General features: G+C 44.5%; 44 protein-coding genes, 1 rRNA gene and 2 pseudogenes (1 of these 47 running past the window's edge). 34 read left to right on the top strand and 13 right to left on the bottom strand.

Features of this window, described 5'->3' with window-relative positions:
• Positions 1-452, top strand: partial view of an amino acid permease gene (locus J2Z28_RS14860; protein ID WP_076319983.1) — the end only. The gene continues 928 nt to the left of window position 1, outside the view; 452 of the gene's 1,380 nt are visible here — the last part of the coding sequence; its start codon lies beyond the left edge, outside the window; its stop codon occupies positions 450-452.
• A gap of 183 nt (positions 453-635) precedes the next feature.
• Complete coding sequence (locus J2Z28_RS14855; RefSeq protein WP_211083066.1) at positions 636-2,165, top strand: alpha/beta hydrolase family protein; 1,530 nt, start codon at positions 636-638, stop codon at positions 2,163-2,165.
• 26 nt (positions 2,166-2,191) lie between these two features.
• On the opposite strand, the gene J2Z28_RS14850 is transcribed toward J2Z28_RS14855, so the two are convergent.
• On the bottom strand, positions 2,192-3,175 hold the full coding sequence (locus J2Z28_RS14850) for a MerR family transcriptional regulator (RefSeq protein ID WP_211083065.1): 984 nt from the start codon (positions 3,173-3,175) through the stop codon (positions 2,192-2,194).
• Positions 3,176-3,385: 210 nt separating this feature from the next.
• On the opposite strand from J2Z28_RS14850, the gene J2Z28_RS14845 reads away from it, so the two are divergent.
• Positions 3,386-4,288 (top strand): SDR family oxidoreductase, encoded by a 903-nt coding sequence (locus J2Z28_RS14845; protein WP_017690578.1) that lies wholly within the window; start codon positions 3,386-3,388, stop codon positions 4,286-4,288.
• 256 nt (positions 4,289-4,544) lie between these two features.
• A complete protein-coding gene (locus J2Z28_RS14840; protein ID WP_211083064.1) occupies positions 4,545-5,540 on the top strand; it encodes a cysteine peptidase family C39 domain-containing protein in 996 nt (331 codons plus the stop codon).
• Positions 5,541-5,610: 70 nt separating this feature from the next.
• Here the strand turns inward: J2Z28_RS14840 and J2Z28_RS14835 are convergent, their stop codons facing one another.
• The gene (locus tag J2Z28_RS14835) at positions 5,611-8,133 is read right to left on the bottom strand and encodes a transglutaminase domain-containing protein (protein ID WP_211083063.1); all 2,523 of its coding nucleotides are present in this window, start codon (positions 8,131-8,133) and stop codon (positions 5,611-5,613) included.
• A gap of 277 nt (positions 8,134-8,410) precedes the next feature.
• Between J2Z28_RS14835 and J2Z28_RS14830 the strand changes: the two are divergent.
• Together J2Z28_RS14830 and J2Z28_RS14825 are read left to right on the top strand one after the other, a co-directional pair.
• Positions 8,411-8,524 (top strand): annotated as a pseudogene (locus J2Z28_RS14830) (ester cyclase); the annotation flags it as partial.
• Between the two features lie 129 nt (positions 8,525-8,653).
• Complete coding sequence (locus J2Z28_RS14825) at positions 8,654-11,032, top strand: GH36-type glycosyl hydrolase domain-containing protein (RefSeq protein WP_211083062.1); 2,379 nt, start codon at positions 8,654-8,656, stop codon at positions 11,030-11,032.
• Between the two features lie 185 nt (positions 11,033-11,217).
• Here J2Z28_RS14825 and J2Z28_RS14820 read toward each other — a convergent pair whose 3' ends face one another.
• Entirely contained in the window at positions 11,218-11,973 is a 756-nt protein-coding gene (locus tag J2Z28_RS14820; RefSeq protein WP_211083061.1) for a GNAT family N-acetyltransferase, read from the bottom strand.
• Between the two features lie 148 nt (positions 11,974-12,121).
• Here J2Z28_RS14820 and J2Z28_RS14815 point away from each other — a divergent pair, with 148 nt between their 5' ends.
• Positions 12,122-12,784, top strand: a complete 663-nt coding sequence (locus J2Z28_RS14815; RefSeq protein ID WP_211083060.1) for a M48 family metallopeptidase — start codon at positions 12,122-12,124, stop codon at positions 12,782-12,784.
• Positions 12,785-12,895: 111 nt separating this feature from the next.
• On the top strand, positions 12,896-14,824 hold the full coding sequence (locus J2Z28_RS31220) for a flagellin (protein ID WP_244988310.1): 1,929 nt from the start codon (positions 12,896-12,898) through the stop codon (positions 14,822-14,824).
• 148 nt (positions 14,825-14,972) lie between these two features.
• Here J2Z28_RS31220 and J2Z28_RS14800 read toward each other — a convergent pair whose 3' ends face one another.
• Both J2Z28_RS14800 and J2Z28_RS14795 read right to left on the bottom strand, forming a co-directional pair.
• Positions 14,973-16,055, bottom strand: a complete 1,083-nt coding sequence (locus J2Z28_RS14800) for a Rossmann-fold NAD(P)-binding domain-containing protein (RefSeq protein WP_211083059.1) — start codon at positions 16,053-16,055, stop codon at positions 14,973-14,975.
• 99 nt (positions 16,056-16,154) lie between these two features.
• Positions 16,155-16,475: an ArsR/SmtB family transcription factor gene (locus J2Z28_RS14795; protein ID WP_074093588.1), complete on the bottom strand. Its 321-nt coding sequence runs from the start codon at positions 16,473-16,475 to the stop codon at positions 16,155-16,157.
• Between the two features lie 184 nt (positions 16,476-16,659).
• On the opposite strand from J2Z28_RS14795, the gene J2Z28_RS14790 reads away from it, so the two are divergent.
• Positions 16,660-17,046: an iron chaperone gene (locus J2Z28_RS14790; RefSeq protein WP_211083058.1), complete on the top strand. Its 387-nt coding sequence runs from the start codon at positions 16,660-16,662 to the stop codon at positions 17,044-17,046.
• Between the two features lie 113 nt (positions 17,047-17,159).
• Positions 17,160-17,321: pseudogene (locus J2Z28_RS14785) on the top strand (cysteine hydrolase); the annotation flags it as partial.
• Positions 17,322-17,503: 182 nt separating this feature from the next.
• Here the strand turns inward: J2Z28_RS14785 and J2Z28_RS31810 are convergent.
• Both J2Z28_RS31810 and J2Z28_RS31215 read right to left on the bottom strand, forming a co-directional pair.
• A complete protein-coding gene (locus J2Z28_RS31810) occupies positions 17,504-17,584 on the bottom strand; it encodes a putative holin-like toxin (RefSeq protein ID WP_367399886.1) in 81 nt (26 codons plus the stop codon).
• 278 nt (positions 17,585-17,862) lie between these two features.
• The gene (locus J2Z28_RS31215; RefSeq protein ID WP_244988309.1) at positions 17,863-18,150 is read right to left on the bottom strand and encodes a DUF6809 family protein; all 288 of its coding nucleotides are present in this window, start codon (positions 18,148-18,150) and stop codon (positions 17,863-17,865) included.
• Between the two features lie 131 nt (positions 18,151-18,281).
• Here J2Z28_RS31215 and J2Z28_RS14780 point away from each other — a divergent pair, with 131 nt between their 5' ends.
• From J2Z28_RS14780 to J2Z28_RS14730, 11 genes are all read left to right on the top strand, one after another.
• The gene (locus J2Z28_RS14780) at positions 18,282-18,497 is read left to right on the top strand and encodes a helix-turn-helix domain-containing protein (protein ID WP_211083057.1); all 216 of its coding nucleotides are present in this window, start codon (positions 18,282-18,284) and stop codon (positions 18,495-18,497) included.
• Positions 18,498-18,600: 103 nt separating this feature from the next.
• Positions 18,601-18,810 carry a helix-turn-helix domain-containing protein gene (locus J2Z28_RS14775; RefSeq protein WP_036668302.1) on the top strand — a complete coding sequence of 70 codons (210 nt, stop codon included), beginning with the start codon at positions 18,601-18,603 and terminating at the stop codon, positions 18,808-18,810.
• A gap of 198 nt (positions 18,811-19,008) precedes the next feature.
• A complete protein-coding gene (locus J2Z28_RS14770) occupies positions 19,009-20,592 on the top strand; it encodes an ArnT family glycosyltransferase (RefSeq protein ID WP_211083056.1) in 1,584 nt (527 codons plus the stop codon).
• Between the two features lie 4 nt (positions 20,593-20,596).
• On the top strand, positions 20,597-21,145 hold the full coding sequence (locus tag J2Z28_RS14765) for a hypothetical protein (protein ID WP_211083055.1): 549 nt from the start codon (positions 20,597-20,599) through the stop codon (positions 21,143-21,145).
• 406 nt (positions 21,146-21,551) lie between these two features.
• The gene (locus J2Z28_RS14760) at positions 21,552-22,544 is read left to right on the top strand and encodes a phosphotransferase enzyme family protein (protein ID WP_211083054.1); all 993 of its coding nucleotides are present in this window, start codon (positions 21,552-21,554) and stop codon (positions 22,542-22,544) included.
• 342 nt (positions 22,545-22,886) lie between these two features.
• Positions 22,887-27,509 carry a non-ribosomal peptide synthetase gene (locus J2Z28_RS14755; protein ID WP_211083053.1) on the top strand — a complete coding sequence of 1,541 codons (4,623 nt, stop codon included), beginning with the start codon at positions 22,887-22,889 and terminating at the stop codon, positions 27,507-27,509.
• Positions 27,510-27,520: 11 nt separating this feature from the next.
• Complete coding sequence (locus J2Z28_RS14750; RefSeq protein WP_211083052.1) at positions 27,521-28,525, top strand: TauD/TfdA family dioxygenase; 1,005 nt, start codon at positions 27,521-27,523, stop codon at positions 28,523-28,525.
• 68 nt (positions 28,526-28,593) lie between these two features.
• Positions 28,594-31,689, top strand: coding sequence for a non-ribosomal peptide synthetase (locus J2Z28_RS14745; protein ID WP_211083051.1), 3,096 nt, complete (start codon positions 28,594-28,596; stop codon positions 31,687-31,689).
• Complete coding sequence (locus tag J2Z28_RS14740; RefSeq protein WP_211083050.1) at positions 31,690-35,700, top strand: non-ribosomal peptide synthetase; 4,011 nt, start codon at positions 31,690-31,692, stop codon at positions 35,698-35,700. It begins immediately after the preceding gene.
• A 117-nt stretch (positions 35,701-35,817) separates the two neighbouring features.
• The gene (locus J2Z28_RS14735) at positions 35,818-36,039 is read left to right on the top strand and encodes an aminotransferase class III-fold pyridoxal phosphate-dependent enzyme (RefSeq protein ID WP_211083049.1); all 222 of its coding nucleotides are present in this window, start codon (positions 35,818-35,820) and stop codon (positions 36,037-36,039) included.
• A 201-nt stretch (positions 36,040-36,240) separates the two neighbouring features.
• The gene (locus J2Z28_RS14730; RefSeq protein ID WP_211083048.1) at positions 36,241-37,584 is read left to right on the top strand and encodes an MFS transporter; all 1,344 of its coding nucleotides are present in this window, start codon (positions 36,241-36,243) and stop codon (positions 37,582-37,584) included.
• Between the two features lie 316 nt (positions 37,585-37,900).
• Here the strand turns inward: J2Z28_RS14730 and J2Z28_RS14725 are convergent, their stop codons facing one another.
• Positions 37,901-38,503 carry a hypothetical protein gene (locus J2Z28_RS14725; RefSeq protein WP_211083047.1) on the bottom strand — a complete coding sequence of 201 codons (603 nt, stop codon included), beginning with the start codon at positions 38,501-38,503 and terminating at the stop codon, positions 37,901-37,903.
• A 274-nt stretch (positions 38,504-38,777) separates the two neighbouring features.
• Between J2Z28_RS14725 and J2Z28_RS14720 the strand changes: the two genes are divergently transcribed.
• The 3 genes from J2Z28_RS14720 to J2Z28_RS14710 all read left to right on the top strand — a co-directional run bounded on the left by J2Z28_RS14720 (position 38,778) and on the right by J2Z28_RS14710 (position 40,994).
• A complete protein-coding gene (locus tag J2Z28_RS14720) occupies positions 38,778-39,926 on the top strand; it encodes an effector binding domain-containing protein (RefSeq protein WP_211083046.1) in 1,149 nt (382 codons plus the stop codon).
• Between the two features lie 181 nt (positions 39,927-40,107).
• Positions 40,108-40,557 (top strand): hypothetical protein, encoded by a 450-nt coding sequence (locus J2Z28_RS14715; RefSeq protein WP_211083045.1) that lies wholly within the window; start codon positions 40,108-40,110, stop codon positions 40,555-40,557.
• Positions 40,554-40,994, top strand: coding sequence for a hypothetical protein (locus tag J2Z28_RS14710; RefSeq protein ID WP_211083044.1), 441 nt, complete (start codon positions 40,554-40,556; stop codon positions 40,992-40,994). The genes J2Z28_RS14715 and J2Z28_RS14710 overlap by 4 nt, the downstream gene beginning before the upstream one ends.
• 113 nt (positions 40,995-41,107) lie before the next feature.
• Here the strand turns inward: J2Z28_RS14710 and J2Z28_RS14705 are convergent, their stop codons facing one another.
• Positions 41,108-41,512, bottom strand: a complete 405-nt coding sequence (locus tag J2Z28_RS14705) for a CBS domain-containing protein (protein WP_017690552.1) — start codon at positions 41,510-41,512, stop codon at positions 41,108-41,110.
• A 183-nt stretch (positions 41,513-41,695) separates the two neighbouring features.
• On the opposite strand from J2Z28_RS14705, the gene pbp4 reads away from it, so the two are divergent.
• On the top strand, positions 41,696-43,792 hold the full coding sequence (gene pbp4 / locus J2Z28_RS14700) for a penicillin-binding protein PBP4(5) (protein WP_211083043.1): 2,097 nt from the start codon (positions 41,696-41,698) through the stop codon (positions 43,790-43,792).
• A gap of 110 nt (positions 43,793-43,902) precedes the next feature.
• On the opposite strand, the gene J2Z28_RS14695 is transcribed toward pbp4, so the two are convergent.
• Positions 43,903-44,658 (bottom strand): class I SAM-dependent methyltransferase, encoded by a 756-nt coding sequence (locus J2Z28_RS14695; RefSeq protein WP_211083042.1) that lies wholly within the window; start codon positions 44,656-44,658, stop codon positions 43,903-43,905.
• Positions 44,659-44,936: 278 nt separating this feature from the next.
• Here J2Z28_RS14695 and J2Z28_RS14690 point away from each other — a divergent pair, with 278 nt between their 5' ends.
• The 5 genes from J2Z28_RS14690 to J2Z28_RS14670 all read left to right on the top strand — a co-directional run bounded on the left by J2Z28_RS14690 (position 44,937) and on the right by J2Z28_RS14670 (position 49,951).
• Positions 44,937-45,353, top strand: a complete 417-nt coding sequence (locus J2Z28_RS14690) for a VOC family protein (protein WP_017690549.1) — start codon at positions 44,937-44,939, stop codon at positions 45,351-45,353.
• 286 nt (positions 45,354-45,639) lie between these two features.
• Positions 45,640-46,815, top strand: coding sequence for an FxLYD domain-containing protein (locus tag J2Z28_RS14685; protein WP_211083041.1), 1,176 nt, complete (start codon positions 45,640-45,642; stop codon positions 46,813-46,815).
• Between the two features lie 14 nt (positions 46,816-46,829).
• Entirely contained in the window at positions 46,830-47,978 is a 1,149-nt protein-coding gene (locus J2Z28_RS14680; protein ID WP_211083040.1) for a S1C family serine protease, read from the top strand.
• Positions 47,979-48,098: 120 nt separating this feature from the next.
• Positions 48,099-48,698 carry a TetR/AcrR family transcriptional regulator gene (locus tag J2Z28_RS14675; RefSeq protein ID WP_211083166.1) on the top strand — a complete coding sequence of 200 codons (600 nt, stop codon included), beginning with the start codon at positions 48,099-48,101 and terminating at the stop codon, positions 48,696-48,698.
• Positions 48,699-48,730: 32 nt separating this feature from the next.
• Complete coding sequence (locus J2Z28_RS14670) at positions 48,731-49,951, top strand: MFS transporter (protein WP_211083039.1); 1,221 nt, start codon at positions 48,731-48,733, stop codon at positions 49,949-49,951.
• 84 nt (positions 49,952-50,035) lie between these two features.
• Here J2Z28_RS14670 and J2Z28_RS14665 read toward each other — a convergent pair whose 3' ends face one another.
• The 3 genes from J2Z28_RS14665 to licT all read right to left on the bottom strand — a co-directional run bounded on the left by J2Z28_RS14665 (position 50,036) and on the right by licT (position 54,431).
• Positions 50,036-51,445 (bottom strand): glycoside hydrolase family 1 protein, encoded by a 1,410-nt coding sequence (locus J2Z28_RS14665; protein ID WP_211083038.1) that lies wholly within the window; start codon positions 51,443-51,445, stop codon positions 50,036-50,038.
• A gap of 42 nt (positions 51,446-51,487) precedes the next feature.
• The gene (locus tag J2Z28_RS14660; RefSeq protein ID WP_211083037.1) at positions 51,488-53,386 is read right to left on the bottom strand and encodes a beta-glucoside-specific PTS transporter subunit IIABC; all 1,899 of its coding nucleotides are present in this window, start codon (positions 53,384-53,386) and stop codon (positions 51,488-51,490) included.
• Positions 53,387-53,570: 184 nt separating this feature from the next.
• The gene (gene licT / locus J2Z28_RS14655) at positions 53,571-54,431 is read right to left on the bottom strand and encodes a BglG family transcription antiterminator LicT (RefSeq protein WP_211083036.1); all 861 of its coding nucleotides are present in this window, start codon (positions 54,429-54,431) and stop codon (positions 53,571-53,573) included.
• 312 nt (positions 54,432-54,743) lie between these two features.
• Here licT and J2Z28_RS14650 point away from each other — a divergent pair, with 312 nt between their 5' ends.
• The 4 genes from J2Z28_RS14650 to J2Z28_RS14635 form a co-directional block, all read left to right on the top strand.
• Entirely contained in the window at positions 54,744-54,911 is a 168-nt protein-coding gene (locus J2Z28_RS14650) for a DUF3934 family protein (protein ID WP_074093608.1), read from the top strand.
• A gap of 165 nt (positions 54,912-55,076) precedes the next feature.
• Positions 55,077-55,508: a MarR family winged helix-turn-helix transcriptional regulator gene (locus J2Z28_RS14645; RefSeq protein ID WP_036605963.1), complete on the top strand. Its 432-nt coding sequence runs from the start codon at positions 55,077-55,079 to the stop codon at positions 55,506-55,508.
• Positions 55,509-55,588: 80 nt separating this feature from the next.
• Positions 55,589-56,764: a YhgE/Pip domain-containing protein gene (locus J2Z28_RS14640; protein WP_211083035.1), complete on the top strand. Its 1,176-nt coding sequence runs from the start codon at positions 55,589-55,591 to the stop codon at positions 56,762-56,764.
• A gap of 714 nt (positions 56,765-57,478) precedes the next feature.
• A 16S ribosomal RNA gene (locus tag J2Z28_RS14635) occupies positions 57,479-57,671 on the top strand; the annotation flags it as partial.

Here is a 57,671-nt window from a genome sequence, read left to right as displayed (position 1 = left end):
CGCTGGCTGAGAATGGGCAGGCACCTGCCTTTTTCAAAAAGCTGTCCAAAGGCGGGGTTCCCCGCAACAGTATCGTCATTACAATCTCCTTGCTGCTGATTGGGGTTGTGCTGAACTACCTGATGCCGGACTCGAAGCTGTTCCTGTACATCTACAGTGCAAGTGTTCTTCCGGGTATGGTTCCATGGTTCGCGCTGGCGTTCAGCCAGTTCCGATTCAGAAAGCGTTGGGGCAACGAGATGGCAGATCATAACTTCAAGTCCAAATGGTTCCCGATCAGCAATTACATCATTATTGTGTATCTGATCCTCGTCATTATCGGTATGGCGTTTAACCCGGATACACGCTTGCCTCTGGTTGTTGGAGCTACGTTTATGGCAATCGTGGTGGCTGGATATTTCGCATTTGGCATCGGAAAAAGACAACGGATAGATGGCGGCGAAGATCGTTAGTATCGTATTCCAAAGTCAATTTATAACGTAATTTCATACGTGCATTCCTTGAATACAATGGAGAACCTGCGGGCGATTCAGCGTCATTCAGGGAGTGCATTTTTTTTATCCGCAAAATTCATGCTTGAATCTCCTGTAACTGGAGGTTTTAAGATTGGAGGCAGACAAGGGGGCATACGTCTTATGAGGACAGTAGAATGGATTTATCTTATTTTTAACCTGCTTATGTTTGTGGGGGTAATCGGGATCGGGAGACAGAGTCAACATTTTCGGAAAATGATATGGGGTGGATTCGTCATATCGGGTGTGCTGCTGATCATCCATGGTGTGGTCGAAGGACTTCGTTGGCCGATGATTCCGGCGTATCTGCTCACGTTGGTTCCACTGGTTGTGTTATTTACAAAGGCAAGACGCCAGCAACAGTCAGGTGTAACCTCGCTGAACAGCAAAGGTTCCGGGGCATCTGCTTCCACATCGACTGTGACGAGGAAATTCGGACGTGTTCGAATCATCGCAACGTCTCTTCTGGTGTTGGTATACGCTATTGTGAGCATTGGCTTGCCACTGCTGTTCCCGATATTTTCGTTTGCCAAGCCAGCAGGTCCCTATGGAATCGGAACGGTATCCTACGATTGGACAGATAACAGCCGTGACGAACTTCTGACGAGTAACGCCGGAGAGAAACGGGAGCTGATGGTGCAGATCTGGTACCCAACGAATCCAGACGCAGAGGGCGCAACAGCTCCTTATGTTAATAAACCGGAGATCTACGGGACAGCCTTCAATGAAGTGCTGAAACTGCCAAAGCTTTTATTTTCCAGTCTGAGTCAGGTCAAAACGCATGCGATTCAGGAAGCTCAGTTGTCTGATGCCGAAGCCAAGTATCCGGTTGTTCTTTTCTCTCATGGCCTACATGGATATGAAAATCAGAATACGTTTCAGGTCGAGCAGCTGGTGAGTCAAGGATACATCGTTGTGGGCATTAATCACACGTATAGCAGTCTGGTATCCGTATTCCCGGATGGACGTGTGGCGCAGTTTGAATCGGAAGGGAAAGAAGGCTTTGAGCAGCTGCAATTCAGTTACATGGACAAGTTGAATGAGACATGGGTGAAGGATGCACAGTTTGTACTGGATGAGGTAGAGAAGTTGGCTGAGGGGGACCCGAGTGGGCGGTTTACAGGACATATGGATCTGGACAACATCGGCATGTTTGGGCATTCATTTGGCGGAGCAACGACAGTACAGATGTTAATGGATGATCCACGTGTGAAAGCAGGCATGAATATGGACGGTGTATTGTTTGGCGAGAAGCGTATCCCTGCGGAAGGTGTGGGCAAGCCGTTTCTGATGATGAGTGCAGACTCAACCGTTGCAGGTACAAGTGTGATGAGTGACGAGGAAATTGCTGCGATGGGCACGACCCGTCCGGAAGCCGAGAAATATTACGAGGAAGTGTACGCTCGGTATGAGTCGGTAACCGTAGGAGGGAACTTCTGGATGGAGCTGACCAACACCAAACATCTGAGTTTCTCCGACCTCTACCTGATCTCTCCACTGCTCGAATGGACACAGGGTGTAGATGCGCGGGGGACACAACAGTTGGTTAACGATACAACGATTGATTTCTTCAACCACTACTTGAAAGGGCAACCGCTCCATATGGACACGGAAGTGGGAGAACATGAATCCTATTCGTTGAAAAAAGGCTAAACGTATAAATGGAAGGAGACTGAAATTCAGTCTTCTTCCATTTGTTTTAATCGTAACCGCATGCCCTCCTGCAACAGGTTAATGCCATCTACAATCTGGCTCCATTCGGGATTCATTACCTTGCACAGTTTGTTAAAACGCAGAATGCGATCCGTCACGGAGTCCAGCATATATCGGGCCTGTTTGCTGAAAAATACTTCAGGTGTTTCGGCATGCTCGATACTTGCATACATCAACACAAAGTCCCACACCATGCTTTGCACAGCAGGGCTATCGATTGCCCACCGCTTGTCCAAAGCTTCGGTAGTGCGAATGCGAATAGCCTCCATTTTTTTCACCCAGACGTCCGCTTCGACTTGTGGCTGATTCGCCATAATGAAGAATGGAACCTCCAGCCGAGCCAGATCTGCCCAATAGGCCGGATCATTGATCAGTTCCTGAATTTCCTTCCAGGCCAGTGTTTGCTGAGCCGTCAGTTTGGTATCTTTCATCATGTATTTATCGAAAAAGTGCAGAAACGACACTCTCCAATCCTGCGGAATGCTGTCCAGCAGATGGGATTCATCCACCTTCGCAGCAACAAATTGTTTTCGCCTGCTCGCATTGGCCGTCAGGGATTCTACCAGACTGGAGATGTACGTGAGAGACTGTTCCGAACGCAGTGAAGTTTCTTCTTCATGCTGCCTCGCTTGCTGCAAAACGGAGAGCATGGAATTCATCGTGCCGATCTGGGTTTCCAACGCTTCAATCTGCAGATCCAGTGCCTGTGCTACCGCCAGTTCACCCGACATGAGCTTTCGAATATCCGGTATGCTGAAATTCAGATACCGAAGCGTTGTAATGAGTTCGAGTTGCCACAGGTCTTGCGTTGTATAGAGTCGATGCCCGCCTTCCGTATGACTGGAGGGTTGTAACAGTTCAATCTCATCGTAATAACGGATCGTTTTCACCGTGGAGCCGATCAGTTTGGCTGCTTCACCAATGGAATAGGGTTCTTTGTTTGCATTCAACGAGATCACCTCATGTTCTATTATACAATCTCCAGTTAGGGGAGATTCAATGTGTGACAGTTGTCTGGGAATCCAGTTAGCTTAGTTTAAATTCCACCCATCTCGGTTACAAAGGAAAGAGTGCAACTTTTACACAAATTAAATTCACAACAAATAAAAAATACGTTTATACGATGGGTATCGTGTAAATAACCAAGGAGGAAATTGAACATGGCTAATCAAGACCAGCACACCATGCAAGATCCAACGACACAATATCCGAAGGCGACACCGGAGTGGAAACAGCAGCAGGATGAGCCGGGGCTCCAGCGTGAGATGACCCCTGTTCCCGATGCGGGTGAGAAAAGTTATAAAGGCAGCGGACGTTTAACAGGACGCAAAGCGGTTGTGACCGGGGCCGACAGCGGAATTGGCCGGGCGGCAGCGATTGCGTTTGCTCGTGAAGGCGCGGATGTCGTTCTGGCCTATCTGCCGGAAGAGGAAGCAGATGCGCAGGAAGTTGTGAAGCTGATTGAGGAAGCTGGGCGTAAAGCGATCACGATGCCAGGTGACCTGAAGGATGAGAAATACTGTGAAGAACTCATTGAATCTGCGGTAAAAGAGCTTGGCGGGATTGATATCCTTGCTAACGTGGCAGGTAAACAGCAGTTTGTAGAGCAGATTGCGGATTTGACTACCGAGCAATTCGATGCAACGTTCAAAACAAATGTCTATTCCATGTTCTGGCTCTGCAAAGCAGCTGTGAAACATATGAAGCCGGGCAGCTCCATTATCAATACATCATCGATTCAGGCGTACAAACCTTCGCCAATCCTGCTGGATTATGCAACAACGAAAGCATCGATCAATACGTTTAGTAAAGCATTGGCCCAACAGGTGGGTAGCAAAGGGATACGTGTCAACGTTGTTGCACCAGGACCGGTATGGACACCGCTCCAGGTCGTGGGTGGACAACCAGTCGAGAAGCTGGCCGATTTTGGCTCCAACACACCGCTTGGTCGGGCAGGACAGCCTGCCGAGATGGCTCCGGCATTTGTGTTCCTGGCAAGCCAGGAATCCAGCTATGTGAGCGGTGAGACATTGAATGCAAATGGTGGTACGGTTAGTCCGTAAATAGACTTAGGTAATCCGGTCAAGGTATCAGAGGATACGGTCTCCATATTGGGGGCGGTATCCTCTTTTTTGTCATTAAGATGAGAGAAATAAAATATTTTCATATATGAAAGCGTTCTTATATAAAACGGAAAAGGTACATGGTAATATATTCAAGAACATGATCTTCGCTCCCAGCTCTGAGAGTGCGTTGCTTATACAATGAATCTGTTCAGATCAATACACTATGCCTAGTAATCGAAGGAGGAATTCTGTAATGGCCAAGAATGTACTTAAACTAGGTGAACCCGTCATAAGCACGTACACATCATATGGGACATTAACATCCGTTATGCACGAAGATTTATGGCCATGGATTTTCAATAACTTTATACAAATCAGGTATGCACATGGATGGGGAATTTTTTCGTTTGATTCTCATCAGTTTCTGCTAAGTACCTGTCCGGGAATTTCCTTTTACAACCTGCCACAAGAAATTGTGATTAGTAAATGGGGAACATCACTTAAGCAAGTGATTACGGAAGCGATAGATATGGGATATTATCTATATATTTATGCAGATAGATACTACATTGCGTGTACAGACTATTATCAGAAAGAACATCTCATGCACGAATTATTGGTGTACGGGTATGACCTGGATCAAAATTTGATTTACATTGCTGATAATCTAGATGATGGTAAATTCATACAAACCGTATGTAGTCTGGATGAACTTGAGAAAGGCTACTGGACCATGTCTAATGAGTACAGTTTTTGGACAGAAGTGAGATTTCTCAAGCCTATCCAGAATATCAATTATGCAATTCATGTGGAGCAGATTATAACGGCGATGGAAAACTATCTTAACTCAAGCGAGACATATGACTTAGTGAGAGATCAGAAATACGATTTTGGAATGCAAGCCATTCAACGCATCTTTACCGACATTGAGCAGGCAGCCCTAGTTGGAGAAGCATTGGATTCACGAGTCTTTCATCTTTTGTATGAACATAAGCTACTAATGGAGTTACGTTTATCTTATTTAATGGAGAAATTAATCATTGAACGAGATTCAACCTTTATGGAATTAAGCACTATTCTGAAACAGGACTACTTTAAATTGAGAAATATAGTTCTGAAATACAATATAACGCGTGATGCAAGTACACTCAGTAAAATAAGTGAGAGATTGCAAGAGAATCTTATAAAAGAGAAAGTATTCATTTCTTCTTTTATTACCAGATTACAACAGGTTAAATCAATGGCTTGAAGTCATCTAATAATAGACAAAAAATCCCCTTTGCTTGTGAAAAAGCAAAGGGGATTGCTGTGTAACTAAGTTACTTCTGCTCTGGTTTCGGGTCCAAAATGGCATAACTGCCTAGCGTGGCTAATTGTGCTGTATTCAGAAGCGCTTCATCCACTGCAGCGAGGGCTTCGCCGGCAGCTGTCATCAGCTCATCAGAGTCAACAGGTGAGGCGAAACGGAGAATGACTCGGTTCTCTCCTTTTTTGAGTTCACTCTCAGCCTTGGTTTTGTACTCATTAATGGACACGACTTCGAGATCATTCTGTACATAATAATCATTGGCATCGCTCTCGCCATTAAACATCGCGAGCTCGGAATCAAGCCAGTAATCTTGATCCGCTATTGTTTTCTGACTGGCAGCAGTATCATCGTTGGCATTATACAGAAAGTATGGGATGCCGGAGTTCGTCAGGTTGTTGGTGGCATCGACATGGAACCATTCGTTCCCGATTTTGACCTTGTTCCATGCATGTGGAACGCCACTGGAAGCGCCCGTTACAACGATGCTTTCCAATCCCGAGAGATCGGAGAGCAATTTGTAAACGGAAGCATAGCTGGCACATACCCCAACTCCTTTGACCAGAATACCGTATGTGGTAAACGAGTCATTAAACTGTGGATCGACATTTTTGAAGTTGTTCTGCTCCGCATTCTCCAGCGCTGCATCGTCATACTTCGCGTTATCGTTCAGATAATCGTAGATGGCTTTTCGTTTCTCGTCTTCGTTCATGCCGTCTTTGATAATAGAAGCCACGACTTCGTTCGCTTTGGCAATAATCTCATCTTGCTTCTTCTGGATGCCACTAGCCGATTCATTGTAATGAATCGAAAGGGTAAGCGTACCATAGTTGTATTCGAAACCTTCCACACCAAGAATCAATGGATTCTGGTACATCACTTTCAGGACAACATCCGAGAGTGTCGTAAAATTTTGAGCTTCGGGGAAAGCTTTTAACGAAATTTTATCTTGTGCTGCAATCATATTTTTGGCTAAAACTTCTTCCAATGCGGAATCTGCATTGATCATTGCATCGCCTGTAGCAGGCTGTGGCACGGTTTCCTGATTACCTTGTTCTACATTTTGCTGTGTATTGGATTTCTGTTCATCTACCAGGTTGTCTTCTTCAGCTTCAGGAGCTGGAGCAGGTGTTTCATTGGAAGCCTCTTCAGAAGCCATATCTGAAGAATTATCAGAAGTATCATCGGAAGCCTCAGTAGATAGAGGATCAGTTGCATCTTCTGAAGTCTCAGTATCGGTTGTGGACTCTGTAGTTGGAGTTTCCGAAGCCGGTGCTTCTTCTGTTTCCGTTGCAGACTCAGGTTCATCATGATTGTTGATGATCGTTGGCACATCAGGTGCAGGGACGTAAGGTGTGTTATTCTTTGGTTCCACCAGTCCGTTGCTGGACTCGGCTACGGTTTGCTGAGTGAGTCTGTCCAGGTCTGCTTGGGTCACATTTTCTACACGTACGTAACTTTTCAGAGCTGTCCCTTTAATGTGAAAAGGAATATTTGTTTCATTGAACTCTGAAATCTCTACGTTTTTGGTATCATAGACAATGGTTTCACGGGCTAGAGATCCGTCATTGTACTCAACTGTTGCTTTCTGAGGAAGTACATCTATATTCTTTAATTTCTCCATATACAATTGTTCTTTCAAAGCTGTTGGTAACTGGGAAGCAAGCGGAGCTGTAGGGACACCTCTGCTAAAATTGGATTCTTTGCCTCCACCGATTGCAGTGACGTAATATTCTCCTCGTAAACCATGGTTCTGATGAGAAATTATCAGTTCACTATAAGTGCCGAGCCCACCTCTTCCGTCTTTCATAAAATCATTGAAAGACGTCTCTGTTGTTACCGCAATATCTAAAGGCAGACTATTACTGAAAGCGTCCTCTGCGCCAGTTAGAGGTACATTTGTATCGAAGTTGGTTAGGTCAGAACGTTCATAAATTTTATATTCGGTGGCACCCTCAACCTTGTCCCAGACCAACGTTAACCGTCTGTCTTTATCAATCTCGTATCTTAGGTTGGGCACAGGCAACTCCGATTTCACTGTAAACGGAATAATGATGGGTTGATCGAGCAGGGTTAGCTTCTCGGCATCCGGATCATAATTCAGACGAATGTAATAAATGGGGGCACCGCCCCAAGAGCCTTGATCCTTGTTCTTCATGGAATCTGAGGTTAAAACGCCCCATCCAAGAGGTCTAATAGAAATACTATTGTCATGAATATCTGATAATAAAGGTACTTCACTTGCTTTGAGTGCTTTGATATCGGTATGTACGGATATGGTATCTCTCAGGGACCAATTAGATTTTCCTAAATCTGCTTTAAACTTGAACGTAAATTCTTCATCCTGAGCTACGTTGTACATCGGCATGATCGCTTGTTCCGATTCAGAGCCGTATTTCTGCTTCAAATTTAAAATGGTAGAACCTTCTACTACTTCTGTAGGGTTATTTTCGGACGGACTACTCTCCTGTTCAGTACTCTGGCATCCAGCCAGTAACAGGGTGAGTGCAAACATAATGAAAAATAGACGTTTCATGATACACCGCTTTCTTGTTTTCTGAGTTGCTCTAATGCTACGTTTCTACACACCGAAAGATTATCAGATATGGTTAAAACCCTTACTCGAACCTCTTAACGGCCAAACCTCCTATTAATTTCCTAATATCCTTTGCTAGTTTATGGTCATATTGACGCATTGTCAAGGTGAGAGGGTAGGTTTTAAGACCTGTAGAACAATAGAACAGTTGTAATTCCGTAGCGGGGGGACCATGTTAAAATACAAGAGTTACTACATATTTATATATAATAGAAGAATAATTGAAATTGCCAGTGCGGTATACCGAGTGGAAAACGAACGAATTGCAGAGTATTGGATTCAGATCGACAGGATGGGCATCGAGAAACAATTGGAACGTAATCGGAGCTGAGTTTCTCAGCTCTTTTTTAGTTTTCAGTTCTTTGTAAGCGTTCCCGTGTTATAATGGACAAAGTTGTATACAAGTTACCTAAAACGTTTTCTGTCTTTTAACTCCATAATCTGAAAGTGAGGTTCAGTGATGATTAAAGCAACGGAAGATAATCAATATGTTGAACTAACAAGCCCGACAAGTTTACCGAAGGCATCCGGATTCCTTTGGAATGAAAAGATGATGATTCATGTGAATTGCCGGGGGTACGCGGTGGCCCAATTCATGCAGCCCGAACCTGCTAAATACTCGTATGCGCCCAACCTGGAAGCCAAGACGTTTATGCAACCGGAGCAGCCATACTATGCCCACCATCCGGGACGGTTTGTCTACATTAAAGATGAAATAAGTGGCGAAATTTTCTCCGCCCCGTATGAACCGGTTCGCAAGCAGGCGGATAGCTATACGTTCGCTGTGGGTAAACACGATATTCACTGGAAAGTGATTCAGGACGACATTTGCATCGAGATGTCCCTGCGCCTGCCGAAGGAAGATGTCATGGAGCTATGGCGTGTGAAGGTAACCAATCTGTCTTCGAGAAAACGCAAGCTGAGTATCTACCCGTATTATACGGTCGGCTATATGTCCTGGATGAACCAATCCGGTTCATATGTGGAAGATTTGCAGGGCATTGTCTGCTCGGCAGTTACGCCGTATCAAAAATATCAGGATTATAGCAAAATCAAAAATTACAGCGACAAAACCTATCTGCTTGCAGATCACCAACCGACCGCGTGGGAAGTGAATCATGAGATCTTTGAAGGCGAAGGCGGACTTCATAATCCTTCTGCCCTTCAGTCGGAGACACTCGCAGGTGGAGATGCACGGTACGAGACACCTGTAGCTGTATTGCAATATAGAGTCGAACTGGAAGCGGGAGCGGAGCAGGCGTATCGATTTATCTTTGGCCCGGCTCATGATGAGACAGAGATTGAGGGCATTCGTCAACATTATTTTGTGAAACAGAATAAGGATGGACAGGATGGTTTCACCGCAGCCGAGCAGGAGTATGCTGAGTATATTGCGGAAGGGCAAGGAAACATCCAGATCGAGACACCGGACAGCTGGCTAGATAATGTTGTGAATCACTGGCTACCTCGCCAGATGTACTATCATGGCAAAACCAATCGTCTGACAACCGATCCGCAGACGCGGAATTATTTGCAAGATAACATGGGTATGAGCTACATTCAGCCGCAGATTGCACGAGCTGCGTTCTTGACAGCCTTGTCTCAGCAGCATATAAGCGGTGCGATGCCAGACGGCATTATTTTGCACCCGGACGCAGAACTGAAATATATTAACCAGGTTCCTCATACCGATCACTGCATCTGGCTTCCGGTCTGTATGAAGACCTATCTAGATGAAACGAATGACTATAGCATTTTGGAGGAACAGGTTGCTTTTACAGACAGTGAACAAAAGGTTTCCGTACTGGAACATATGAATCTTGCGATGCGCTGGTTGATCCATGAGCGTGATGCGCGTGGGTTGAACTATATCAATCAGGGTGACTGGTGTGATCCGATGAACATGGTGGGATACAAAGGCAAAGGCGTATCCGGCTGGCTGACCATTGCGACGGCATATGCGTTCAATGTGTGGGCAGATATTGGTGAACAGGCGGGACATGCCGAGGTCGCAGCGGAATTCCGTCAGGAAGCCAACCAGACCAATGCGGTAGCCAATGAGTATCTGTGGGATGGGGACTGGTATGCCCGCGGAATTACGGATGATAACGTAGTGTTTGGTGTAAGCAACGACGTGGAAGGGCGCATCTATATCAATCCTCAGAGCTGGGCACTTATGAGCGGTGCTGCGGATCAAGATAAACAGGAGAAGTTAATTCGTGCGGTAGAGGAGCAATTGGAGACGCCATATGGTGTCGAGAAACTCGCGCCGTCTTTCACCGCCATGCGGGAGGATGTAGGTCGTGTCACGCAGAAACATCCGGGAAGTGCAGAGAATGGTGCCGTGTACAATCACGCGGCGGCGTTCTATATTTACGCGTTGTACCTGGTGGGCGAGAAGGAGAAGGCATATCGTCTGTTGCGTAAAATGATTCCGGGCCCTGATGGCGAGGATATTCTCCAGCGGGGTCAGCTACCTGTATTTATCCCGAATTATTATCGCGGAGCTTATCGGCAATTCCCACGTACAGCTGGGCGCTCCAGTCATCTGTTCAACACCGGCACAGTACCTTGGGTGTATCGCTGCCTGATCGACGGATTGTTTGGACTGCAAGGTCACGCACAAGGGCTTCAGGTTCGTCCGCAGTTGCCAGAAGATTGGAACGAGGCATCGGTTACGCGGTTGTTCCGCGGGGCTGAGCTGAATGTAAATATGAAGAAGGATGCAACTGTCCAGACGATTGAAGTGCATGTTGACGGTCAACGAATTGCAGGGGACATCATCAAGAATATACAGGGCGGCGTGAAATATGAGGTGCTGGTGAAGCTGCCTTTGTAGAAAAGCGCAAGGAGTAATGCTGAACGATCTGAAGAGTTTTGGAAAATTACGAAGACAAATTAAAAACTGCCTTTCCTTTATAGAAGGAGGGCAGTTTTTGCTTCAAGATGTTGTTTTGAATTAATCTGTTTGTCAGACTGAATATGATGAAAGAATCCACAAGCTAAGCTTGATTAGCAAACACTCTATTCTTTGACTCTGTACCAATAGCTATAAATCTCTGAATAACCCAGCTTGGCGTAAAGTTTCAAGGCAGGTGCATTATTCGCAACCACTTGCAGATAACTAGACGTAGCGCCTTGTTTTTTTGCCCAATGCAATAGATGCAGGATCATCTGTTCAGCAAGTCCCCGATTCCGGAAGTTAGCGTCTGTAATGATGTCATACAATCCAATATAGCCACGCTCGATTACACCAAACCCACAAGCGACGACTTGCCCATCGATCAACAGCGAGATGAAACCTACCTTTGTCCGGATATTGTCCAACATTAATTCCGTCGTTTCCCGTTGCAGATCATTCACCTGATTTAGCCTGCAAAAATGATCCAGCCACGCTGTGGTCAACTGTTCGTCGATCTGTACAGCTTGGTGCACAGGCTCTTTGATCTCTTCCAGGCTCCTAATCTGGATACGGGTCAGATCGACAACGCCATACCCTTTGTCTTGCAAAAGTTGGTCGAGATGATCCGGCTGAATAAACGGTGTGATTTTAAATATGGTATTTAACTGATTGGAAGCATAGATACGCTCACATTCCTCAATCTTTTCATGCACATCCAGAGTTGAATAGTGTATGGGTTGAACGGAGTTGGCACGTTTGGTATATCCTTTGGCAAAACGGAGTACCCAACCGTCATATAGTAAGGTAGACAAGGGTTGCCAGTGATTAAGGGATAGTTCTTCAATGATTTTGTGTTCTGTATCTATGGTATGCCTCATATCCAACCTCCGATTTTATGATTAAATAATAATACATAATAATGTATAAAAATACAATACAAACATATATATCGCCGAACAGTATGCATTGTGGTCGGAGATGGTATACAATTTGGTTGAATGAATAACTTCAGAAGCGGAGCGCATTATGTTAACTATAGAATTAAATAATCACAGCATTAACTGTCATATCCAATACGGCAAACGCAAGAAGGTGTCCATCACGATGGACTTGCCTTATATGGTAACGATCAAAGCACCCAATGGTACCAGTGAAGACATGATCCGGCAACTTGTAGAGCAGCACGGGGATGTGATATTGAAGAAATCCGCTCTGATGCAGCGGGCGCTCGACGGTCCTCAAACCAAGGAATACGAAGATGAGGGCAAGGGGAAGTTTCTGCTTTTTGGCAAGGAGCATGCACTGCATGACTTAATTCCAGTAGAGGGGCTTACAGAAGAGGAGCTGCGAGCGAATCTGAAGAAGTTTTATTTTGCCGAGTGTAAACGCATGATTGGGGAGCGCATTGGACGCTATCAGCAGGAGTTGAAGGTGAAGCCGAAGTCAGTAGAGATCGTAGATTCTCCCACTAAGTGGGGCAGTTGCAGCTGGGACAAAAAACTTACGTTCAATTATCGTCTGGGGATGGCGCCATTGGAAGTGATCGATTATGTCATCATTCATGAACTTTGCCATATTCACCACATGAATCATGATCGCTCTTTCTGGCGGCGAATCGGCAGCATCATGCCGGATTACAAAACAAAAGAAGATTACCTGATGCGAAATGGTCGAGCCATGACGTTGTAAATATAATTTTCAACACTTTATTGTATTTGTTATCAGATTTCATGTTTCTCTAGTATAATGGATAGTAAGTCCTATACATTTTAGTTAAAGAGTAGATTAAGAGGTGAGAATTTGATAGTAAAGAATAATATACTTGGCTTGAATATTACCAATAGATTAAAAAATACTAATAGATCAATCTCCGAATCAACAAGTAAATTATCTTCTGGTTTAAGAATTAACAAGGCAGCAGATGACGCAGCAGGATTGAGTATTTCTGAGAAGATGAGGGCTCAGATTCGTGGTATGAATCAGGCGGAAAGAAATATACAAGATGGGATATCATTAATTCAAACTGCTGAATCAGGACTAGGTAATATACAGGATCCATTATTAATTAGATTAAGAGAACTTGCTGTGCAAGCAGCGAATGGTAGCTTAACAGATTCGGATCGTTTGATTATACAGGAAGAAGTTCGACAGATTAAAGAGGGCATTAATGATATTGCCAATAATACATATTTTAACGGGATTAATTTGTTAAATAATGGATCAAATGAAGTTGTTAATCAGGATGGAGAAATTAAACCAGGCTCATTAAGTTTCATTACGTATGTAGGAGAAAATATATCAACTCTCGGCAGATCCACCTTGATTGGTAATAGTGGCAATATTCAGAATGCTATTGGAGTCGAAATCTTATCCGGAATTAATGATCAGTTAACGATAAAATTTGACGATGCGGCATACTCCATTAATATCAGTGCGGGCGTGTATCGTGGATCCTCTACTGCATTATATGATGATATCAACTCAAAGCTTAGGGCTATCGGGGCTCCAGTAGAACTCTCGAATGCTTACAGTCATTGGGATGATACACATATGAGAACGCTATTGACCAGCACAATTTCAGGTAATCACAAGATAGAAGTGGAAGGAACAGCGTTTAATGAAATATTTACGGAAGAGCGTACACGCAGCATTCGATATGAAGTTTTGGGTAGGGAAGCCGACTTTTCTATAGGTTATTCGGTTAAAAGTGGTGTGAATGATACTCTTCATATTAAGGATTTGGGTATTGACAAGGTAATAGTTCTTGCAGAAGGAACGTATAGCAGAGATGAACTTATTGATCAGTTAAATAACCAGTTTGATAGCGTGGGAGCGGATATTTTAGCTAGTTTTTCACCTGCTTTTGGTGTTAATGTAAGTGATGGACCGGGTAACAAACACTACATTCTAAGTTTGACACACAAATCAAGTGGTTCTCCGAACGCAATTCAACTAGTTTCAGGTAACGCACTTAATCCTCTTTTTATGCGTCCAGTGATTCCAGGTGATGTTTGGAATCCCAAAACGAAGAGTTTTCTAACGACAAATCTTGATCTAACTAATGGTATTGTTATTAATGCAGATAGTAACCGATGGGAAATTGGTCTTGAACGTTCAATAAATAAAACATTTATTTTAGATGAAGGTAGTTACTCTTCATCAGAATTTATAGATTATCTGAACAGTGAATTCCAAAAAAAAAGTGCGGGAATTATTGCTGTCGATGATAATGGTATGCTCAAATTTGAAAGAGAAATGAACGGTAGTAGTTACCAGATAACTGACTTTAAAATAACTGATATCAGTGGAAATGAAAATGGTTCAAGTTCTGACCAAACATTTTTAGGTTTGCAAGTAGGTTCTAATCAAGGAGCAACTTACAAAGTTCAGCTTGCAGATGTTAGAACGAAATCTATTGGAGTAGAGAGCATTAACCTTTCTTTACAGCACGAAGCCAACAACTCACTCGTTCAGATTGATAAAGCTATTGAGTATGTGTCTTCACACAGAGCTAGATTTGGCGCTTACCAAAACGCCCTTGGACATGTATTGAACAATGTTATGAACGCTTCTTCTAACTTATCTGCTGCAGAATCCAAGATAAGAGACGCAGATATTGCGAAAGAAATGATGAAAAATACGAAAGAGACTGTTCTTTTACAAGCGACACAAGCTATGCTAGCTCAAGCCAATCAAAAATCATCAGATATATTGCAACTGTTGAAATGAAAAATCAAATGGTCGAGCCGTGAGGCTATAATGCCAGACCCAAGCTTTCACTTGGACGCGCCATACCCCTCCATTATAATTTGTAAATCCGCGAAGGTCCCACTGTTTGCAGTGAGCGGCTTCGCGGATTTTTTGTTATGTCTGGATATCAGGAATGGGATATTTGAACGCCGTATTGTTTGAAAAAATGAGTAACCGCATCCATGTCCATTCGGTCATCGAACAGATGCTCAGGATAATAGATGCCTGGAGCCCTAGGCTTGTCCGTTGGCATCAATAGTATCTTCTCGGCTTGCACCGCAGCGCCGAGTGCAGTCATATGAGTTTGACCGAGTGGGTCAGAGACTGTCATCGTTCGTTTAACTTCGTTTCCTTTTGCATCCAGCCCTTTCAATTGAATGACGAGATGATGTGCACTCCCGGTTCCCGGATTATAGAGCAATTTCCGCCGGAATGGCTGGAAACGTTCACCACTGATCATCTTCCATACTCCGGTTTTGACCAATCCGGCGAGTGCATAGGTAGATACTTTACTATCGAATGAAATGCGGAAACTGGCGGAATCGATATGGCTGGTATGAGGCAAAGTGACGTGATCGGGTGTATCCAATCTGTAACATGGAGTCGTATACCCGTTCGGGAAATGAACTTTGATCGGATCTGTCATGGGATAGACGAGTCGATGTGTATTGGATTCGGATATCTGAAAAGGAATACTCATCCGGTCCATGAAGGCTGCCGAATCAGGGCCGGCCTTATCCCGCAGCGACCATAGGGCATGAATGTTTACTTCGACATGTTGCAGAGAGTTAGAAAGTATCATGGCAAAGAGTGACGCCGTTCCTGCCATCCATCCAGAGGACAGCACTACCGGAGCATGAAGCTCTTCCTGCTCTATTGTACGGATCGCTTGATTGAACACCTCAGTCCAGCGTGTTATATCGATGAGGGGAATTTTTCTCCGTACGGCCGACACCAGTAGTCGATCATCCAGATCGTTCACTGCATTAATGATTAACGATATATTCTCTCCTGCGTGAATCAGTGGATCGTCTGCATTGGTATCAACAACAACCGTTTGGACACGATTGGATGGAAAAGGTGCTGCTTTACCCGCAGAACGGCCTCCCAGTACCAATTCCAGATCAGGATGCCTGTCATGCAAAATGCGAGCAAGTTGTGCACCTACAGCACCATAGCCCCCAGCGATAAGAACTCTTTTTCTATTCATTCGATAAACCTCCGTTGATATGTTTATGTACTTATATGTTTAAACTAATGAACATAATAGAGTGAAGAAAAGGAATGCGGTTCACCAGCGCGGTATGCGCTAGCTCTGACATTCCACTTCCACGAGATGAACGAGCTGTTTGAGTAATTCGATCGCATCGTTGAACTCCAGCTTGTAATACATCTCCGTACCTTTTTTCTGAACCGATAACAGCCCGGATTGACGTAATATTTTCAAATGATGAGAGACCGTAGGGCGTGACATGGGGACATGCTCTGCAATTTGCGATACGTTCATGCTCTCTTGATCAATGAGCAGCGATATGATTCGCTGGCGAACAGGATCTCCCAATCCTTGAAGATAGGGACTTAGATTCTCGAAAATATTAATAACTTTTTGGTTACCCATCGACTCGTTCATGGCTCACTCCGTTATAATTTTTAATTGTTTAAACGTATTATAAGGCTTAGTTCACTTAAAAATCAAATTTAACATTCCAAGTTGCAGGAAATTAGCTGTTCCGCTTGTCCATTTGAAGTACAATATAAGCAAATATGCCCGTACCACGGATCCATTGATGTATCCATGGTGGAAGGAGTCCAAGATGGCTGAGAGTAACCATTATTCAGTGCTGGTAGATGAATATATCTCGGAGTTTGCCCCTGATGTACAGGTGAGATTACAGGCGTTAAGACAGATTATTCGTGAAGCGGCTCCGAACGCCGAAGAGAAGATCAGTTACAAGATGCCTACGTATGCACAGCATGGGAATTTGGTTCATTTTGCCGCTTACCAGCATCATATTGGCTTTTACCCTGCTCCGAGTGGGGTTCTGGCGTTCAAGGAGGAACTCTCCAAGTACAAAGGGGCTAAGGGATCTGTCCAGTTTCCACTGGATCAGCCATTGCCAGAGGATCTCATCCGCCGGATTGTGGCGTTTCGGGTGAAAGAAAATGTGGAAAAAGCTCTGGAGAAGAAGCAGAAGAAGTAGTAAATGGTAAAAACGGATCTCACAGCTCAGTTGGGCAAGATTGAAGCGGTTATCGCTGATTTTGAACAGCAACATGAGCTAATCATATACATGAACCATGTAGATTACGAACAGAGGTAACCTTGATTGAGGACGCAACAGGTTCGGTGAACACAGCGGAGACGTATGAGATGCCGAGTCTGGACATTCAGGATTTTGTCGGTTCGATTCTGAATTGGTCTAATTGTATTGAAGTTTTATATGTGGATGAGTATAAAGAAATGTATCGTATCTAGCGTGGTTTACATGTGACGCCGGAGATTTGAGTATGGTATAATAAGAGCAGATTAGACGTAAAATGCAAAGAGAGCCGTGCTGGTAACACGACTCCTCCGAGCAATAGCCGCTTTTAAGGGCGGTGGGCTTCGCTTAGAAAGATGATCAACAATAGACCGCATCCTTTTGCGAGGGGGGCGGTCTATTTGTGTGTATTGGACAGAATAGCAACGATGAGCAAACCAAAGGTAAGCATCAACATAATTGCTTCAAATACTGTCACAAGGCATTCCTCCCTTCATGGCGAGGTAGCTGACCGACCCTTTAAGAGGTTGTTCAAAAAGTCCGCTTTTGATTACGAAGGATACCTAGTGGCATCATCAGCATCGAAGTTGAAATTCAGCCGAAATGTCCGTTGCTCACGTAGTTCCCTACGCTCCGCTACTCCATTTCTAGCTTCATTCCATCTTCTCGGTACTGAAAACCGATCTTTTTGAACACGCACTTTAAGCCTATTCTATTGCTTTGTTGATTATAGCATATTTTGTAAGAAGCCAGTTGTTAGAAGCTGTTTATATGTAATTCGTTCATTAGCTGAAGGGCATCCCGAAACCCTTGTAAATAAATCTCTCTTTCCAGAAGTGTTTGCATGGAGAGTTGAGTATCTTCATATAGAAAAAGGGTTTGATTCAGTTGCTCCGGTAAAGCTTGGCGAATATTCTGAAAGTAATGATCAGATTCTTTAGATAGTTGGGTATAATCAGGCTGCGTGTGAGATAAATTGTTGTATAATAACTCTAAGCGCGTTCGGATTAACGGTTCTGCTAAAGATTCCAGAGATTCTAGCATTTTTTCTCCCTACTTTCTATATGTATAGACTAATAATAACTCGTTGCGTTATGTTTATATTAACTCACCGAGTTAATATCGTCAAGAGTTATTGAATGTGATATAAAATAAATATTGAGGGATGTTCATAGATGATAAAATTTACTCTCGACGAGGTTCTCAAAGATAAAGGAATGACCATGTACGCTTTAGCTAAAAAATCCGGTGTACGACCCAACACAATAGGTCAGTGGGTAACGGGTAATGGTGCTGAGGTCAAATCCATCACCATCGATACACTTGAACGAATTTGTCTTGCATTGGAATGTAAGCCAGGAGATATAATCAAGATGATTGATGAAAATTAAATATTTGTACAATAGTTTAAGGCGTGTGGGAATTAAGTTTTGATATAAGTAATTCTGCAACTCTGTATCATCTGCTCTTTATGCTATCTGGAGGAGAATTCGTATGATCAAGGTTCATTTATCTCGTATTATGGGTGAGAAAAGAATTAATATTGCTGATTTATCCCGACTAACCGGATTACATAGAAATGGGATTGCCAAATTATATAATGAAGAAACCGATGGTGTGAAGTTCGATACGCTGAATCGAATATGTGAGGCTTTGGATTGTGAGATCCAGGATATCATTGAGTTTATCAAGGACGAGAAGTGATCTTCAACAATTAGCTAAGGCCCTGTACTTCTCAAAAAATGGACTTATAGACCGTTACCTTATCGAAGGGACGGTCTTTTTCTGTTTGTATACACATACTGATCTGCACCGACTGCAAGCGTTACTCCCTTTCAGCGATTTTTCAGCCAGAGCCATTATAATACTCACGGAATCCTGTAATCGAAAAGGAGTTTTTGCATGTCTAAGGTGCTGCATAAGTCGTTTTATCTCATTTTGCTCGTGTTTGTTGCGGTGTTTATTGCCTCGTCCTTGTTGGTTCGGGCACAGTACAACTACGCCTTGTATGGGGACAATCCCATTTTGGGCATGCAGCAGTGGAGTGTTTTTCTCCCGGTCATTCTTTTGCTTCTTGGTTCAGGTGTCGGGTTATATGCTCTGTGTCTGAAACTGAACAAATACAGCCCGAAGGTTGTTATTCCGATTGTGCTGTTATGTTCTCTGGTCATTCAGATCATCATCATTTTTGTATTTCCGAGAGTACCCACCGATGATTCACAGACCGTTCTTTCACTGGCCATGAACATGCTGTATGACCAAGACTACGCCTCGTTTGAAACGGGTGGTTATCTGCATATGTTCCCGTTTAACTACTCGATCGTGTTGTACCTGAAGACATTGCTGTACCTGTTCCCGGATAACTATCTGGTCATCAAACTATTTAACATTTTATTTTCAACGTTAACAACGTTCATGATTTATCTTATCTACAAACAAGTGAACGATAGATCGACGGAACGTGATTACGGTGTGTTGATATTTGCAGCAACGTACCTGCCGTCCTTGTTCCTGAACAACCTGATCTATAACGATGTGATTGCCACAGCATTTCTGACATCTTGTTTATACTTTATCATTCGTTTTGTACGTGAAAAGTCTTGGAAAACAATCGTCATTGCTGCCGTTTTTCTCGCGATGGGCAACTACTTCCGAAGCATCGGTGTGATCGTGCTAATTGCTGCCATCGTAACTATCCTGCTGAATTTGCGGAGCATCGGAACGAAGAAAGTCATCATTTCCATTGGCGTGCTGGCTATGTTGTTTAATGTACCAACCTGGACTCAGAATGCGGTTCTTCAGTCTTCCGGTGCAGTGAGCGCACCTGTTGGAGAGAATGCCGCACCGGTCTATATGTGGCTGAATATGGGAATTAATCTGGAGCGTTTTGGCTTCTGGGACAATATGGAGAGTTATCAGATCTACCAGAGGCAGGCGAACTACAGTAAGGCAGAGAGCACAGCATTATTTAAACAAGAGATTGGAAACAAGCTGTCTGAAGCAAGTGCGAGTGAGTTGGTGCAGATGTATTACAAAAAGATCATATGGACCTGGACCGAAGGGACATACCAGATGGACCGCTACGGAATCGGCAATGAAAGTTCCATGGGTGCCGGAAGAGGAAGGGGAGGTGGAATCGCAGGCTCCTATAGTTATACCAATACGATAACAGAACTGTTGCAAGGGGGTTCGGCTTATCGGACAGGTTTGCTCTGGATTGTATATGTGATGAATTTCTTGATGTACTGTTTTATTCTCATCCGGTTGGTCGGTGGAATTCGTCGTAAACGATATGATGAAGTCTCCTTAATCCTGGTCATTCTCGGATTCATCGGATTTTATATTCTGTGGGAGATTAAGTCCAGATACATCTACCCTGTATATCCGTTGTTGGTTGTGCTGTCCTATATGGGTTTCAAAGATACGTATGACTTCATATTCCATCGTAAAGGTACCTTGGAGAGATATTCCCTGAGAAAAAGGTGATCATATGCGAAAAAATAAATATTTCACATCGGTTACAATACTCCTTTTGCTGGGGTGCTCGGTTATGCTTACGGCCTGTGATGTTATAACCGCCCAGAATATTACCAAGACCAGTTCTGTGCAAGGCATGAACGGTGGCGGTATGCCGAATGGTGGTGGCCTGGGCATGAATGGAGGAACACCGAGAGGTGGAAGAGGCACCGCGGGCATGAATGATCGAACAGGCAGTCCTGGCATGACGCAGGGGATGATGAATGCCGACATTACTGGTAGAGTCATCTCCGTGAATGGAAACACAGTTACGCTGGCGTTACTTGAGGTGCAGGATACCTCATCTCCAAGCATGGAGTGGAAGGATACCGGAATGGAGATGAAATTGAATATAAGTGATGATGTTGCTATCACTGAAGGCATGGGGACGCCGGGTTCGGGCAATTCCAGCCCACGTGCGAATTCGTCCATTCAAGTGTCTGATCTTCAAAAAGAAAACATCGTGATGGTGTGGTATAAGGACAACACCGAGACGGTGGAACGGGTGATGGTTGTCCAGTAAAAAATGATGGGATTATCGTCGTTTTGTAATTGCTTACATTTGGCTTATCGGCTATTATGGTAACAACTGGTTTTTTGAAGGGAGTGAGCGTCATGAAACGACGGTCTAAGATGGTATGTTCTATTACTACAATGAAGGTAAGCATAAACTGAATAATTCCGGCAGATCATTCAGATACAGTGTGGGACACATCCAGTTTCCCAGTCCGATCTGAGATCTGCTGATCTATAGGGATATAACTGCTCATTTTTTCTGGCGTATGCGAGGTTTATTTGCTTGTGCAAATTTCTCATATACTCAGAATTTTTAAAAGCCGCAGGCATAGCCTGCGGCTTTTTGCGGGCAAAAATAGACATTCGTTGCCTACAAGCAATGCACATAAAACGATCAAAAAGGAGAAATGTCCATGTTAAAATTAAAATATTTATTCCAAAATAAAGACCTTGCCGAGATGATTCTAAAGAATTGGAGTTATGATCCTGAGTCGCTGGATATGTTTCAGTATTATCGCATATCCTCCAATGCCGTGTATCCGTTCAGAGATCAGGGAGAAGTGAGATTGCTTCGTTTTGCCCCGGTAGAGGAAAAAAATCAAATCAACCTTCGCGCGGAATTGGAGTTCCTCCGTTATCTTCGAACGAATCAGTATGGAGCCATGGAGGTGGTACCTTCTCATTCAGGAACAGAACTTGTAGAGGCTCACACCCCATGGGGAACGTACTATGCTTCCGTATTCAAGCGAGTATCTGGATCGCAGTTAGGAAGCATTGATTTGAATGACTCCATCCTGTACAGCTATGGTCAGGCATTGGGTGAGCTGCATCATCTATCGCGCGCATTCATGCCTGAGCAGAAGGAGAAACGCTGGACCTATACGGATGTTTTGGATTGGATGCAGGAGATCCTGAAGGGTTTTCCTGGTGAAACGGCTGCTTTGAATGAGGTGGAGTTTCTTCGAACGTATTTTGCGACTTGGCCGATGACCCAGCAAAATTTCGGTCTCATCCATTACGATTTTGAACTGGACAATGTCTTCTATGACGAAGGTAGCCAGTCTTGTTATGCCATTGATTTTGATGACTCGATGTATCACTGGTACGCAATGGACGTGGAACAGAGTCTTGATAGTCTACGTGAGGAGATCGAGCCTGAACAATGGGAGCAGAAGAAGCAATTGTTCCTGAACGGGTACTGGTCCGAGGCAGGAGAACGTTATGATCTGGAGAGTATGTTCCCCGCTTGTCGTCGTTTTGCCGACTTGTACGGTTATGTGCGTATGCTTCGATCTGTTGCAGAGCAGTGGTCATATGAGCCGGAGTGGATGAGCGGACTAAGAGCGAGGTTAACGAGGATAATGACAGAAAAGGCAGAGCAATTCGGAAAGGTAGTCGACTGCTAAGATTTGTTCCAATTCACCCTAGGCTAGTCAAGATCCATGAGCACTGAAGTTTGGAAGAATCATTCACGTAAATTGGTCCCGCGGTCAGATGCAGATCCTCTGTATCAATCACGGGGCTTTTCATTTTGTTCGAACTTTACCGAATAATGAAAGGGAAGTGGAAATCTTGTAGAAAGGTTGGATGGGACTTTCATTCTTTCTACGCTGAAAATGGTATTTTGATGTCGAATTATATAAGAAATTGTTAAAAAAACAAATAAAATAGTTATTGATTAAATGTGGGTGGGATGATAAGTTGTAATTAACTTATTTTAGGATAAATTATATATAAAGGAGAATTAGATGGGAAATGTATGTGTCGATCTGCATCCTTTAACAGAGCATCAACAAAGAATATGGTACATGGAAATGTTATATCCAAAATCAGATGTATGGATGATTACATCCAAGATGAGCATACCGGAACCGATCGATTTCACCTTGTTAGAGCGGTCGATTAACAGGGTTTTGAAGAATAACGAACTGCTTCGAACTCGGATTATACTGGATCAAGGTGAGAATAAACAATACATCCAACCTTATGAGTACAGATCACTCAAGCATATTCATGAAGATCCAGCCTTGACGGGTGTGACATGGACTGAGTATGTGGGTAACCATCCGATTCATGTACATAGTGAAGATCTATGTCAGTTTTATACGTATGAGGGTCATGGACAATACGGATACATCATTCAGGTTCACCATATCATCTGTGATGGCCTGGGATTATTCCAGTTGACGAATGAGATTACGGCAACCTATCATGCCGAACTGAAAGATGGTAATACAAGCAGGATTGAATCTACGATTCACGATTATGAATACTATATAAATAGTGAACAACAATATCTCGCTTCCAAACGCTATGAGAAAGATCAGGCCTTTTGGAGAGAGAAGTTTCATACGATTCCCGAATTTATGGAACTGAAAGCGCACAATCCCCTTCTAACTCACACCACAGCCAGAAGAAAAACGATGAATATGGATCACTCCATGTATGTACGTTTGAAAGATTTCTGTCGTCAGAAGAATGTCAGCGTATTTACCTTTTTTCTCTCAACTCTAGCTATTCTGCTAAATAAACTCACTCACCAAACCGATTTGGTCGTTGGAACCAACTACGCGAACCGAACTAGTAAAACAGATAAAGACATGATTGGCATGTTTGTCACAACCATACCTGTCAGGATCGGGGTAGTACCCTCTGAAACCGTGGTAACCTTGCTGCAACGCATTTCCAATGAACAAAAAGAAATATTGCGTCATCAGAAATATCCGTATAATCAGCTGATCCGTGATCTGAGAGAGTCGCTCTCCTTACCGGAACTGAACAGACTGTTCGGCATATCACTGGTCTATCGTCCAGAACGCTTTGACAAGATGCAAGGACATGATGTCTATATGGACAACAAGTTTAACGGACATGAGACGAATGATCTGCTTATCAACATTATTGAAAAAATCAATGAGGATCGTATCATATTTCAGATGGATTATCGGACCCAGCTGTTCAGTGAATCGTTCATGGACAATCTGCTCGATCAGTTTCTTACGGTTACGGAAGCCATTCTGGAGCATTCTGAACAAAGAATTGAACAGATCAGCATTGTAAGCGAAGCCGATAAACAATCGATGCTAACCGAGTTTAATGATACCAGGGCGTCTTATCCTAGCGACAAAACGGTCATCCAGTTGTTTGAAGAACAGGCAGCTGCTACCCCTCAACATACAGCACTTATCCTGGGGGATCAGGAGATGAACTACGAACAATTGAATGCCAGAGCTAACGGCTTGGCTACGACATTGATCAGCAGAGGAATCAAGCAACGAGAACTGGTAGGCATTATTGCAACCCACAGTATGGAGATGGTTATCGCGATTCTGGCTGTTATGAAAGCCGGGTGTGCTTACATTCCAATTGATCCCGAGTATCCCGATGAGCGAATTCATCATATTTTGAAAGACTCTCAGGTAAGGTTTGTCCTGGTTAATCAGCGTATCCATATGTCGGACAGTCTAAAAGTCATTCATATTCTTGAAGGTAATGATGGGTATATATCAACAGGTAATCTGAACTTGACCATAGATATGAAGGATCTTGCTTATGTCATCTACACATCAGGGTCAACTGGAGCACCGAAGGGGGTATTGGTGGAACATAAGGGATTGACGAACTATATATGGTGGGCGAGTCAGACGTATGTTACTGACAGGAAAACGACTTTTTCACTGTATTCATCCATCGCGTTTGATCTGACCATTACCTCCATCTTCACACCGTTAATTACGGGCAACACAATGATCATATACAATTCGTCTCATAACAAGGCATTGATTACTGATGTTGTCCTGGATCCGCGAGTCGATCTGGTCAAGCTGACGCCGGCGCACCTGCAATTGATTCAGGATATGAACATTATGGACAGATCCAATGTCCGGACATTTATTGTAGGTGGCGATAATTTAAGTGCTTCGCTGGCTGCAAATATTACTCGGCAAAGCAAACATGAGGTTACCATTTTCAATGAATATGGACCGACAGAGACAGTGGTGGGCTGTATGATCTATACTTACAATCCTCATGTTGACCAAACGGAGTATGTGCCAATCGGCAAGCCCATTCAGAACACATCCATATATGTGCTTGATCAATCACTGCAATACGTTCCTGTCGGTGTTCAGGGTGAATTATTGGTTGGGGGAGACGGAGTGACCAGAGGCTATCTGAACCAACCCGAATTGACGGGCAGAAAATACGTCGAACACCCGGATCATCCAGGCGAGAGATTGTACCGGACAGGTGATCTATGCCGGTTAAGGGAAGATGGTCAGATGGAATACCTCGGAAGAATGGATGACCAAGTGAAGATTCGCGGGTATCGAATTGAACTGGGTGAGGTCAAGGCAGCTTTCTTGAAGATCAAAGGAATCCGAGATGTTGCTGTAAGCGTCAAGACGGATCAGCAATCCCGTCAGTTATGTGCTCATTACGTCAGCGATGCACATGTGACCCGGAGGATGATACGGGATAATCTGGTATCTCTGTTGCCGGAGTATATGGTTCCCACACATCTGATCAAGGTGTCTTCGATTCCACTTACCATTAACGGCAAGATTGATTACTTGGCGTTATCGATAGAGAAGCCACAATCGGATGAAGAAAATGTGTATGTGGCACCGAATACTGTCATGGAACAGACGATATCTACCATCTGGTCTGAGATTCTTGGTCTGGAAGAGGTGGGTGTGACGGATCACTTCTACGAACGGGGTGGTGATTCCCTTAAGTTGATTCAGATCTACACAAGGCTTTCCGAGATAGGTTTTGATTTTTCGATTAACGATATGTTTAATTTCCCTACAATCCAATCCTTAAGTTCATATCTGGATCAGGTCATGGAAGAAAAGGAAGGCATGATGAGCATGGAACAAAACACAGTGAAGAGATCCAAAGTGGATGTATTGAACGGAATTATGGACAAGCCGATCTTCCTGTCTACAGATATTCCCAGAGTTGATCCGTCACTCAAAGGTGTAATGTCATTCAACCAGGAATCCCTGTGGCTGGTTGAACAGTTCGAGGGGAAGAGCACCAAATATAATATTCCCGGACATGTCCTTTTTGAAGGTGCATTCTCGGAAGAGGCATACATCTATGCATTGAATCAGATTGTGCAGCGGCATGATGTATTGAGAACGTATTTTGTTGTAGAAAACAATACACCCGTGCAGCGAATCAGGCCTTACGAGCCTTTTGGCATTGAGGTCCAGCATACGCTGAGGGATAATTCCCAAGCCAGTCTGAAGCGTGTAATTGAAGAAGAATCCAAACACCAGTTCAACCTGGAAACCGGGCCGATGTATTATTTTGGATTGTATCGGATCCATGCACATCAATATTTTGCCTATTTTAATTTTCATCACATTATCTTCGATGGCTGGTCTCAGGATATTCTGATGGCTGAACTGGGGTCATACTATAATGCTTATCTGAGGGGAGAAAATGCAGCAACTGAGAATTTGAGTATCCAATATTCCGACTATTCACATTGGCAAAAAGGAAAATGGATGACTGAAGAATTTCCGACAGTTCTGAATTATTGGCGCAACCAGTTGGGAAGTACCGTTAACCGATCGGTGAAAGTATTGCCGTATGACCGGGAGCCTTCGCTGAATAATGGGGATACCGGAGATATTCTGCTCTCAGAAATTCCGATCCAAACCATTGACATGATCAAAAAGGCCGGTATGAAAAACAATGCCAGTCTGTACATTACCATGCTCACCGCCTACAAAATGTTGCTGTACTTTTACTCGGGTGAAACCGAGATCGTCGTGGGAACACCTGTAGCAAACCGTAATCGTGCCGAAGTGCAGAGATTGATCGGATATTTCTCCAACAGTCTTGCTTTGAAGACGACCATGGACCCCGAGCAGTCCATAGACGCCCAGATTGTTTCCGTTAGAAATACGGTATTTGAAGCATTTGATCATCAGGAGATGCCTTTCGGCAAGCTGATTGAACTGCTGAACCCGGATCGTGCTTCCGGGCTGACCCCGTTCTTCCAGACGTGGTTTGTACTTGATGTCAAAAATACGTACAACATCGAAGGGCTAAATATTGCTCAAAATGAAATTTTGTGGGGACACAGCGGCAAGAGCAAGTGGGATCTGACATTAAATCTCATCGAGGCTGATCATGTCATGAATGCCGTGGTGGAATACAAAACAGAGTTGTTTGGCAAATCCACCATGAAGAGATTTCTGCATGATTATATGGCTGTAGTGAAGCTGATTGCAGCTGATTCCTCACGGAGTCTTCAAGCTGTACGCCATGATTGGGAGGTGATGGCCCACGAGTACAAGATGGAGTTGCTGAATAGCAGTAAGAGCAAAAAGAAATTCAACAAAATCAAATCTTAGGAGGAATAACTATGAAGAAGAAATTTGATAAAGGTGCGCAGATGGTCATCCAGAAAGAAATTGTGAAGCAATCGTTTCTGGAGGAAGATCAGGAACTGCCGTTGGTAATCAAACCCAATGTATCCGGTCTGGATCTGAATCAATGGTATCTCAACAATAAGGATATGGTGGAAGAGAAAATTTTGAAATATGGTGGCGTCCTGTTCAGAGGTTTTGATACTACCACACCAGAAAGCTTTTATGGTTTCATCGATGTAAGCTGCCCCGAACCGCTCAGTTATAAAGAAGGAGCGACACCGAGAACCCAAGTACAGGGCAAGGTGTATACGTCAACGGAATTTCCGAACGAGGAATCCATTGCACCGCATAATGAACTGTCCTACGTCATGACATGGCCCAAAAAAATCTGGTTCTCCAGTATCGTTGTCGCTGATGAAGGAGGAGAAACACCTATTGTGGATGTACGGAAAGTATATAACCTCATTGATCCGGACATTCGGGATGTTTTTGCAGAGAAAGGCTGGATGTTGGTTCGAAACTACGGAACTGGATTCGGACAGACCTGGCAGTATGTTTTCCACACGGAGTCCAAGGACGAGGTCGAGCAATATTGCCTGGACAACAACATGGCTTGCCAATGGAACGAGGATGGAACATTGACAACGAAGCAGGTGAGACCGGCCATTACGATCCACCCCGATACAAATGAGAACCTGTGGTTCAATCATATTGCCTTCTGGCATAGCAGTAGCCTGAACGAGGAAGTTCGCAACTTGATGCTCGAGGAATTTGGAGAGAGCGGCTTGCCATACCAGACGTATTATGGAGACGGAACTTCAATTGATGCTGATGTGGCTGCACATATTCGTCAGGCTTATGCCGATGCCACGATCGCCTTTCCATGGCAAGAGGGAGATATTCTTATGCTGGACAATATGCTGGTGGCGCATGCACGGAACCCGTATCAGGGAGATCGAAAAGTACTCGTAGCCATGGGAGAACCCGTGAGTCGTTAAGCCTCAATTGCGCCTGAAGGAAATTACATTCGAACTTAAAATACATTAGAAATGCAGGAGGATTGAACATGGAAAATGTAATGCTGGGTTATCCCCTTTCACCACAACAGAAACGACTGCATGAACTGAATAATAACGGATTAACATCACTGGTCCCAAGTGTAATTGCTGTTAACATCGAAGGTGAGTGCTCCAATGATCAGATTGAATTAGCCGTGAAGAGAATAGCCGAGAAATACAGCACACTCCGCACTTCCATAGAAGCCGATCCCAATTATGGGGTCCATCTTCAGAAAGTAGATTCGGAGACCAGAAGCCGATTCCGTACTGCATATTCCGATGAACCGATTCAAGAGCAGGATATCCAAGGGCTGATCCGAAAGGAGTTGGACACATGGACAGGTGATTATTCGCTGGAAGCCATTAACGTGGATCTGTCCGAACGTTCCAAAGTGTTGATTCTCGCTTTTGATCCACAGTTCTCGGATATTGAACCTGCCGTTATTCTAGCGGATTTATCACAATTAATCGTGGCTGAGGTGGACCCTGAACTTTTGGAAGAAGAGGTACCGTATTATGCTGTATCCGAGTGGTTGAATGACCTGTTGACCAATGATGAGCACGCGGAGGAAAGAAGTTTTTGGAACAATAAACGGTTCGATCATGTTGATAAACAATTGTCCATGGTATCCGGTAGCGGAACCACGAGTATTACGATGGCAAGTTTCCCTGTGGAAGGGTCACCAGAATTGTGGGCTGAACTTGAGAAGGTAGCGGAGAAGGCTGGAAGTACAATAGATAACGTTACGCTCGCCTGTTGGAATCTGACTTTGCATCTGCTGGGCGAGGATAAGGAACTAACGGTTGGCGTACATACGCTTGGCCGACAAGATGAGGATTTGGAGAAGGTTGTCGGTGCATTGAATCGATACGTACCTCTGTACTCGGGCTTGAAAGAGGACGACACGCTGACTCAGTTTTTCCAAAGAACGACGAGTGAAGCGAAAGATAGTGCAGAATATGCAGATTATTTTGACTTCAAAATGTTTAGCAAATCGAATTCAAGTCAATCTGTGTTCTCCTATGGATTCGAGAGTCGTGATGCATCATCCGTGGTGGAATCGGGTGGTCACACGTTCCGGGTTGTGTATCAGTCGGAACAGATTGAACCGGTTCACCTTGGACTCCATATCCAGCAATACCCTGATCGCAGAGATATCGTTCTTCGATATAACGAGGAAAAGTACACTCCGACAGAGATTGGCTACGTAGCGGATATATTCACACATATTTGTAACAAGGCCTACGTGAATCTGGATGAACCCGTATCGTCCAATATCATCCCTGATCATCTGACATTTACATTGCAATCGATTCTTCAAGGAGAGGTTCGGGAATATGCAACCTCTACATTGGTGGAGATGCTGGACGAACAAGCCTTGAAGACACCAGATAAGGTTGCGGTTGTGTCCGGTAACACTCTGCTTACGTTCCGGGAAATCCATGAGAAGTCCAAACAGCTTGCCCACTATCTGCATCGGACAAAAAGTGTCGGGCATGGAGATGTAGTCGGGGTAAGCGTGGAGAGATCTCCTGAGCTGGTCATAGCCCTTCTGTCGGTGCTTCGAGCAGGGGCGGCTTATGTACCACTTGATCCGGATTATCCGAATGAGCGATTGTCCTATATCCGTGAGAATGCCCGCATTGAAACGGTGCTGTTGTTGAATAAAAACAATGAACGGCTCAATTCCCTTTTTGCTAATCCTGTATTTCTTGAAGAAGAAGGTGAGGCAATTGCGACCGAGCCCACGGACGCACCGGCAATCGGAGTAGATGCCAGAGACATCGCCTATATCCTCTATACTTCCGGTTCCACAGGTAGACCCAAAGGGGTCAAAGTGTCACATCAGGCCATCAGCAACCATATGCATTGGATGAACAATGAATTTCCACTGAGCGGGGAAGACGCTGTATTGCAGAAAACATCGATTAATTTCGATGCATCGGTATGGGAATTCTATGCACCGCTCACTACGGGCGCAAGGCTGGTTCTTGCTGAGCCGGACAAGCATGCTGATCCCGACTATCTGCTCGATATTATTCATAAGGAACGAATTACGACATTACAGGTTGTACCTACCATGCTTCAGGCTTTGGTGGAAAAAGAAACCCTCTCTTCAGCACCGTTAAAAAGGGTGTTCAGCGGCGGAGAGAGACTGGGAATTCCGCTCCAGAAGGCTTTCTTTGCTGGTTCCAACGCTCAGTTGATTAACTTGTACGGCCCAACTGAGGCGAGTATTGATACGACTTATCATATCTGTGACAAGGATAACGTTCATGAAACGATCGGCAGACCGATTCATAATACGAATCTGCTCGTGCTGGACTCGAACCTTAATCTTGTCCCGCCAGGTGTTGCCGGAGAGTTATATATCAGCGGAAAAGGACTTGCAGATGGATATGTAGATGAACACTTAAATGACCAGGCTTTCCTGGCACATTCTTATGCGCCGGACAACGTGATGTACAGAACCGGAGACAGGGTCCGTTATTTCCCGGATGGTCATATCGAATACATTGGTAGGGTTGACCGGCAGGTGAAGTTAAGAGGTTACCGGATCGAACTCGGTGAGATCGAGAAGGTTCTGAATGAACACCCTCATGTGCGACTTGCAGCGGCGAAGTTGTTAGAGAAGACAGAACCTTTGCTGGCTGCCTATGTAGAACTAGATAGCGCTGGAGAGATTCAGGATGTCAAACAGTGGATTTCATCCGCACTTCCCGAATATATGATTCCAAACGTCATCCAAGTGCTGGAGCATTTACCGCAGCTGAGCAATGGGAAAATTGATTACCACGCCCTGCCGGACGTGGATGTAAGTTCCGGGGCGGAATATGCCGCACCAACGACAACCGTTGAGCAGATTGTCGCCCAGATCTGGAGAGCGGTATTGAAGCGGGAGCAGATTAGTATTGATGAGAATTTCTTTGCACTCGGAGGGCATTCGCTTATCGCAACGCAGGTCATCTCTGGAATCAGACAACAGGTAGGTGTTAATCTGCCGCTACGTAAAATATTTGATGCGCCTACCATTCGTGAATTGTCCGAAGTGATTGAGAATTTGTTATTGGAAGCGAATGGATATTCTGCGGAGGGTAATTAAGTGAAAAAATCTGGTGCAGTGATGAACAAAAGTGAACTGATTGATCGAATATTAAGTCAGATGAATGTGACCAATACAGTACAGCGCACTTCTCGCGACATCAATCGATTTCCGCTGTCTTTTGCTCAGAAGAGGTTGTGGCTTCAGCAGCAGATTGAGCCAGCAAGTACGGCATATAACATGATTTTTGCCAATGAGATTAGAGGAGAGTTCGATGAGTCGGCATTTGAGCAAGCCATCGGACTGATGGTGGACAGGCAAGAGTTACTGCAGATTCGGATTGATTCCGAAGAGGGTGTACCTTATCAGTATATTTTGAAAGAACAACCGGATTATCAATGGGTTGATCTATCGATGTATTCGGAAGATCAGGCCGAAAGGCAGATTGTTGATCAAGTCGAAAGGGCCGATGGCCCTTTTGATTTTACCCGGGATAGACTGTGCAGATTCAAATTCTTTAAGCTGAACGATCACCACCACATTTTTGTTCTGATGATGCATCATATTATCTCGGATGGTCAGTCGATCGAGATCATACGAAGAGACCTGTTATCTTATTATGAACATTTCCGTGGAGTAGGCCCTTTGCAGGCATACAGCTCTTCCGCGACCCAATATATAGACTACTCGGTATGGCAGAATCAATTGTTGGAAAGTAAAGAGTTTGCTGCTCAGAAGAGGTACTGGCTTGATCAATTGAAAGGACACTCCTATACGCTCACTTTGCCATATGACCATGAACGTCCGCAGAAACGGAGTGAAGAGGGGATTTCCGTATACTTCACGATTCCGGCACCTCTTACCAGCAGATTAAGGGAAATCTCGGAGAAGAATCATTCCACGCTATTTATGGTGATGTATACCTGTTTTTCGATTTTGTTACGCAAATATTCGGGTGAAACGGATCTGATGATCGGTACGCCTGTCTCCAATCGGCCACAGTCCGATTTGGAGAAGATTATTGGTTTTTTTGTTAATACACTGGTACTGCGAAGCCGCATCAATGATCAGCAATCATTTCTGGAACATCTGGACGCTTCCAAAAATACGATCCTTGATGCATTCGACCATCAGGATGTACCGATTGATCTGTTGTTCGATGATCTGATCCAATCCAGAAATACGGGATATTCGCCATTGTTTCAGGTCATGTTCAGTCTGGCGAAGGCGGGAGATTTCGAACAAACAGATCAACAGGCTGTGTTCAGGGAGATCAAGCTGAAGCAGACCAACACATCCAAATTCGACATGTCACTGGATTTGACGGAAGATCGGGATGTGATTAAGGGTACGTTTGAATGTAGTCGGGATCTGTTCCACGTGAGTACGATCGAACGCTGGGCCAGTAATTTTATAGCGTTGCTTGAACATATTGTGGATCATCCAGGGAAGCCAATCGTAGGGGTTGGAGCCGTTAGTGATGAAGAACGACAGAAAGTTCTATATGAATGGAACGATACCGTAATGGATTACCCTGATCATATCTGTGTACAACATCTGTTTGAAGCATCCGTATCTCAAGCCCCGGATCAAGTGGCTGTGGTGTATGGAGGAGATGAATTATCTTATCGAGATCTGGACCGTCAAGCGAATCAATTGGCTCATCTTCTGATCGAAAAGGGAATTGGACCTGACAAGGCGGTAGCCATTGGCATAGAACGTTCGCTGCATTTGCCTATTGCCCTTCTTGCCGTGTTAAAAGCGGGAGGAGCCATCGTGCCTCTGGATCTGGATGCACCTGTGGAGCGAAATCGTCACATGTTAACAGATTCGGGAGCGTCCATCTGTCTCATCAATACGAATACGTTGCCGATCCCGGATGATGTTGCCCTTCTGATCGACGTATCTCAATCTGAAATATATATGGACAAGCCGATAACAGTTCCCTCGACACAAGTGGGGCCTGATCATCTGGTAGCTATTTATTATACGTCAGGCACTACAGGGAAACCCAAAGGGGTATCTGTGCGGCACCAGGGATGGGTGAACCGTATCTGCTGGATGCAGCACCAATTCAAGCTGGAATCCCATGAAACAGTACTTCAGAAAACAACTCTGACCTTTGATGATGTCGGTCTTGAATATTTCTGGACATGGATGGCAGGTGCTAGGGTTGCCCTGTTGGAACCAGGATTTCATCGTGATCCGTATGCGATCATTCAAGCTTTGAAGCAATATGAAGTGGCCATCGTCTTTTTTGTTCCGAGCATGTTGAAGATGATTTTGGAGCGAATTAGTGTGGCGGATCTGGAGCAGTTAGCGTCATTAAGGGATGTATTCTCCAGTGGGGAGGCATTGAAACCCGAAATGGTTGCAGCGTTCCACCACAATCTTCCCGAGCGTAATCTGCATAACAGTTATGGGGTAACCGAGGTTTCCATTGATTCGACCATTCATATGAATGTGCAGTTGGAAGGTCTCCGTGCTCGAAGAAATATATCCATAGGTCGGCCAATCGGGAACAATTTCATCTACGTTCTGGACGAAATGCAGAATCCGGCGCCCATCGGGGTTCATGGAGATTTGTATATTGGTGGAGTTGGGCTGGCGAGGGGCTACTATGGAGATCCCGTAAAGACCGAACAGGCTTTCTTTGCGAACCCGTTTACGGATGGACGGATGTACAAGACGGGTGACATTGCTTATTACGACGCCACTGGCAAGTTATACATTGTGGGCCGAATAGACAACCAATTGAAGATCAGAGGCATGCGTGTAGAATTGGGAGAAATCTCCGATGTAATCTCCAGACACGCTGATATACAGGAGTGTGCGATGCTGGCTGAGAGATGGGGAGAGGATGAAGAACTGTCACTGAGTGCTTATATTCAGGTAGCTCCTTCTTCTGAGATTCATAGTACGGATCTTCGCAACTTCTGCCGAACGCTGCTGCCGAGTCACATGATTCCCTCACGTTTCATTACGATTGACCGTATTCCTTTGAACAGTAATGGTAAGTTGGACAAGCCAGCGCTGAAGCAGCTGGACCGTGGCACATTGAAGGATTATATCGCTGCTCCGCAGGATGAGCTGGAAGAAAAGGTCATGCAGATCTTCATGGATATCCTTGGTGTAGACACCATCCATCTTCATGAAAGCTTTTTCGATCAGGGTGGACATTCGATCAAAGCCGTCCGTTTAATGGATGTTCTGAACAGAACATTTCATACCGAGCTATCCGTGATCACCTTGTTTGATTACTCCACTGTCACTGAGATCGCGCGAATCATTCGGGAAGGAAACCTTCCTCAAGATCAATCGATTGTTGTATTGAAAGAAGGAGAACGTGCGGATGAAATACCGTTGTTCCTCATTCCTACGGGTGGCGGCAATCTGATCAATTATTATGAGTTGGTTAGCCAACTGGAAGGTCTGAATATATACGGATTTGTGCCAAGAGGATATGAAAATGACGAAGAGCCTCTCTATACCGTCCAGGAACTGGCCGAGTATTATTACGATGTTCTTACGCAATTGCATCCGATAGGTCCCTACCGATTATTGGGTTGGTCATTTGGCGGCAATGTGGCATTTGAGATGGCACGGATCATCGAAGATGCAGGACAGCAGCTGGAGTGGCTGATTATTCTGGATGCGCCTGCCAGAAGTCATGAACGGGATATTCGTCCAATAAACAAGATGGAGGCTCTTGCCGAATTAGCACACAACAACGGATATGAGTTCGAGCCTAGCGGAGACTATGAGATTCAGTTAAAGGAAGTCATGCATTACTTTCCAGATGATGGAAGAATCGGACATCTCAAAGTGCGTCTGGCCAATGAAGTGGCCTTTGATAACTACTATTCAGCAGAACCGATTCAGTCCGACATCCATCTGTTGTACGCAACCGCTCAAGATGAGCAAAGTCCAGTTCCGTTAACGGATGCACAGTCGTGGCATGCCAAGACGACCGGTACATGCACTTCAACTCCTATTCCAGGTCATCATGAGAATCTGATCGACTACAATCATGCTGTGAATGTGGCCCAATATGTGAATCGAATGGTGTAGGGATGGATCAGATAACTTTTGAAACGATGGAATCCAATGTGAGAAGTTATTGCAGACATTTCCCGGCCGTATCTGATAAAGCCAAAGATGACCGACTCTATATGGAGTGAGGAAATATTGAAGCAGTACCCCAACATTGATATTCGGGGAATTGGTCTGATCTGGGGGCTGGATTTCTCCAAATTCGAACCGGATATTGCCGCAGAGGTACAGAAGGCTTGCTATGAGCGTGGACTTATTGTAGAGCGAGTAGGCAGACACGATAGCGTGGTTAAGGTCATGCCTCCATTGAACATCTCCAATCACAATCTGCGAAGAGGAATCGATATCCTCAGGTAAAGCATTGCTTCGGTGTTGACGTTGCAAGAGGAGAAAGTTGTGCAAAAGATTTAACTTTGGATGCATCTTCCTGCTTCATATGGAAGAGAACATCAGATTGAACCAAGCGGAGTATTAATGACTTCGCTTGTCTTCATTCTTCATAGCAGCATGAAAGAGATGTGGAATGAGATTTAGGTTCGACGTAAGCGGAGGTGGGCCATGGAGATTTTCAAAAACAAGAACTTCAGTTTGATGTTTTTTGGCAGAATCTTGACCAACATCGGAGATAGCTTATATGCGGTATCCGCCATGTGGCTGGTCTACAATCTGGGAGGATCCTCATTTTATACAGGACTCGCAGGTTTTTTGTCCATTTTGCCGAAAATTATTCAACTGTTATCCGGACCAATGATAGATCGGATCCCGATTCGAGGGATTCTGGTATATAGTCAATTAATTCAGGCCGGATTGTTATTAATTGTCCCTATTGCTGCGTACTATGATTTTCTGAGTGTAGGCCTGGTATTGGTGATCACCCCTATTCTGAACATATGTAATACCTGGGTGTACCCTGTTCAGATGTCAGCTCTGCCAAGAGTATTGGAGAAACACCAACTCACGCAGGGCAATTCCTTGTTCTCCATCGCTTATCAGGGGATTGATGTGGCTTGTAATGCCATCTCCGGGATCCTCATTGTTGCGCTTGGTGCGGTATCTTTGTATTTTTGGAATGCCATCGGTTTCTTCATAGGTGCGTTATTATTCTCCCAATTGCGGATTGCTCCTTATATCATGGAATCGAAAATGAAGAAGGAACAGGATACATATGATGAGACTATTGAACCAGCTAACGGGAGTGCACCGTCAGGCATGCGTTTGTTTTTTAGGAATTACACGGATGATTTAGTAAGTGGGATCAGGCTGCTTACACGGACGGCATTGGCCAAATTGCTCTTTGGCATTATGGTTATCAATGCTGCGGGAGGAGCGACATTTAGTGTACTTCCCATATATAGTGATGAGATCGGCGGAGCTGATATCTACGGGTTGATGCTGATGGCACAGGCGCTCGGCAGCGTCATTGGTGCAACATGTGCACCGTATCTCAGACTGGAAAATGTGCGTTTGGGTCGGTTGTATTCTGTGGCATACATCATCTCCGGGATCGCTTGGATCGGGTGTATATTTACCCCATGGAGCTGGCTGAGCATTCTGGTATACGGACTGGCCTGGGTTCCCGGCGGAGCCGTTAACGTCATTATCAATACCGTTGTGCAGAAGGGGGTGCCGCAGCAGTATTTGGGTTTGGTTTTCTCCGCGACGATGGCTTTAAGCGGCATAGCTATGCCAATAGGCAGCTTGATCGGCGGTACGTTGGGAGTCTGGCTACAGAGTTCTACAGTCATTACCTTATGTGGAATTACCGTTGTTTTGGTAGGTGTATACTGGATGTTCGATCGCGTATCCCGCAACCTCCCCAAGACGGAGCAACTGGATGAAGGATATTTCAATTTCACATCACGTGGCGGCACGGCTCGCTCGAATACCGAAATGGGGGCTTAACGCTGAAATAGCATAATGAGCCCGTCGTTTATCTCTAAATTTCATGTGTAAAAATATTTAAAAAGGCACCTCCAGAAAGGGCATGAGGATAACGAATGGTTATCCCGTGCCTGTTCCATGAGGTGTCCTATTCAGGTTCATTTATGTTAAACGCTACCTGAGGTGGCATTGCAGGTTAATTGTTGTTACTGGCGGAGCATGTGAAGGAGGGCGTTTAAATAAGCGAAATTGGTGATTCATTTGTGAAAAAAAGAGCACAGCCCCCCCCCCCGCTGATTCGGGACAGCTTATGCTCTTCTACATATGTATCTACTTTTTAGTCGAGACTCAGGTCGAAATCAGGCTCACACATATAATCTAATGGGTACAGATCATCTCGTGCCGAGATTAATGCACGGAAATGTAGATCCCTGATACCGTGCTCAGTTGCACTTTCATCTGTGCGATTGGAGACAAGTTCAGCTACCACAAAAACGTCTTCTGCGAGGTTACATTTAAAAAGGACATTCTTCGGACGAATGACTTCCTCCAGGTAACTGTACGTCATCACGTGAAATGTTTGTCCGCGCCAGTTTGTCTTAATCACTTTATAGGACTGCGTTCGCACCAGATCCAAATAACGCTCCAGCTGGAACGTATGTTCAAATTGCGTAATATAACCTTTTTTATCTACATCAATCGTAAACTCGACATCATAGCTCACATGCATTTCATCTTTATAAGTTCCGTTCATAACCTTCATGTTGTCAAAGTGTGATCCGAATTCCGGATCATTCACATAGGGAATGGTAACGAGTTCAGGATCAACATAATCTGTGATCTTGCTGTTCATGGATGGTGCGCTGTAATACTTCGATGGCTGAAGATCAATCGATCCAATCATGCTTCCTGGGAAACCGGGGCTGCAAGTTATTCGCATAGTCATCTCCTTTAATTTTAATCAGTAGTTAGACGAACGAGTAGGGAGAAAGTTGCACCAGAATAAGGAAATGAAGGACGGGAAGAACCCAGTATGTCTATCTCCCAACATCGAGCAGGAACGAATGGTAGGTAAGTATTCTTTTAAGTCATGAATCGCACGTCTACTTCTGTTCCTGCTACTTTCATATGAATAGAAGTACTGGCACTATTTCCAATCTACCTACTCTTTTGATACAGTATCTGTAAGATATAATGGAGGTAAACAATTATATATGGAACAAGCACTTCAGATACTGATGCGAAATGCGCGTGCAGAAGAGAACACCTTTTTGTATATGCTGCATGAAGAGGCATGTTTCGATCAGGGACTATTCTGGGAATACGTGAACAGTATTATGGAACTGACTCGTCGTACTGCCAATCAGCCTTTGGATCGAGAACTTTCCAGTGCCGTCAGCTTTACATATTCCAAAATCATGGAGTTTCTACAATGGCACCAGTTGGATCGGGACGTATTCGAGATCAAACAGTTTCCATATGTCTACGCACATCAGATTGTCAATTTGCTAGGCAATGTAGTTAACGGCTTCTATAAAGGTATCACACCAGATGAAGCCAGTTTCGATGAGGAGTTCCCCAATCCGGCTTTCACAGGCAATATGGCAGAAGAGCAACCAGCCGTTTTGCAGCTGGGCTACTATAAACAACATACGAATGTACACGCCCTTGGCTTTCGAGAGGAAGATGGGACGTATCGAATTGTTTTGAATGAAGAAGAAGATCGGGATCTTGTAGATTCCAGGCTGAGTCGCGGAGAGGTAGAGGGCACGTATCTTTTTACGGCTCCGGATGCCAGCAGCGCCCACCAATGTTTTCATGAATGGGTCATGGAGAACCGTGCCCCGTATCGCTCTCGGAGAGGAGTCCATCTAATGAATATGAATGATAAGGTGATCGAACAGCAGTCTCTTACCTTTGTGGGCTTCAAACGAACGTTCTCTTGTGTGGATGGTGAGAATTTAAGAGAAATTCCTAAGATGTGGCAGGATGCTTTGGCAGACGGCATTGAGGAACGTTTAAACGGGTTCAATAACGGAGCTATTCCCGGTCTGGTGGGCATCTGTATAGATCAGCGAGAGCTGCAGGACAATCAAATGGAGTATTGGATTGCTACCTCTTACTCAGGTGAAGTGCCTGAAGGTTTGGTGTCCATCGAACTTCCCGCGTCCCATTGGATTGTATTTGAAGCGGATGAATTAAAGCCGGAGGCGATACAACGGTTGTGGCACCATATTATGACAGAGTGGTTTCCTTCCACTTCATATCAGCATGCAGGGATTCCGGAACTTGAAGTGTACAGAGGTCACGGCACACCTCCCCAAGTCTGGATACCCGTAGTTGTTCAAAAAGTCCGCTTTTGATTACGAAGGATGCCTGGAGGCATCATCAGCATCGAATATGGCATTCAGCCGAAATGTCCGTTGCTCACGTAGTTTCCCTACGCTCCGCTACTCCATTTCTAGCTTCATCCCATCTTCTTGGTACTGAAAACCAATCTTTTTGAACAGGTATTGTTAGTAAAATTGAATGAGGAGGCCTACGATGTTATCCAATAAAGTGATTGATCATTGCCAGGAGCAAGGCTGGTGGCATGAAGATGTTCCAGCATCATACGAAGAAGCGTTGCGGAAGCTTGAAATTGATCTTCAATCGGATTTCGCACAATTTTATTTACATGCAGAGGATGGACCGACTTTCTACAGCAGGCATCAGGAGTTGTATCAGATCTGCTGGTTTATGGAGAACACCGTATATATGGAAGACATGAATGTAGCACAGCTTACACTGGGACTTCCCGAGGCGTATATTCCACTGGACAGTTTTGAAGGTGAAGGTGGATTTTTCTACAACCGTCAGACGGGAGAAGTGGTGCTGGTGGAACTGGGTGAGTCCATCGAACGGTTTCTTAATGGTGAGAGTGAGCCGCAGTGGGCTGATTTCAATGCTTTTCTGGAGTGGTATTTCGTCCTGGAGCAGGAGACGGCGCAATGAAAGATCTAACACCGGAACATGCCGAACTGGAGCGACAAATTGTTGAAACCGTAGAAGCCGGTAATGTGCTGGATGAGACGCAGCAGCATGAACAAGCACTTATCTATTATGATCAGGCATGGGGCATGTTGCCCGAGCCGAAGATGGATTGGGAGATTGCAAGCTGGATTGCATCCTGCCACGTGAATGCACATATCGATCTGAAGCAGTATGAACTGGCGAAGCCGTGGGCTGAGATATCGTTAAATACGCGGAGTTCGGATAGAAGTACGAGTCCGTTGATCGATCTCGGCATGATCTGCATGAGACTTGAACAGCATGACGAGGCGTATTCGTATCTGCATCAGGCGTATGAGTTCGGCAGAGAGCGTGCATTTCATGGAAGCCCAAGGGACGTGTTGAACTATTATAAGGAAGAGCGCGCCAAGCGAAAGTAGAGTGATTCCGACCATACCATGAAACGAAAAGGGTACCCCGGTTTGGCCAAACATGACCACAGGAGTACCCTTTCGAGTTGAATATTCGTTTATTACAGGATGTTCGACTTCATCTAATCCGAAATGTTACGCGTATAGTATTCAATAATATCCTTACGACGGATAATACCGAGGAAGACACGATCGACATCCACCACGGGCACAAAATTTTGGTCTGCTGCAAGTGTCAGCATATCCTCCATCTCAGCCTCAATGAATACACATTCATTATATACCCGATTGTTAATCTCATGGACCTGAACCTGATCCATATTATCAAAAGTTAATCCGGGTGTATTTCGCATTTTCCATAACAAATCGCCTTCGGACAGGGTAGCAACATATTTTCCATCCTGGTCAATCACGGGAATGGCGGTGTAGTGGTGCGATTCCAGTTGCTCAATAGCATCTTTCATGGAAGCGGTAGACTTGATATAGGCCACTTCGGCTTGGGGGAGTAAAAAATAGCTGATTTCCATCATCGGGCTCCTTTTCAGCCTTTTGCATTTTGTATAGCAAAAAAGCTTTAATATGTAATTCACTATTCTTATTTAAACATATTATGTGAGTCTTCGGCTATTTTTAATGATAAATTCGTCAGATTTGTTTCATTGTTTAATTGGCTCTGGAAATCTATAGTATATATTAGAGGTGATATAACCATGAAATCCAAACGTAAATTAATGTACGGACTGCTGCCCATCTTGTTTGCAGGTGGAATCGGAATGTATCTGTACATGCAGAATAATAAAGAAGCAGAAGTCAAACCCCAGACCACCGTGAATCAGTACATAGAGCATTTGCAAAAAAAAGAATTTGACCAGTTATACACTTTGATGACGTCTGCTTCGCTGCAAGAGTCGGGCATGAACAAGGAGCAATTTGTTGAGAAATACAATGCGATCTATTCGGGTATGGAAGTATCCACCGTCAAGGCGGAGGTTAAACCTGTGGATGTTGCCGAAACGGCTTCCGATGGCAGTAAGACCGATGCAGAGAAACAAAACCCGGATGCGTATGAGGTGGATTACAACCTGCAACTGACAACTTTTTTGGGAGAAGTCAGTGAGACGCATACATTAAAACTGGTCCGGCAGGAGCTTGAGGACGGCAGAAAAAACTGGCAAATTAACTGGCAGCCTTCACTGATCCTGAATGACATGGTTAAGGGCAGTAAGGTACGAGTGAGGACACTGTTCCCGGATCGTGGAGATATTGTGGATCGTGATGGTTTGCCGCTCGCTACCAAGGGCACAATGAATGAATGGGGCATTGTACCTGAGAAACTTGGGGATAACCCGGATCAGATGATTGCCCGAATCGCGGGCCATTATCAGGTTTCGGAAGATGCCATTCAGAAGGCGCTTGCGCAGACATGGGTGAAGCCGGAGTATTTTGTCCCGATTGGTTCAACGGAGGAGTTTGACGTACCAGAATCTTTAAGCGGGGTTACGATGCAAAGCAAGGAAATCCGCTATTATCCACTCGGCGAGGCGGCTGCGCACCTGATTGGTTACGTGCGCAAAGCTACCAAGGAAGACCTGGATAAGGATACGGAAGGGTATTATCGCGCCGAGGATTGGATTGGTAAAGCGGGTTTGGAGCAGTCCATGGAGAAGCAGCTGCGTGGTGAGCGTGGTGGTCTGATTGAAATCACCGATGAATCCGGTAACTCTCGTTCTGAGCTTATTCGCAAGGATGCTGTAGATGGACAGAATGTTCAGCTGACGATTAGCTCCAAACAACAAAAGAAATTGTATCAGACTTTATCCAGCGGTGGAGACGCCGGTGCAATGGTTCTGATGAATCCGACGGACGGCAACCTGTTGGCGTTAGTCAGTGCGCCTTCCTATAACCCGAACAAGATGGTTACAGGACTTACTCAGGCAGAGTGGGATGCTTATTCAGCGAATGAGAAGCTTCCTTTTATCAACAGAGTCACTACCCGATATGCACCGGGATCAACCTTCAAAGCGATTACAGCCGCAGCGGGACTAATGGAGAAGGTGACCACAGCGGACAAAACCCATGATATCTCTGGCTTGCAATGGCGTAAAGACGATAGTTGGGGCGGTTATTATGTCAAGCGTGTGAAGAGTTTATCTCCAGTAAATATGGTCGATGCTCTGGTGTATTCGGACAATATTTACTTTGCGATGGAAGCGATCGAGATGGGCAGCGCCAAGTTTATTGATGGGATCCAGAAATTTGGTTTTGGCGATAACTTTGGACTGAATGAACTGTATCTGAAGCCAAGCCAATATGCCAATGAAGCACATCTGGATCTGTCGTCTGAGGTGTTACTCGCTGATACGTCCTACGGGCAAGGGGAGATGTTAATGTCCCCGATTCATCTGGCGTCGTCATTTACACCTTTTATTAATGAAGGGAAACTGGTGAAACCCGTTCTGATTGAGGGAAAAGAAAGCACTGACCCCGAGGTAATTATTACTCCAGAAGCCGCAAATACGGTTAAGGATGCTTTGGGAGAAGTTGTTTCCCGGCAGGGAGGTACGGCCCACACTTTGAATTCAATTCCTGGAGGACTCGCGGGCAAGACGGGAACAGCGGAACTGAAAGCGAAGAAGGGAGAGAAGGGAGAGAAGGGGCAGGAAAACGGATTTTTCGTAGTGTTTGATACCGATTCTCCGACCTTTCTGTTATCCGCTGTAATTGAAGAGGTGAACGGCCGAGGTGGAAGCCACTATGTCGTGGATAAATTAAAGCCTTTTTTGGAAAAGTTGGAGATTACGCAGTAACTCCGATTTAATTTAGCCTTACAAGCATAATATAAAGACCCGGTCACCATGTTATGGTTCTCACATGTGACCGGGTCTTTTTTATTTCATTTTATTCAATCTGGGATCATTTATTTCCTTGCAGTGATCATGAAGCGTGCCGAGTTGGTACGAATGCCCTTCTCGTCGCGATGTTCATTCACAAACTGCTGGAATCGCTCGAAGTCAGTGTCTACCTTTCCGAAATCGGGAATGATGGGTGCATGGGTTAGGAGAAACATCAAATCTTCGGGTGTAGCGTAATGCTCCACTACATTATATTCACGGGCCTGAATGTCATGGAAACCTGCTATTTGAAGTTTATGCTTGTATCGTTCCATCAATGTGCCAGGTTGAATGCCAAGGCTCTGTCCACGGCCAAAAGCTTCTGAAAGGTTGGATTTATCATGTTCGCTGACCTGCTGGGTTAGAAATATCCCACCCTGAGCAAGAACCCTAAATACTTCTGAAGCAGAGAACCTAGAGTGTCTGGAAGATACCACATTAAAGAAGCAATCTGGAAAATGCAGTTTTTCTGCGTCCATATGAAGAAAGCGTACATTGGAATGACCGCCCGTAGCCTGAAGATTATGCTGTGCGGTCTCAATCATTCCTTGAGCGAGATCAATTCCCACCAATAACAAGGCTTCTTTGGCAATGGACAGAATAGCTTCTCCACCACCCGTCCCGATATCCAGCAACAGATCGGATGATCGCGTATGGCGAACAACTTCCTCATAGAAGTTCCATCCGACTTTCTCCGAGACAACGTTCATGGAGCTGAAGTTCCATCCATTCGTCCGGCCTACTCGCTCATAAAAGTCAGCGTAATCTATTTTGTTTTTCATTTTCATATTCCTCCAATGTGAGTTTGTTTGAACAGGACAAGAGAGTTGTGCCAAATTGTTCTAGTGTATATGGTCGAATAGGATCAAATGGACAGACGTGTCCCTTGATAGCTGGTACGCGTTTTGACCCAGCCCGACGACTAATTACTTCGAACAATACGGAGCAACATCCGTGTCACCTCACAAGTTGGAATGTCTCCATTATATTCAATTGACAGCGTATACGCGAGGTGTTATTTTGAGGTGGAATGTATTCTATGAGTTCGAGGTGATCGATGGTGGCTATTCGTGCTAAGCAGATTTTTGTTAATTTACCTGTTCAAGATTTGAAGAAATCCGTTGAGTTTTTTACCAAGGTGGGATTTGAGTTTGACGCCAATTTTACGGACGAGTCTGCTACTTGTATGATCATCGGGGAAAATATTTACGCCATGCTTCTGGTGGAGGAACGTTTCCAATCATTTATCTCGAAAAAAATCTCCAATGCTGCCGATACAACCGAAGTTATCGTTGCCCTGTCTGTAGATAGCCGTGAGCAGGTGGATGCCATTGTACAAGCTGCCCTCGATGCAGGAGCGAAGCCATCCAACGAACCACAAGATCACGGATTCATGTATGGATGGAGTTTTCAGGATCTGGATGACCATCTGTGGGAAGTCTCCTATATGGATCTAAGTGCTTTTCCTTCAGAGTGACAAAATGAAAATAACTAGAGCCTTCCTGGATTAATAGGAAGGTTCTTTTGCATCCACTATGACTCGTTTAAACGTGATATCTATAGAATATATGGTGTAATATTCCTTTTTGCTATATGATAAATATCGATTCGTGCTGGTATTTTTTAGCAATTGATGCAATAGGCGAACCCCAGGAAAGCGAAGTATACATATGTTCTTAAGTGGAGGGATCAGGGTGTATTGTCATGTATGTGGGACCAGAAACAGTCCAGCGGATAACACGTGCAGAAAGTGTAGAACCAAATTGAAAGAAACAAGCTCTACAGAGGAACAGATCTGGGCAGAAACAGCCATAGACTTGGATAAAGGAACGCGAAAAGCACTTGATTCGTTATCCCGTCAACAGCAACCTGCTTCCAAACAAAGAAATACGGGTCAAGGTCATGTATTTAGCTGGATCATTCCCTTGTTTCTGGCAGTAGCTGTAGGGGCTTTGCTAACGTATTATCACAAGCAGGAGACAGGTATAAATGCAGAGGTTAAATCACTGCACCAACAGGCGGAACAGGCTGCACTAGAGGGGAAATATAAAGAGGCTCTCCAACTGCTGGACAGCGCTCTAACGAAACGACCGAACTATGATGCACTTATACAGGATCGGCAAATTACGGCGAAAGCGTTCAACTTGATGAATCAGTTGGATGAGGCATCCACAAGTCTGAAGACAGGAAAGCTGTCCGCAGGAGATAAAACCATTCAGGCTGTAGCCAAAGTGCTGATGGAGCGGGAAGAACCTGTTTTTTCCAAAGTGCGTGCCGCATTCAACAACAGAAAGGTAACGCTGGCTGTATTGAAGGTGAAAAAGGAAATCGACAGTCTGACGACAATAGAGGCACTAGCCGAAAAGTTGGACACCGTATCAAACTTGAAAGGCAAGGAAGCTGAGACGGTAGAGAAGCAAATTGTCGACAAGCTCGCAAGCATAAGTTATAAAGAGGCGGAACAGCAAGTAAAGCAAAAGAATTTCACAATTGCGTTACAAACGGTCGACCAGGGATTGTCCTATGCGCCGGAAAATGAAAAACTGACTTCGTATCGTGAACGGGTGCTCAGTGAAAAAAAGGCATTTGAAAAAGCGGAAGCGGATCGCATTCAACAGGCGGAGCAACAGGCTGCAGAAGAAGATCTGATGAATCGAACGGCGGCAGTAAGTGTCGTGAACGTTGATGCAACGCTTGATATGTACGGGGATCTTTATATTAGCGGTTCATTGATCAATAATGCAACTCGTCCGATCTCTTCCGTCACAGTTTTGATTGATATTTATAATATAGACGGTATATACCTGGGCCAAACTTATGCAGATGTGTATCCAAGCTGGCTGGATGTGGGGGAAGAAGGTTTCTTTGAAACCTATTATTATGGTGTGTACGAGGAAGCGGAAATCTCTGTTGTGAATGCAACGTGGTATCTCGAATAGGAGGACAGGTTGGAATGACCAAACGAACATGGAGTACGATCATATCCAGTGCTATTATCATTGGCGCTGGAGCAGGAGGCGTGTTCTGGATACACCAGCATTCAGCAGATCAGTTGCAGGATGGGCCCAGACTGGCAGTTGTTGCCGCGAAGGAAACGGAAAATGCGGCAGCGACGACTGCCTCCAAGCAACCTGTGAAGAAGACGCGCAAACAGATTATAGAAGAAAGCCAGAAGAAAGTCGTAACGATCGAGAGTAGCAGCGGATTGGGCTCCGGTTTTCTCTACAATGATCAGGGAGATGTCGTGACCAATGCGCATGTGGTGGAGGGTGCAAAGGAAGTAACCATTCGGACCTTGAACCATGAGGAATATAAGGGGACGGTTATTGGTATTGGGGATGAAACAGACGTAGCTGTGGTCAGGGTTCCTGATTTGAAAAAAGTTAAGCCGTTAATCATCGCCAAATCCAAAGCTGAGACCGGAGACGAGATTCTGGCATTGGGTAGTCCACTTGGGCTAGAGAACACCGTAACGACCGGAATCATCAGTGGATTGGGGCGTAGCTTTGAAATAGCGCCTTACATCTATAGTAACCTCTATCAGATCTCGGCACCAATAACCCATGGCAACAGTGGTGGACCACTCATTAGTGCGGAGACGGGTGAAGTGATTGGCATTAATTCGGCGGTCGTGGAGCAGGAGGGGGGAATAGGATTCAGTATCCCAATGACTAGTGTGCTCAAGCAGGTGCAGGCGTGGTCCAAAAATCCTTCTGGCACAACGTCGGTACGGACGGCTGGGGATACTCACTTGGGTTCAGCCACTAAGACATTGCAAGCAGAAGGAATTGTAACGGACTTTTATACAAGCCTTAATCTGAGTGATTATGTAACCGCTTATGCACTGCTCGGAAGCGAGTGGCAGAGTGCTACAACATATGCCAAATTCAGAGAAGGATATCTGAATACAAGTGAGGTGACCATCAGTGAGGTATCCTCGGTCAACAAAGGCGATGACGAGATGGAAGTGAAGGCAATGATTACAGCAAATGAACGCAAAGATGGGGAATATATACTATCGCAATATCGGGTCGAGTATCAGTTGGGTTATGAGAATGGTCAACTGAAAATATTGCATGGTAAAGGTAAAAAAGTGAAATGATTGTTGAGGGAGAGTGGGCATGCGTGCCAATTCTCCTTTTTCATTGCTTATATTGAGTGCATCTGTTAAAATACAGAACGAATGTTCAGTATGGATGGGACGGAGTGAAATGGAATGAATATGAATAAAAAGCAACTTCAAACCGAGCAGACCAAGAAGAAACTTGCGGATGCTTCCAAAGCCCTTTTTGTACAAAAAGGCTATAAAGCAACGTCCATTGAGGATATTGTAGCTGCGACAGGCAGCAGCAAAGGCAATATATATTACCATTTTAAAAGTAAGGAAGGTCTGTTCCTCTATCTAATTGATGAGTGGGATCGGGAGTGGGAAGAGAGTTGGGCGGCCAAAGAACATCTCTATCACACCTCTACGGAGAAGATTTACGGACTGGCTGAACAACTCGTCATAGATGACATGAATCACCCTTTGACCAAAGCAGCCGATGAGTTCTTCACTGGGGAAAAGAAAGAAAATGATATTGAAGAACGAATCGCCTTGATGTTTGAGCGGCATCTTCAATTCAACAAACAAATGATAGAGCAAGGCATTGAGAGCGGTGAGTTTAAAGCAGACAATGTAAATAATCTCGCGCTCATATTGGAGAGTACCATTATTGGTCTTAGCCAGATGTCACGGGGGATGGAGCCTGATCAGGCTCTTGCGTTATACCGCCAGGCTGCCAGTGTATTCTTGCACGGGATTGCAAAAAATAAAGATTAAGTAACATTTTGACTACTACGGAGGATGGAATCATGGCATTACTAACACGGAACAGGGGCGCACTGCTGCTGTTAATGTTTAATATTTTTCTCGTTTTTACGGGTATTGGTCTCGTTGTGCCGATCATGCCTGCGTATATGGATCTACTGCATATCACCGGATTCACGGTTGGATTGCTGGTAGCGGCATTTTCCTTCACCCAGTTTCTGTTCTCCCCGCTTGCGGGTCGATGGTCGGATACGTGGGGACGTAAAAAAATTATCGTTGGCGGCATGCTGATTTTTGCCGTATCCGAGTTTATGTTTGGTGCGGTCAACGCACCAGTGCTGCTCTTCGCAGCCCGGATGCTTGGGGGTATTGGTGCGGCGATGATCTTCCCGGCGGTTATGGCTTACACCGCAGATATTACAACAGAGGAAGAACGCGGCAAAGGTATGGGATTGATTAATGCAGCGATTACAACCGGATTTATTATCGGTCCGGGAATTGGTGGGTACATTGCGGACTTTGGCATTCGAATTCCGTTCTACGCTGCTGGGGTTGCCGGTTTGCTGGCATCCATCATTACATTGATTATTTTGCCGGAATCTGCACGAAGCACAGGAGAACAAAGTAAACCTGTAGCTGGCGCAGCGAAGGTCAAAGCTCCGGGTATGGTATCCCAATTGCTGAATTCGTACCGTGAACCGTACTTTTTCAGCTTGATTATTGTATTTGTTATGGCATTTGGTCTGGCGAACTACGAGACGGTATTTTCACTATTTGTGGATCACAAATTCGGCTTTACGACCAAAGATATTGCATTTATTATTACATTCGGTTCCATCGCGGGTGCGGTAGTACAGGTATCCCTGATCGGTTGGTTGCTCAATCGATTTGGTGAAAAGATGGTCATTTCAGTCTGTCTGTTATTTGTAGCCGTATTTGTACTGTTGACCTTGTTTGTAAGTACGTACTGGATGATTCTTGTCGTAACGTTTATCGTCTTTCTGGGTATGGACATTTTGCGTCCGGCGATTAGTACACAGATGTCCAAACTGGCACAAGAACAACAAGGCTTTGTGGCTGGACTGAACTCGGCGTATACCAGTTTGGGGAATATCGCAGGTCCAATCGTAGCTGGAGCACTGTTCGATGTGAATATTAACTATCCTTATGTTTCAGCAGCAGCCGTTTTGGCGATCTGTTTCCTGTTATCCCTGCGGGTACTCAGAGGCGGCAAAACGGTGAAACAACAGAAGGCTGAAATGTAATTTCATTCGGGAAAAGAAATGCATTAACTAAAAAGTCGACTACACATGAAAATTGTGTAGTCGACTTTTTTTGATATTACAGTATTAACGAATTTCTCCGTTCGTTTCAATCAATTTTTGATACCAGTGGAAACTTTGTTTGCGGATACGTCTCAATTCCTTGATATCGAATTCCTCACGATCCACATAGATGAATCCATAACGTTTGCTCGACCCTTGATGTGTGCTGACCAGATCGATCGCAGACCAAGGGCAGAAGCCAAATACATCCACGCCGTCTGTAATCGCCAGTTGAATCTGTTCGATATGTTTGTTGAAGAATTCAATACGATATGGATCGTTAACCACGTCGCCTTCCTCCAGTTTATCAAAGGCACCCAGACCGTTTTCCGTAACAATTAATGGCAGATGATAACGGGAGTAGATCTGACGCAGGGTAGAGCGGAAGCCGACCGGATCAATTTCCCAGCCAAACTCCGTTTTTTGCAGATTGGGATTCACAGATCCTCTATATGCGCCCGGTTCACCTACGATTTCATGCTGGTCTCCTGTATGGGAGAAGTCATTGCCATCGTTCAGACTTTCACCAACCGTCTGGGAAGTGTAGTAGTTGAACGCAATAAAATCAGGGTTTCCTTGAGCTAGGATATCCATATCTCCGTCTTCAATGACAGGCGTATATCCTTTCTCTTCGAGATAACTCCAGGCAATATGATTATAACGTCCATATACCGCCATATCGAGATAGAGCCAGTTACGAATGGCAGCATAGTTATCAGCCGCGAGTGTGTCTTCTGGTTTGGAGCTCGCAGGGTAAATTACACCGATATTAGGAGCTGGGCCAATCTTGGCTTCAGGCAGCATTTCATGACACAGTACCATAGCTTTAGCTTGAGCAACCAGCATGTGGTGATTTTGCTGATACATTGTTTTTTGCGGATCAACTAGCGTTGTATCCAGTGTACCCAGAGAGCCAGGATGAAGGATTAGCATATTTTGTTCGTTGATGGTCAGCCAATATTTAACCCGATCTCCGTAGTTCTCATAAAGAGTCTTGGCATATTGTTCAAAAGCATCAATCGTTGCACGGTTGGACCAGCCCCCTTTTTCCTCAAGTGCATAAGGAAGATCGAAATGATACATGGTCACAATGGGTTCAATACCGTATTTAATTAACTCATTAATGAGGGAATCGTAAAAGGCGAGGCCCTTCGGATTCACTTCACCTGCTCCTTGCGGATAGATGCGTGTCCATGCGATGGAGAAGCGGTAGGCTTTGAAGCCCATTTCGGCGAGCAACGCGACATCTTCTTTGTACATATGATAATGATCACTGGTTACCTTGAAGTCGGTTACGCCTTCCACGTGATTCCCCATGTCGATGACAGAAGGGCCTTTACCATCTTCATTCCAGGCTCCCTCAATCTGATAGGCAGAGGTTGAACCTCCCCAGAAAAAATCTTTAGGAAATGGTTTCAGTTGAGTATGTTTCATAGTTAGTTCCTCCTAAATTGAATTCGTATAATATAAGTTGGGTCAGACTACGAGAGTCAGCAGGACATCATTTTTCTGTACCTGTTCCTGAGTTGTTTCGAACACATCCACTTCTTGCTGCGTTAGAGTGACAATGACAGGTGTTACGGTTTCGTATCCGGCTTCCTTGATCTTATCGATGTCAAACTGGATCAACAGATCGCCCTGTCTTACGATATCACCTTCTTGAACGACAGGAGAGAAGTGTTTTCCCTTTAGTGCTACTGTGTTGATGCCAATATGAATCAGGATTTCTGTTCCTGCGTTTGTGGTTAATCCAATGGCATGTCCAGTCGGGAAGAGGGAAGTGACAACACCGTCTACCGGAGCGACAACTTCACCAATCTCAGGGACAATCGCCAAACCTTTGCCCATAGCACCAGTCGAAAAAGCCGGGTCATTAATGGTACTCAGTGCTACGGCTTTACCAGTAAGTGGGCTATAGATTTGTTCTTTCTTGATCTCCGTTGTTTTGGTCTCAGGAACGACAGGAAGTTCAGCCTGCGTACTTTCAGCCGATGTGCTGGAGACAGAATCATCTTTCTCGGAAACTGTATCTTTGGTTTTGCTTTCATAACCAAACATCACCGTTAATACCGCGGCTACCGCAAAGGAGCAGGCAATCGCAATCACGTAGACAACCGTTGGTGTATAGACAGGAATGGCAAATATATTGTGGAACACATAAGCAGTCATTTTAACACCAAAGTGACCATTGATGGCACCGCCGATCGCACCTGCGATAACCACGATAGGAATCACACGCTTATAACGCAGGATCAGACCATATACGATTGGTTCAGTGACTCCTGCAAGTAAACCTGTAAGGCTGGTTGAGCCAGCAAGAGTACGCAGGGTTTTGTTCTTTTTGGCTTTCAGGAAAATACCGAAGGCTACACCGATTTGTGCAAATACAGCTGCAGCAGCCATGGCTTCAATTGGATCGCCGCCAACCCCTATATTCTGTATCGTGATTGGAGTAAAGCCCCAGTGGAGTCCGAACACAACCATGAAGGTCATGAATCCACCCAGTACAACCCCTGATAATATACCGCTGACACCAATGAGCCAAGTTACGCCGGAGGAGATCCAGTCACCTACCGTGGTGCCAAATGGTCCAAAGGCCATTGCGGACAGAGGAACCATAATCATCAAAGCAATCATGGGTACAAGGAACAATTGCAGGTCTTTCAAAATGATTTTCTTGAGTAACTTATCGAGAACAGCGTAGATGCTAATCGATATGAAAATTGGGAATACGCTGGCTGAATAATTCATCATCACAACCGGTATACCCAGGAACGATACATCTGAGCCCTTATCCATCAGCCCAGTGAAACTAGGTTCCATTAGAGCGGCACCAATTACGCCAGCTACATAAGGATTGGCTTTCAGCTTCATACCCAGTGTGATGCCAAGGAAGATGGGCAAGAAATAAAATACAGCGTTGCCGGCAGCGGATAAAATCAGGTATGTGTCACTTGTATCCGACATCCATCCGAGCATGGTCAGGACAGTCAGCAAAGCTTTTAGCATACCTGATCCTGCCATAGCCGGGATTAACGGCGAGAAACTTCCGGATATAATTTCAAAAACTTTGGATAATAGCGAGGTTTTTTCCCCTGTAGACTCAGCCGATGAGGAGGAATCTCCTCCGAAATCCCGGTTTTTCATAATCTCCGCATATACATGAGCCACGTTACTACCGATGACAACCTGGAACTGGCCGCCGCTTTCTACAACGGTAATAATGCCATCGTGTTTTTCAAGCGTTTCGCGTTCGGCCTTTTTCGAATCTTTTAGGTCAAATCTCAGCCGGGTCGCACAGTGGACAAGACCATTGATATTGGCTTCTCCGCCGACGAGACGAACGATGTCATCCCCCATTTTTTTATGATCCATGTTCATTCTCCTTTGTTGTTAAGATTGCCTGAAAACAAAAAAATACCTAAACGAATGGCTATGATCATCGGAAAGATGACCTGTTGCCAATCATTTAGGTATCGCCTGCTTGAGCAGTAACAATCCTTGTCGTTAAGTTGTGAGACCTACTATATATGACGCCGAAATCGTTTGCAAGCTTTTTTTATTCTGTGTCGAGAAGCTCGTTACGGGAAGTGACACGTTGAATATGGATCGTCAAATACACCTTTTCATCAATGGACATGGCACTTTCAAACTTGTCTTCAAGGTACTGATTGATCCGCTGTGTGCACTCAAAAGCGTTGCTATATTTGTCCTTCACCTGCTCATACAGAAAGTTGTCTCCTGAAGCAAATTGCTCCTGTTCATTACTCAACATTCTCTGCACAAAATATTGAAGATGGGTAATAAACCGGGAATAATTAAATGAATTTTCATCCAGGGCGATGTGATAATGGTTGGTCACAATGTTGAAGATATCATCAATAACTTCAGTAATTTCAACGGTTTGTTTCATGCCTTGAGCATCTTGACGAGCGTTTACAAAATGCATCGCAATAAAGCTGGCCTCATGTTCATCCATTTGGATGCCGAATTGTTCCTGGATTAGCTCCACAGCGTTCATGCCAATCCCAAACTCCTTCTTGTAAAACTTTTTGATCTGCCACAAAAGGGAATTCTTCAGCCCGACGGATTTACGGTACCGGGTAATGGCAAACTGAATATGATCGATCAATGATATATAGATATTATCACTAAAAATATCGCCCATTTCCTTTTTGGCATGGCCTACAATTTCGTCCGCTAACTTCAAATATTCAACAGACGTTTCCCCAATCAGATCGATTAGTTTTTGTGGTATTTTATCCGATTTAAGCACAAAGGTTTTTTCGATTTTATCCTCATCCACGGGCTGTCCGTTTTTCTTTTTGAAGCCAAGACCGTTGCCAATGACAACAAATTCGTGACCAACCTGGTTCTCAGCCCGGATGACATTGTTGTTAAAAATCTGACGGATGATCATATATGTGTTTCACCTCAATTGGTCGTAATAAAAACAAAAAACCCAAACTAAGGCTTAATAGACAGCCTTGGTTTGGGTATCGCCTGCTTACCAGTAACAATCCCGAAGAAGACGCAGCTTCCTCTTTCAATTATGTCCACTATACCGCTTTCATAACAGAATAACAATACAATGATTTATGGAAATGGACGTAAAGACGTGGATTTTTGGTATAATAAGAATTGCTGGAAGTGAATTAGATGGGCTGGGTTGCATAATAAGTTACCGAGGACGGTCATTTTTAAGCATATACAGGATTATTGGAGTGATAACATGAGCAATGCAAAAGGAAAAGGCGGCACCGGCCGTGGTACGGGTAAAAAAGGCTGGAACCGTTGGCAAGCCGCTGCTAACCGGGCGAAAAGTGCACCGAAGCCTTATAAAAGTAAAGGCACAAAGAAGAAGGACGATACCGAAACTTCAAGTGGCAAGCCCGAGTAAGTATGGCTTGACGATGCCAGAGGAGAGAGCTGCCTGACTAACGGGTGGGTCTCTTTTTGCTTGATAAGATAAAAAATTAAATTGACAGTAATGTAAATATGGTAATAATATAGAGCTTACGCAAATTAGATGGTAGTGCTACTATATAGAGAAAGGAGCAACAGCATGCCTGTTAATATGGATGAAAATCCACTTGGACTGATTCTGTCACGGACGTATCTGGCATACAAAAAAACAACAACCAGAAATCTAAGTGAACAGGATATTACTCCGGAACAATTTGCAGTCTTGAATGAATTGAGCAAGGCTGGAAGCCATATATCACAGAAAAAACTGGCTGAATTAACAGTGCGGGACCAGACAACGGTAGGCAAAATTATAGACAAGTTGATTCGCAAAGGTTTGGTGACAAGAGAAGAAGATCCACAGGACCGCAGAGCGGTTTTGCTTTGTTTGACGGCGGAAGGACTGGAAATGAATAACGTTCTGACACCAAAGGCAAAACAGCAAGAGCAAGAGGCACTCGCCGAATGTTCCCCTGAAGAGCTTGAAGCATTCATGAATGTAATGAATCGCATCTATGAAAAGATGAAATAAATTTTTTTGACGTAATATGTGCATGTGCATATATATGCAGTGCAATTATTTTAATTTTAACTAATGGGAGTCGTGAACGAATGAAAAGCTTCAAAGATTTTCTTAAAGTGCCACAGACAAAAATAGGGTTGGTTTTTGCATTGATTGTTCCGCTGTTATTTGTTGTGATCTGGATGACGGGTTATCATCAAGCCACGGAGAGAGTGGATCAACTTCAAGTTGCTCTGGTGAACGAAGACGGGACACAGGGAACAGAGGTGCAGAAGCAGATTGAAACGCTCGCGCCTTTCCATGTCAATGTACTGGGTTCTGCCGAGGAAGCTGAGCAACAGATGAATGCTGGTAACTATGCGATGGTTATTGTTATTCCGGAAGGATTTACTGACCAGATTGCAGGAGGCACAGAGGCGAGCTTGTCCTTTTATATCAATCAGGGAAATGCCGATGTAGCCAAATCCATTGTGGAACATGCCGCGACCGGAATGACTGCACAAATGGGTCAAGGGATTCTGGAATCCAAGGTTCAAGTGACACTCAATAACGATAGTATAAACAGCGATGAACTGAGTGCAGCTATTGGACAAGTGATGGCGAAGATAAATGAAGGGCCTGTGAAGGCTGAAATTAATAAAACGAACAGCGTGAGTGATTTTGCAACATCAATGCTGCCCATGATTCTGGGATTTATCACCTATATTGCTTCGATGACTATGAACATTCAGTTTAATATTACATCGAATATCATGAAACGTAACCACTCCAAATGGGAAATCTTCTGGGGACGGCAATTGCTGTTATTGTGTATAGCTGTGATCGTTCCTCTGATTGTGGATACAGTAGCTCTTCAGTTCACGGATGTTGCGAGCTCCTTCGGCGCGTTGTATCTGTATCATGTGCTGGTGAGTCTGGCTTGTATCTGTTTTACACAAATGAGTTTTGCCCTGTTTGGTAATGCAGGCCCTCTATTTAATGTAGCGATGGTTCCGCTCCAGTTGATGACAGCAGGAAATATCATTCCAGCCGAGATGCTGGCGCCATTCTACCGGTATATTGGTAACTTTCTGCCCGCTTCCAATGGGGTACAGGGATTTATGCGTTTGATCTATAGTGGAGAAGCAGTAGGGGGATACATGGTTCATCTTCTGTTGATCTCGATTATTACGTGGGGAATTACGTTGCTGCGAGTTGGCATGCAAAAAGCAGGTAATGGACAAATGACGATGACGCCTCCAGCATCAGCACAGGCACAACATTAAGAGTTTCCTTCTATATATAATGTAATAACACACAAGAAAGTGGTTCACGTATAGTTGTATGCGTGCATCACTTTTTTTGTGTATCTTCTATAATACTTCTACTTATACTCGTGGTAACTTACAGTGCCCCCCCCAGTAATCTTGTATGACCTTGATAAAAGGACAACCTAAATTGAGCATTTTAATGAAGCTAAAATATATGAGAGGAGATGTAGGCTAATAAGTTTAAAATCAATTAGACATGTATTGCGATGTATGAATGGAAAGAATGTCATTTAAGCTATAATAAACTTTACACTGAGATAGAGGAGAGCAACACAGTAAAGGTAGCTGATTTGTAGTTAATGAATTTTATTAAATTAAGTATTGTAATTAATATCTATACGTGATATATTATTAATCCGGCCAAGAAAACACGGTTTAACACTGGTGCGGCAAGCAAAATGAAATAAGCTTCGAAAGAAACTTAAAAAAAGAGCTTGCAAAGTTGGTTCGGACATGATATTATATAAGAGTTGCTGAAGAGAACGACATTCGGTAACGAAATAAGTTTGATCTTTGAAAACTGAACAACGAGTGAGTAAATATTCTGCTTGCAGAATGAACGCGAAAGTTGGAGACAAGCCTTGGCTTGGATCGGCTGGAGCACAAATGAGATTTTTAATTTTTTAATCTCGTCAGATTCAAAATGAGCTTATCGCTCTTTTCAATACTTTATTGGAGAGTTTGATCCTGGCTCAGGACGAACGCTGGCGGCATGCCTAATACATGCAAGTCGAGCGGAGTGGATAGGAAGCTTGCTTCCTTGATACTTAGCGGCGGACGGGTGAGTAACACGTAGGCAACCTGCCCTCAAGTTTGGGACAACTACCGGAAACGGTAGCTAATACCGAATAATTGTTTTCTT

Origin of the sequence: Paenibacillus xylanexedens, from assembly GCF_017874615.1 — a bacterium.
Taxonomy (GTDB): Bacteria; Bacillota; Bacilli; order Paenibacillales; family Paenibacillaceae; genus Paenibacillus; species Paenibacillus xylanexedens.
This window is presented reverse-complemented; position numbering and strand designations above follow the sequence as displayed.

Coding starts and splice junctions, on each gene's coding strand:
- J2Z28_RS14855 (WP_211083066.1), top strand. CDS start 636: ATGAGGACAGTAGAATGGATTTATCTTATTTTTAACCTGCTTATGTTT.
- J2Z28_RS14845 (WP_017690578.1), top strand. CDS start 3,386: ATGGCTAATCAAGACCAGCACACCATGCAAGATCCAACGACACAATAT.
- J2Z28_RS14840 (WP_211083064.1), top strand. CDS start 4,545: ATGGCCAAGAATGTACTTAAACTAGGTGAACCCGTCATAAGCACGTAC.
- J2Z28_RS14835 (WP_211083063.1), bottom strand. CDS start 8,133: ATGAAACGTCTATTTTTCATTATGTTTGCACTCACCCTGTTACTGGCT.
- J2Z28_RS14825 (WP_211083062.1), top strand. CDS start 8,654: ATGATTAAAGCAACGGAAGATAATCAATATGTTGAACTAACAAGCCCG.
- J2Z28_RS14820 (WP_211083061.1), bottom strand. CDS start 11,973: ATGAGGCATACCATAGATACAGAACACAAAATCATTGAAGAACTATCC.
- J2Z28_RS14815 (WP_211083060.1), top strand. CDS start 12,122: ATGTTAACTATAGAATTAAATAATCACAGCATTAACTGTCATATCCAA.
- J2Z28_RS14800 (WP_211083059.1), bottom strand. CDS start 16,055: ATGAATAGAAAAAGAGTTCTTATCGCTGGGGGCTATGGTGCTGTAGGT.
- J2Z28_RS14795 (WP_074093588.1), bottom strand. CDS start 16,475: ATGAACGAGTCGATGGGTAACCAAAAAGTTATTAATATTTTCGAGAAT.
- J2Z28_RS14790 (WP_211083058.1), top strand. CDS start 16,660: ATGGCTGAGAGTAACCATTATTCAGTGCTGGTAGATGAATATATCTCG.
- J2Z28_RS31215 (WP_244988309.1), bottom strand. CDS start 18,150: ATGCTAGAATCTCTGGAATCTTTAGCAGAACCGTTAATCCGAACGCGC.
- J2Z28_RS14780 (WP_211083057.1), top strand. CDS start 18,282: ATGATAAAATTTACTCTCGACGAGGTTCTCAAAGATAAAGGAATGACC.
- J2Z28_RS14775 (WP_036668302.1), top strand. CDS start 18,601: ATGATCAAGGTTCATTTATCTCGTATTATGGGTGAGAAAAGAATTAAT.
- J2Z28_RS14770 (WP_211083056.1), top strand. CDS start 19,009: ATGTCTAAGGTGCTGCATAAGTCGTTTTATCTCATTTTGCTCGTGTTT.
- J2Z28_RS14765 (WP_211083055.1), top strand. CDS start 20,597: ATGCGAAAAAATAAATATTTCACATCGGTTACAATACTCCTTTTGCTG.
- J2Z28_RS14760 (WP_211083054.1), top strand. CDS start 21,552: ATGTTAAAATTAAAATATTTATTCCAAAATAAAGACCTTGCCGAGATG.
- J2Z28_RS14755 (WP_211083053.1), top strand. CDS start 22,887: ATGGGAAATGTATGTGTCGATCTGCATCCTTTAACAGAGCATCAACAA.
- J2Z28_RS14750 (WP_211083052.1), top strand. CDS start 27,521: ATGAAGAAGAAATTTGATAAAGGTGCGCAGATGGTCATCCAGAAAGAA.
- J2Z28_RS14745 (WP_211083051.1), top strand. CDS start 28,594: ATGGAAAATGTAATGCTGGGTTATCCCCTTTCACCACAACAGAAACGA.
- J2Z28_RS14730 (WP_211083048.1), top strand. CDS start 36,241: ATGGAGATTTTCAAAAACAAGAACTTCAGTTTGATGTTTTTTGGCAGA.
- J2Z28_RS14725 (WP_211083047.1), bottom strand. CDS start 38,503: ATGCGAATAACTTGCAGCCCCGGTTTCCCAGGAAGCATGATTGGATCG.
- J2Z28_RS14720 (WP_211083046.1), top strand. CDS start 38,778: ATGGAACAAGCACTTCAGATACTGATGCGAAATGCGCGTGCAGAAGAG.
- J2Z28_RS14715 (WP_211083045.1), top strand. CDS start 40,108: ATGTTATCCAATAAAGTGATTGATCATTGCCAGGAGCAAGGCTGGTGG.
- J2Z28_RS14710 (WP_211083044.1), top strand. CDS start 40,554: ATGAAAGATCTAACACCGGAACATGCCGAACTGGAGCGACAAATTGTT.
- J2Z28_RS14705 (WP_017690552.1), bottom strand. CDS start 41,512: ATGGAAATCAGCTATTTTTTACTCCCCCAAGCCGAAGTGGCCTATATC.
- pbp4 (WP_211083043.1), top strand. CDS start 41,696: ATGAAATCCAAACGTAAATTAATGTACGGACTGCTGCCCATCTTGTTT.
- J2Z28_RS14695 (WP_211083042.1), bottom strand. CDS start 44,658: ATGAAAAACAAAATAGATTACGCTGACTTTTATGAGCGAGTAGGCCGG.
- J2Z28_RS14680 (WP_211083040.1), top strand. CDS start 46,830: ATGACCAAACGAACATGGAGTACGATCATATCCAGTGCTATTATCATT.
- J2Z28_RS14675 (WP_211083166.1), top strand. CDS start 48,099: ATGAATAAAAAGCAACTTCAAACCGAGCAGACCAAGAAGAAACTTGCG.
- J2Z28_RS14670 (WP_211083039.1), top strand. CDS start 48,731: ATGGCATTACTAACACGGAACAGGGGCGCACTGCTGCTGTTAATGTTT.
- J2Z28_RS14665 (WP_211083038.1), bottom strand. CDS start 51,445: ATGAAACATACTCAACTGAAACCATTTCCTAAAGATTTTTTCTGGGGA.
- J2Z28_RS14660 (WP_211083037.1), bottom strand. CDS start 53,386: ATGGATCATAAAAAAATGGGGGATGACATCGTTCGTCTCGTCGGCGGA.
- licT (WP_211083036.1), bottom strand. CDS start 54,431: ATGATCATCCGTCAGATTTTTAACAACAATGTCATCCGGGCTGAGAAC.
- J2Z28_RS14650 (WP_074093608.1), top strand. CDS start 54,744: ATGAGCAATGCAAAAGGAAAAGGCGGCACCGGCCGTGGTACGGGTAAA.
- J2Z28_RS14645 (WP_036605963.1), top strand. CDS start 55,077: ATGCCTGTTAATATGGATGAAAATCCACTTGGACTGATTCTGTCACGG.
- J2Z28_RS14640 (WP_211083035.1), top strand. CDS start 55,589: ATGAAAAGCTTCAAAGATTTTCTTAAAGTGCCACAGACAAAAATAGGG.